General features: G+C 38.9%; 57 protein-coding genes and 2 pseudogenes (2 of these 59 running past the window's edge). 28 read left to right on the top strand and 31 right to left on the bottom strand.

Going from position 1 to position 57,671, the window contains the following annotated elements; genetic code table 11:
- The 8 genes from CA265_20780 to CA265_20815 all read left to right on the top strand — a co-directional run.
- Positions 1 to 116 carry the end of a hypothetical protein gene (locus CA265_20780; GenBank protein ID ARS41957.1) on the top strand. 664 nt of this gene lie to the left of the window's left edge, so the window shows 116 of its 780 coding nt (coding positions 665-780); its start codon lies off the left edge, out of view; it ends in the stop codon at positions 114 to 116.
- A complete protein-coding gene (locus CA265_20785) occupies positions 113 to 433 on the top strand; it encodes a hypothetical protein (GenBank protein ID ARS41958.1) in 321 nt (106 codons plus the stop codon). The genes CA265_20780 and CA265_20785 overlap by 4 nt, the downstream gene beginning before the upstream one ends.
- Positions 434 to 439: 6 nt before the next feature.
- Complete coding sequence (locus CA265_20790; protein ID ARS41959.1) at positions 440 to 1,297, top strand: hypothetical protein; 858 nt, start codon at positions 440 to 442, stop codon at positions 1,295 to 1,297.
- Positions 1,298 to 1,334: 37 nt separating this feature from the next.
- Complete coding sequence (locus CA265_20795) at positions 1,335 to 2,189, top strand: hypothetical protein (protein ARS41960.1); 855 nt, start codon at positions 1,335 to 1,337, stop codon at positions 2,187 to 2,189.
- A gap of 15 nt (positions 2,190 to 2,204) precedes the next feature.
- Positions 2,205 to 2,405, top strand: coding sequence for a hypothetical protein (locus CA265_20800; protein ID ARS41961.1), 201 nt, complete (start codon positions 2,205 to 2,207; stop codon positions 2,403 to 2,405).
- Positions 2,406 to 2,423: 18 nt separating this feature from the next.
- Positions 2,424 to 3,287, top strand: coding sequence for a methyltransferase (locus CA265_20805; GenBank protein ARS41962.1), 864 nt, complete (start codon positions 2,424 to 2,426; stop codon positions 3,285 to 3,287).
- Positions 3,288 to 3,396: 109 nt separating this feature from the next.
- A complete protein-coding gene (locus CA265_20810) occupies positions 3,397 to 3,825 on the top strand; it encodes a hypothetical protein (GenBank protein ARS41963.1) in 429 nt (142 codons plus the stop codon).
- Positions 3,826 to 4,288: 463 nt separating this feature from the next.
- The gene (locus CA265_20815; GenBank protein ID ARS41964.1) at positions 4,289 to 4,486 is read left to right on the top strand and encodes a hypothetical protein; all 198 of its coding nucleotides are present in this window, start codon (positions 4,289 to 4,291) and stop codon (positions 4,484 to 4,486) included.
- A gap of 200 nt (positions 4,487 to 4,686) precedes the next feature.
- On the opposite strand, the gene CA265_20820 is transcribed toward CA265_20815, so the two are convergent.
- Entirely contained in the window at positions 4,687 to 5,088 is a 402-nt protein-coding gene (locus CA265_20820; GenBank protein ID ARS41965.1) for a transcriptional regulator, read from the bottom strand.
- A gap of 44 nt (positions 5,089 to 5,132) precedes the next feature.
- Between CA265_20820 and CA265_20825 the strand changes: the two are divergent.
- The 3 genes and pseudogenes from CA265_20825 to CA265_20835 all read left to right on the top strand — a co-directional run bounded on the left by CA265_20825 (position 5,133) and on the right by CA265_20835 (position 7,570).
- Positions 5,133 to 5,621: pseudogene (locus tag CA265_20825) on the top strand (magnesium chelatase).
- Between the two features lie 78 nt (positions 5,622 to 5,699).
- Entirely contained in the window at positions 5,700 to 6,722 is a 1,023-nt protein-coding gene (locus CA265_20830) for a hypothetical protein (GenBank protein ID ARS41966.1), read from the top strand.
- A gap of 473 nt (positions 6,723 to 7,195) precedes the next feature.
- Entirely contained in the window at positions 7,196 to 7,570 is a 375-nt protein-coding gene (locus CA265_20835) for a hypothetical protein (protein ARS41967.1), read from the top strand.
- Between the two features lie 51 nt (positions 7,571 to 7,621).
- Here CA265_20835 and CA265_20840 read toward each other — a convergent pair whose 3' ends face one another.
- A complete protein-coding gene (locus CA265_20840; GenBank protein ID ARS41968.1) occupies positions 7,622 to 7,876 on the bottom strand; it encodes a hypothetical protein in 255 nt (84 codons plus the stop codon).
- A 195-nt stretch (positions 7,877 to 8,071) separates the two neighbouring features.
- On the opposite strand from CA265_20840, the gene CA265_20845 reads away from it, so the two are divergent.
- Entirely contained in the window at positions 8,072 to 9,454 is a 1,383-nt protein-coding gene (locus CA265_20845) for an MBL fold hydrolase (GenBank protein ID ARS41969.1), read from the top strand.
- A 176-nt stretch (positions 9,455 to 9,630) separates the two neighbouring features.
- Here CA265_20845 and CA265_20850 read toward each other — a convergent pair whose 3' ends face one another.
- On the bottom strand, positions 9,631 to 10,878 hold the full coding sequence (locus tag CA265_20850) for a glutamate-5-semialdehyde dehydrogenase (protein ARS41970.1): 1,248 nt from the start codon (positions 10,876 to 10,878) through the stop codon (positions 9,631 to 9,633).
- Positions 10,879 to 10,926: 48 nt separating this feature from the next.
- Positions 10,927 to 12,006 carry a glutamate 5-kinase gene (locus tag CA265_20855; protein ARS41971.1) on the bottom strand — a complete coding sequence of 360 codons (1,080 nt, stop codon included), beginning with the start codon at positions 12,004 to 12,006 and terminating at the stop codon, positions 10,927 to 10,929.
- Positions 12,007 to 12,284: 278 nt separating this feature from the next.
- On the opposite strand from CA265_20855, the gene CA265_20860 reads away from it, so the two are divergent.
- The 4 genes from CA265_20860 to CA265_20875 all read left to right on the top strand — a co-directional run bounded on the left by CA265_20860 (position 12,285) and on the right by CA265_20875 (position 16,976).
- Entirely contained in the window at positions 12,285 to 14,435 is a 2,151-nt protein-coding gene (locus CA265_20860; GenBank protein ID ARS41972.1) for an oligopeptidase B, read from the top strand.
- Positions 14,436 to 14,555: 120 nt separating this feature from the next.
- Positions 14,556 to 15,008 carry a hypothetical protein gene (locus CA265_20865; protein ID ARS41973.1) on the top strand — a complete coding sequence of 151 codons (453 nt, stop codon included), beginning with the start codon at positions 14,556 to 14,558 and terminating at the stop codon, positions 15,006 to 15,008.
- Positions 15,009 to 15,034: 26 nt separating this feature from the next.
- Positions 15,035 to 16,267 carry a peptidase M16 gene (locus tag CA265_20870; protein ID ARS41974.1) on the top strand — a complete coding sequence of 411 codons (1,233 nt, stop codon included), beginning with the start codon at positions 15,035 to 15,037 and terminating at the stop codon, positions 16,265 to 16,267.
- A 148-nt stretch (positions 16,268 to 16,415) separates the two neighbouring features.
- Positions 16,416 to 16,976, top strand: coding sequence for a peptide deformylase (locus CA265_20875; GenBank protein ID ARS41975.1), 561 nt, complete (start codon positions 16,416 to 16,418; stop codon positions 16,974 to 16,976).
- Between the two features lie 213 nt (positions 16,977 to 17,189).
- On the opposite strand, the gene CA265_20880 is transcribed toward CA265_20875, so the two are convergent.
- The 3 genes from CA265_20880 to CA265_20890 are packed head-to-tail and all read right to left on the bottom strand — an operon-like array spanning position 17,190 to position 19,235.
- Entirely contained in the window at positions 17,190 to 17,825 is a 636-nt protein-coding gene (locus CA265_20880; protein ID ARS41976.1) for a hypothetical protein, read from the bottom strand.
- Positions 17,826 to 17,878: 53 nt separating this feature from the next.
- Positions 17,879 to 18,124 carry an iron-sulfur cluster biogenesis protein NfuA gene (locus CA265_20885; GenBank protein ARS41977.1) on the bottom strand — a complete coding sequence of 82 codons (246 nt, stop codon included), beginning with the start codon at positions 18,122 to 18,124 and terminating at the stop codon, positions 17,879 to 17,881.
- Between the two features lie 34 nt (positions 18,125 to 18,158).
- On the bottom strand, positions 18,159 to 19,235 hold the full coding sequence (locus tag CA265_20890) for an MRP family ATP-binding protein (GenBank protein ID ARS41978.1): 1,077 nt from the start codon (positions 19,233 to 19,235) through the stop codon (positions 18,159 to 18,161).
- Between the two features lie 131 nt (positions 19,236 to 19,366).
- Here CA265_20890 and CA265_20895 point away from each other — a divergent pair, with 131 nt between their 5' ends.
- From CA265_20895 to CA265_20905, 3 genes are all read left to right on the top strand, one after another.
- Positions 19,367 to 21,526: a penicillin-binding protein gene (locus tag CA265_20895; GenBank protein ARS41979.1), complete on the top strand. Its 2,160-nt coding sequence runs from the start codon at positions 19,367 to 19,369 to the stop codon at positions 21,524 to 21,526.
- A 112-nt stretch (positions 21,527 to 21,638) separates the two neighbouring features.
- Entirely contained in the window at positions 21,639 to 22,181 is a 543-nt protein-coding gene (locus tag CA265_20900) for a hypoxanthine phosphoribosyltransferase (GenBank protein ARS41980.1), read from the top strand.
- 55 nt (positions 22,182 to 22,236) lie between these two features.
- Positions 22,237 to 22,896 (top strand): phosphatidylserine decarboxylase, encoded by a 660-nt coding sequence (locus CA265_20905; protein ARS41981.1) that lies wholly within the window; start codon positions 22,237 to 22,239, stop codon positions 22,894 to 22,896.
- A 179-nt stretch (positions 22,897 to 23,075) separates the two neighbouring features.
- Here CA265_20905 and CA265_20910 read toward each other — a convergent pair whose 3' ends face one another.
- The 11 genes and pseudogenes from CA265_20910 to CA265_20960 form a co-directional block, all read right to left on the bottom strand.
- On the bottom strand, positions 23,076 to 24,251 hold the full coding sequence (locus tag CA265_20910) for a mechanosensitive ion channel protein MscS (protein ARS41982.1): 1,176 nt from the start codon (positions 24,249 to 24,251) through the stop codon (positions 23,076 to 23,078).
- 70 nt (positions 24,252 to 24,321) lie between these two features.
- Positions 24,322 to 24,669 carry a 50S ribosomal protein L19 gene (locus CA265_20915; GenBank protein ARS41983.1) on the bottom strand — a complete coding sequence of 116 codons (348 nt, stop codon included), beginning with the start codon at positions 24,667 to 24,669 and terminating at the stop codon, positions 24,322 to 24,324.
- Between the two features lie 231 nt (positions 24,670 to 24,900).
- Positions 24,901 to 25,390: pseudogene (locus CA265_20920) on the bottom strand (hypothetical protein).
- A 9-nt stretch (positions 25,391 to 25,399) separates the two neighbouring features.
- The gene (locus CA265_20925; GenBank protein ID ARS41984.1) at positions 25,400 to 25,882 is read right to left on the bottom strand and encodes a hypothetical protein; all 483 of its coding nucleotides are present in this window, start codon (positions 25,880 to 25,882) and stop codon (positions 25,400 to 25,402) included.
- Between the two features lie 29 nt (positions 25,883 to 25,911).
- Entirely contained in the window at positions 25,912 to 26,871 is a 960-nt protein-coding gene (locus tag CA265_20930; protein ARS41985.1) for a hypothetical protein, read from the bottom strand.
- A 113-nt stretch (positions 26,872 to 26,984) separates the two neighbouring features.
- Positions 26,985 to 28,766 carry a hypothetical protein gene (locus CA265_20935; GenBank protein ARS41986.1) on the bottom strand — a complete coding sequence of 594 codons (1,782 nt, stop codon included), beginning with the start codon at positions 28,764 to 28,766 and terminating at the stop codon, positions 26,985 to 26,987.
- On the bottom strand, positions 28,744 to 29,379 hold the full coding sequence (locus CA265_20940; GenBank protein ID ARS41987.1) for a hypothetical protein: 636 nt from the start codon (positions 29,377 to 29,379) through the stop codon (positions 28,744 to 28,746). The genes CA265_20935 and CA265_20940 overlap by 23 nt, the downstream gene beginning before the upstream one ends.
- Before the next feature lie 62 nt (positions 29,380 to 29,441).
- Positions 29,442 to 30,116: a tRNA (guanosine(37)-N1)-methyltransferase TrmD gene (locus CA265_20945; GenBank protein ID ARS41988.1), complete on the bottom strand. Its 675-nt coding sequence runs from the start codon at positions 30,114 to 30,116 to the stop codon at positions 29,442 to 29,444.
- Positions 30,117 to 30,174: 58 nt separating this feature from the next.
- Positions 30,175 to 30,786, bottom strand: coding sequence for a hypothetical protein (locus CA265_20950; GenBank protein ID ARS41989.1), 612 nt, complete (start codon positions 30,784 to 30,786; stop codon positions 30,175 to 30,177).
- A 46-nt stretch (positions 30,787 to 30,832) separates the two neighbouring features.
- Positions 30,833 to 31,360: a 16S rRNA processing protein RimM gene (locus tag CA265_20955; protein ID ARS41990.1), complete on the bottom strand. Its 528-nt coding sequence runs from the start codon at positions 31,358 to 31,360 to the stop codon at positions 30,833 to 30,835.
- A 119-nt stretch (positions 31,361 to 31,479) separates the two neighbouring features.
- Complete coding sequence (locus CA265_20960) at positions 31,480 to 32,025, bottom strand: 30S ribosomal protein S16 (protein ARS41991.1); 546 nt, start codon at positions 32,023 to 32,025, stop codon at positions 31,480 to 31,482.
- Positions 32,026 to 32,190: 165 nt separating this feature from the next.
- Here CA265_20960 and CA265_20965 point away from each other — a divergent pair, with 165 nt between their 5' ends.
- A complete protein-coding gene (locus CA265_20965; protein ARS43079.1) occupies positions 32,191 to 32,691 on the top strand; it encodes a 5'(3')-deoxyribonucleotidase in 501 nt (166 codons plus the stop codon).
- Positions 32,692 to 32,752: 61 nt separating this feature from the next.
- On the opposite strand, the gene CA265_20970 is transcribed toward CA265_20965, so the two are convergent.
- Positions 32,753 to 35,851 (bottom strand): hypothetical protein, encoded by a 3,099-nt coding sequence (locus tag CA265_20970; protein ARS41992.1) that lies wholly within the window; start codon positions 35,849 to 35,851, stop codon positions 32,753 to 32,755.
- Between the two features lie 173 nt (positions 35,852 to 36,024).
- On the opposite strand from CA265_20970, the gene CA265_20975 reads away from it, so the two are divergent.
- Positions 36,025 to 36,348, top strand: coding sequence for a hypothetical protein (locus CA265_20975; protein ARS41993.1), 324 nt, complete (start codon positions 36,025 to 36,027; stop codon positions 36,346 to 36,348).
- An 84-nt stretch (positions 36,349 to 36,432) separates the two neighbouring features.
- Here the strand turns inward: CA265_20975 and CA265_20980 are convergent, their stop codons facing one another.
- The 4 genes from CA265_20980 to CA265_20995 form a co-directional block, all read right to left on the bottom strand.
- Positions 36,433 to 37,416, bottom strand: coding sequence for a 6-phosphofructokinase (locus CA265_20980; GenBank protein ARS43080.1), 984 nt, complete (start codon positions 37,414 to 37,416; stop codon positions 36,433 to 36,435).
- Positions 37,409 to 39,103: a hypothetical protein gene (locus CA265_20985; protein ID ARS41994.1), complete on the bottom strand. Its 1,695-nt coding sequence runs from the start codon at positions 39,101 to 39,103 to the stop codon at positions 37,409 to 37,411. Before CA265_20985 ends, CA265_20980 begins: the two co-directional genes overlap by 8 nt.
- A gap of 148 nt (positions 39,104 to 39,251) precedes the next feature.
- Positions 39,252 to 39,701, bottom strand: coding sequence for a sugar transporter (locus tag CA265_20990; GenBank protein ID ARS41995.1), 450 nt, complete (start codon positions 39,699 to 39,701; stop codon positions 39,252 to 39,254).
- 7 nt (positions 39,702 to 39,708) lie between these two features.
- Positions 39,709 to 40,485: a biotin--[acetyl-CoA-carboxylase] ligase gene (locus CA265_20995; protein ID ARS41996.1), complete on the bottom strand. Its 777-nt coding sequence runs from the start codon at positions 40,483 to 40,485 to the stop codon at positions 39,709 to 39,711.
- 44 nt (positions 40,486 to 40,529) lie between these two features.
- Between CA265_20995 and CA265_21000 the strand changes: the two genes are divergently transcribed.
- The 3 genes from CA265_21000 (at position 40,530) to CA265_21010 (ending at position 43,656) form a co-directional block, all read left to right on the top strand.
- A complete protein-coding gene (locus CA265_21000) occupies positions 40,530 to 40,904 on the top strand; it encodes a ribosome silencing factor (protein ARS41997.1) in 375 nt (124 codons plus the stop codon).
- Between the two features lie 27 nt (positions 40,905 to 40,931).
- A complete protein-coding gene (locus CA265_21005; GenBank protein ID ARS41998.1) occupies positions 40,932 to 42,947 on the top strand; it encodes a peptidase M41 in 2,016 nt (671 codons plus the stop codon).
- 64 nt (positions 42,948 to 43,011) lie between these two features.
- Positions 43,012 to 43,656, top strand: a complete 645-nt coding sequence (locus tag CA265_21010) for a hypothetical protein (protein ID ARS41999.1) — start codon at positions 43,012 to 43,014, stop codon at positions 43,654 to 43,656.
- Here the strand turns inward: CA265_21010 and CA265_21015 are convergent, their stop codons facing one another.
- Complete coding sequence (locus CA265_21015; protein ID ARS42000.1) at positions 43,657 to 44,763, bottom strand: hypothetical protein; 1,107 nt, start codon at positions 44,761 to 44,763, stop codon at positions 43,657 to 43,659.
- A 211-nt stretch (positions 44,764 to 44,974) separates the two neighbouring features.
- Positions 44,975 to 45,967, bottom strand: a complete 993-nt coding sequence (locus CA265_21020; GenBank protein ARS42001.1) for a hypothetical protein — start codon at positions 45,965 to 45,967, stop codon at positions 44,975 to 44,977.
- A 197-nt stretch (positions 45,968 to 46,164) separates the two neighbouring features.
- Between CA265_21020 and CA265_21025 the strand changes: the two genes are divergently transcribed.
- From CA265_21025 to CA265_21035, 3 genes are all read left to right on the top strand, one after another.
- The gene (locus CA265_21025; GenBank protein ID ARS42002.1) at positions 46,165 to 47,994 is read left to right on the top strand and encodes a histidine kinase; all 1,830 of its coding nucleotides are present in this window, start codon (positions 46,165 to 46,167) and stop codon (positions 47,992 to 47,994) included.
- Positions 47,994 to 48,647, top strand: a complete 654-nt coding sequence (locus CA265_21030; protein ID ARS42003.1) for a hypothetical protein — start codon at positions 47,994 to 47,996, stop codon at positions 48,645 to 48,647. The genes CA265_21025 and CA265_21030 overlap by 1 nt, the downstream gene beginning before the upstream one ends.
- Before the next feature lie 78 nt (positions 48,648 to 48,725).
- Entirely contained in the window at positions 48,726 to 49,802 is a 1,077-nt protein-coding gene (locus CA265_21035) for a 3-oxoacyl-ACP synthase (protein ARS42004.1), read from the top strand.
- On the opposite strand, the gene CA265_21040 is transcribed toward CA265_21035, so the two are convergent.
- From CA265_21040 to CA265_21065, 6 genes are all read right to left on the bottom strand, one after another.
- A complete protein-coding gene (locus tag CA265_21040) occupies positions 49,799 to 51,286 on the bottom strand; it encodes a hypothetical protein (GenBank protein ARS42005.1) in 1,488 nt (495 codons plus the stop codon). The genes CA265_21035 and CA265_21040 overlap by 4 nt on opposite strands.
- Positions 51,287 to 51,455: 169 nt before the next feature.
- Positions 51,456 to 52,199 (bottom strand): hypothetical protein, encoded by a 744-nt coding sequence (locus CA265_21045; protein ID ARS42006.1) that lies wholly within the window; start codon positions 52,197 to 52,199, stop codon positions 51,456 to 51,458.
- A complete protein-coding gene (locus CA265_21050; GenBank protein ID ARS42007.1) occupies positions 52,199 to 53,296 on the bottom strand; it encodes a Nif3-like dinuclear metal center hexameric protein in 1,098 nt (365 codons plus the stop codon). The genes CA265_21045 and CA265_21050 overlap by 1 nt, the downstream gene beginning before the upstream one ends.
- Before the next feature lie 95 nt (positions 53,297 to 53,391).
- Positions 53,392 to 54,711: a hypothetical protein gene (locus CA265_21055; GenBank protein ARS42008.1), complete on the bottom strand. Its 1,320-nt coding sequence runs from the start codon at positions 54,709 to 54,711 to the stop codon at positions 53,392 to 53,394.
- A gap of 219 nt (positions 54,712 to 54,930) precedes the next feature.
- The gene (locus tag CA265_21060) at positions 54,931 to 55,299 is read right to left on the bottom strand and encodes a hypothetical protein (protein ARS42009.1); all 369 of its coding nucleotides are present in this window, start codon (positions 55,297 to 55,299) and stop codon (positions 54,931 to 54,933) included.
- Positions 55,300 to 55,304: 5 nt separating this feature from the next.
- Positions 55,305 to 55,607: a hypothetical protein gene (locus CA265_21065; GenBank protein ARS42010.1), complete on the bottom strand. Its 303-nt coding sequence runs from the start codon at positions 55,605 to 55,607 to the stop codon at positions 55,305 to 55,307.
- A gap of 230 nt (positions 55,608 to 55,837) precedes the next feature.
- Here CA265_21065 and CA265_21070 point away from each other — a divergent pair, with 230 nt between their 5' ends.
- On the top strand, positions 55,838 to 57,671 hold the 5' portion of the coding sequence (locus tag CA265_21070; protein ID ARS42011.1) for a transcription-repair coupling factor. The gene runs 1,505 nt beyond the window's last position; 1,834 of the gene's 3,339 nt are visible here — the first part of the coding sequence; its start codon is at positions 55,838 to 55,840; its stop codon lies beyond the right edge, outside the window.

The raw sequence follows: 57,671 nt of genomic DNA on the forward strand, positions 1-57,671 counted from the left end.
ATACCCTAGCCTTTCGAATGGCAATGCAGGAAAACGATCCGCCAAGGTACACCGCTTTCGCTAGCGGGGAAATCAGTTCCGCTGAAAACCAGCCACTGCCGTCTCGCAAGCGATGATTCCCGAGCATTTCAAGCAGAACATTCAGCTTGGCATCAAGGTCTATGGCTTTGAAGTGCAGGTGGATTACCACTACTGGTGGCCGGAAAAGAAATCAGAGGCTGAGCAAGGACCGCTTAAATGTCACGCCGAGTTTCGCTCGGATTCCCCTGTGATTTCCAATACCGGTTACCGCTCACACTTTTTCTATGCCGATCTATTACGGTATAGTACCCACTCAACACTAGAAGATCTGCTGATAGAAATAGGGGAATACCTCGCCCGGGAAAACGGCTACGAGCCGCCATCTCTAGGTAATCAGTTATCACTTTTTTAATCATTTATGAACGACGATAATTTGACAGGCCTGAAAAATACCCTTGATCGATTAGGATTTGGAAATAAGCTGAACGAAGTGATGGAGAGTGCGATAAGAAACCAAACGCCGTCATTTTTGCTGGGCATCTGCAGCTACTTTGACCCTCCGGTAAAATTAACCAGCAGCCAGGGGCAAAAAGATTTTGTACAATACATTTTAAACTTTGGACGTTCCCAGAAAACCGGCGACTATAGGCTTTTTAACTACCTGGCCGAACTATCCACGCACAATGGCGTTGAGCGCAAACAGGGATTTGAAATAAATTCCGACCATTACGTTACCGCAAAGGATGCCTACTACCTTCTACTGGGAAATTCTGTGCTGAAAGAAGTTTCGACGCGAAAGGGGTCAACTCTGAAGCCGCCCGAAAAAACAGATGTCTGGTTACGGTTAAACCTACAGATTCCTGCTGCTCTAAACAGGCATCCACTTTCCAAATTTTACCCGCCACATGGATTCTCTGTCCACAACGTTGTTGACAAATACCCAATCTTTTTTCAGCACCCTAATGACAAGGCTACACTGATTAATGCCCTTAAAAAAGGCATGCTGCCAAAAGCGGATATGTTACTTGGCTGCCGGCTTGAACTGGTTTATCTATCTATAAATCCGAAAATGAAAAACCTCGATGTCTTTGATCAGCGCATGAACACGATCAGCAACGACTACATTTTTCAGCAAATACCGCTCTCAGGTATGCCACAGCGCATCGAATTTTCTAATTACACAACATTTGACCTCGAAAAGAACACCGAGAAAGCAAACGAAGCGGTGCAAGGTAACCCTGTCGATGAGCAGCAAGGTAAAGCTCGAAGAAGGTAACCGCAGGAGACAAAACTTCCTATAAAATTAAAGATCTATGAATGAAGCAAATTTAGAATATCTAAAAAAGACCCTCAACTATTTGGGATTTGGTACCAAGCTCAACGACGTCGTTGAAAGCGCGATAACGAAAGAAATACCGAAATTCAGCGTCGGCATTAATACCCGGTTTGAGCCACCACTGACTTTGGGAAATGGCGCAAAACAAAAGGATATCGTACAATTCACGCTTGACTTCAACAAAGCGAAAGAAACCGACACCTATTACCTTAACGATTATACAGCCTATCTGACTGCCCACGATGGCACCAGTCGCAGCCAGCAGTTCAACCTGGAGCGAGATCTCCGTGTTACGGCAAATCAGGCATACCGCTTGCTGCTCGGCGCAGCTCTCCAAAAAGAAACATCGAAACGGCCAGAAGGTGAAAATACGGTTGCTGGAAAAACAAAGGTCTGGATGAAACTTAATCTAGATGTCCTGGATAGCTACGGCAGACATCCGGTTTCTAAAACCTATCCTGCATACGGATTTGACCTTCATTCTGTTCTGGAAAAATATCCGATTTCTGGATTAAAAGAAAATGAGCTTCCCTCATTGATTACTGAAGTTGAAAAAGGCATGCTTCCAAGGCTCACCATGGAAATTGAGGGCAGGATAACTCCAGTGATCATCTCGGCCAATCCTCAGATGAAGAACCTGGATGTATATGACTTGTTGATGAACCAAATCAAAAACGATAGGATTTTCACCGCTGAGTTGAAATCAGATCCTGCACAGCGTGTCGAGCTAACTGATCAGCATCAGGTTAATGAACACAAATTTACAGGTAACGAATTTCAGGCTGGAGATACAGAAAATATAAACCAGCAATCAAGAAGTAGAGGCCGATAACCTAACAAAAATCCTATGAACAAACTTTTTAAAAAAATTGACCGCATTAGGGGTAGTGGAACCGCTATGCTTGACCTTCGTCCGAACTCCCCTTATTTCCACCTTGACGGGCAGGTCTTTGCCGTACACAGCATTGGCACTCCAGGCCTTAAATGTCCGGTGGTGCTGATCATCGAAGGCGAGCAGGTGGAGTTTTCAATTGATGATATCCATTAGTCATTATTTATCCATTTTATGAGCAAGATAAAATTAAAAACCCCCATCAGCTATTATGGCGGGAAACAAAAGCTAGCTTCCAGGATCGTATCGGTTATTCCTGAACATGTGCTCTACTGCGAACCGTTCATTGGCGGTGCTGCCGTCTTCTTTGCAAAACCACCCTCAAAAGTTGAAGTGATCAACGATACCAACAGGGAACTGATGAACTTTTATAGGGTGGCCAAGGAAGATTTCGTTTCCCTGGAAAAGGAAATCCGCATCAGCCTGCACAGCCGTGACCTATACCGCAAGGCTTCGGTAATCTATAACAACCCCGATATGTTCAGTGAGATCAAGCGGGCCTGGGCCGTCTGGCTAAGTGCCTCCCAAAGCTTCAGCTCTCAGCTGGATAGCAACTGGGGTTATGATAAACAGAGCAATACTACCAGTAAAAGAATCCAGAACAAAAAGGAGAATTTCGTTGAAGAAATGGCTATCAGGCTACAGAACTGCCAGATCGAATGTGCAGATGCACTCTATATCATTGGCAGCCGGGACACGGAGAACAGTTTTTTCTATTGCGATCCCCCGTACTACAATTCCAACTGTGGCCACTATGATGGTTATTCGGAGCAGGATTTTGAGTCCCTGCTATTTCTTCTTTCCAAGATCAAAGGAAAATTTCTGCTCTCATCCTATCCCTCGCCACTGCTTGAAAAATACACCAAGGAAAATGGCTGGGTGAACTGGTCCATTGAGCAGCAGGTTTCGGTTAACGCAAAATCGGGAAAGCTCAAAAGCAAAACCGAGATGCTCACGGCAAATTATCCATTTGCACTGGAAAAGGAGTTACCAAAAGACCGATCATCTCCCACACCAACTGATGAAATACATAATTAAATCCACTTTATTATCTGCTTACAAAGGAGGCGAGAATGGAAAATACCTGTTGGAACAAACTTGAAATCCTTGGTGAAACGCTTACAATGTCCTTGAGCACTTCTATGAAATGGGCTATGATGCTCCTCCGTTTCTTGCTATCCTGGTCGATACGGAAGCTGTCTATTTTGAATCCCGTATTGCACCTCCTTTAAAAGACCTTCAGGAGATTGCCGAATCCTTTGATGTGGATCTGAAGCTGCTATATATCCTTCCCGATGAACATAAAAGAGAAAAATTCAACTATACATGCCTAAAGAACCGAAAGCTAGAAGGCCTGGCCAGTGACCTAAAGAAGCAGATTTTTAAAGCAGTCTCTGTTCAGGAGCTCGAAAAGGCTTCTGTATCCATTAACGAAAAAGGGCACGGGTCGCACATTAACATGAATGAATGGACAATCTTGGCCTACCTGGCAGAAAAGAAGTACAATGAACTTGCGATTGCGCATAAACAAGTGGATGAAGGTATCTCATCACCAAAAAGAAAAATAGGCAGATAAGCCCTCTGATTAAAAAGGAAAGCGATTTCGCCTTCTTTTTCTAGCTTCCCTTCTTAGGTAGCCAATAAATACAAGGCATAACACCAACATGAGCATGCCGCTACGGGCAGAATCTTTCATGGCAATTCCAGAAAGCATGATGCCCGCACTGAGCATGGAAAAGATGAATAGATAAATGATATTTTTCATAACACTGATTAACAGAGAATTATCGTCTAATTCTGTTCCACTTTTCGTCCGATCAAAATAAATATTGATTTTTCTGCTAAATCATTTTGTTATTTGGGTTAAAGGTCTACATTTGACCCTGAGAGCGTTAATTTAGATACAGGCAGATTTGGATTCGTCCGGTCTGTCTGTTCTTTTCCACAGCATCGAACTCCAAGTTTTCGCGATTTTCAGGTCTTAGGATATTTCCCCAATTCGTCCCTACCACTATTTACTTCTCGAACTGTTATTCACTATGAATTCTGAACTTATCAAAACCTTGGAGGAAGATAAGACTCCTGGGCAGCATACTTATTCAGTTACCATCAAAAGACCTAAAAAAACGCCCAAAACCTATAAGATAAATGTAACTTATATTCCAACGACCGAAGAAAAAGCAAGAATAAAACTCTCGATTGTAGAAAGTATTATCAAACGGACTTTCATCAAATAGTACGACTGGATATCGCATCCATCCGTTCCTATCTTTCCCCAAGACTTTTTAAAAAGAAACGGGAACAATCATCCCGACTGTTCCCGTTTATCTAAATTAACGCTCTCTTTATAAAGACGACCAATCTGAAAAGATATTGTGTTACCACCAAAGTTTTTCATCTGGTCCAAAAGGCAAATCTGCTAGGCCTGAAAAGCATCTTACCTCCCGAATCCATCTCCTTTCAACAACAGCTCGAGCTGCTCCAAGTTCTCTTTCTTGGGAACAGACTCCCCGGCTTCCCAAGCACCAATTGTCGTGCTATTAACTCCCAAAATTTTACCAAGCCGCTTATGGCTTAATCCATTTTTCCATCGATAAGCCTTTAGTTTCCCTCCAAAATTGCTTTCGTCAAAAGTCAAAGGTGAGTAACCTAAAAATAACTGTATGCCCGGATAATAGTTGATTTGTGGTATACTTTTATTGTTCTCCCAGTTCGTGATACAATCCTCTGAAACACGTAAAATATCAGCTAAATCGCACTGTAACAGCCTTAATTCCATCCTCTTCTTTCTCAGATGCTCCCCAATAGTCATGGGCTTTTTTGGATAGGACTTTGGCATTGGTTTGTTGACTTTTCGCTTAAAATTGACAAAAGGCAACGCAACCATGTCCTTGCGGCTTTTATAATCACCCGGAGAAAGATTGTGTTTGCGCTCCTGGCGTAGTACAGAAATACCTGAGTAAAATATCCGGACCACTTTTAGACCGCATCGATCTTCATGTAGAAGTTACCCCTGTTGATTTTACAGAACTAGCCTCTTCACAGGAAGCAGAAAAAAGCAACCTCATTAGAGAACGAGTAATTAAAGCTAGGGAAATTCAGGATAAACGTTTTGCAGATAAAAAGGAGCTACACTGCAACGCGCAGATGAATCCTAAAATGGTTCGGAAAGTATGCGAGATAAGTGAAGCAGGCACCGGCCTCTTAAAAACAGCTATGGAAAGATTAGGATTATCTGCACGTGCTTACGATCGGATTTTAAAAGTAGCACGTACCATTGCCGATTTAGCAGGTAGTGAAAATATAGCGCTCGAACATTTAGCCGAATCGATTAATTATAGAAGCCTGGATAGAGAGGGTTGGGCAGGGTAACATACCGTGCTCCTACAGCATAAATAAAACACAATAAGCTAATTTTTAAGAAATTACAAACAATCTAAATAAATTAACATGTCAGAAACAGAAAACAAACAGCAGTTAATCAAGCCTCAAATTAAACACGAGCAACATTGGATATTGAGGTTTATCAAAACTTGGATAGTGCTGGCACTATTACTCATTATGGCAGGATTATTCCTTAACCATATTTACGAAATGTCGCACGAAATATATTACTTATTTGGCTGCCACTTCCTAATTATTTTAGGCGAAGCCATTTTTGTAATGTTCACCTTACACTTACTTGTCGAAAAAAGAAATCATGATTACAGTTACTCCCTCTTACAAGAACAGTCTCAAAATTTTAACACAGAATTTAACAATTTAATAATTGGCTTTAAACAGGAAACAAAAGAAACACTCGAAGATTTAAAGGTTAATGGAATTTTTGCTGCTATTTTGAGAGAGAAATTACCCCATCAAATTGTAGAAAAGATGTTAAGCAGCAAATTCCTGAATGCCGCAATCCTCCGCGAAAACTTAAAACTTACTTTCGACTATTTAAGGATCGAAGGAGACAATATCATTTTTAACCAACGTATGGATTTTGACATTAGGTATATTTCTGGATCAAAATCACATTACGACTATGATTTGTATTTAAAACTGAGTAAAACCCCGGTTGCCGATTATAAATTTGAAGAGGCTGGGCATCGATCAGGTGATGACTGGGATAAGCTATATCACCTTGAAGGCGCTGAAAATGGAGGGATTAAGAAAGAACAAAATGATGTTTATAAAATGACTACCAACGTACCAATTGCCAAAAACGAAAAAAATAGTTTTTATCAAATATTAGAAGCAACCTATAATATCGGCGGAGAAGGTACGGTTGACAACTATTTCTCAAACTTACACACCATCAACATGAGTATTGAGATTAATAATTTCCCCAAAGAATATTCGTTTATTGTATATCCCACATTTCCAAGGGCAAACTTTAACCCTAAAATAACTGGCACGAAAATTTCTTATGAGTTAATTGAATTTCTGGTGCCAGGGCAAGGCTTTAGTTTCAGTATTTCAAAAAAATAATAAATTGTATATATTCGTATATTAAATAAAGGAATCATGCCGATTGAAAATTAATTAATTTGGAAAACAGCGTTAAAATTATCACAAAAGCAGTTTTTATGATTAAAACCTGTGAAAAGGGATATTCTTGAGAAGGGTATCCCTTTTTCTTTTTTACCAGCACCAAAGAAAACATGTCTTCTTATTGAATAAAGAAACTGCGGTGCAAAAATCATTTCCATAGTTAGGGGTAAATTGAACCCGGCTCCTGTAAACTAAACAGTTTCTTACTCCTTTCGGTTGTTTTTTATCCTCATAGCCAGGACGAGACCACCCTGCCAAACCACAACATAAGACGCTTAATACCAGCGAATTAAAATTTAAAAAACAAATCAAATCCCTTCATTTTCACCATGCTCTGGCCACCTTTGGCACAGTCGTTGTCATAGCACTGTTACATTTATTACCTATTTAAAATTAAAAAAGTGAAAGAGATGAAAAAGACAGTTCAAATTTTTAGCATGCTATTAATAGCATTAACCGTGATGGTATCGTGTAAAAAAGATACCGATCCTGCAGATCGAGATTTCTTTGTGGGCACTTACAATGGAACCGTTTCTTACCGCAGCGGCGAAACTACGATTAACAGTACCGATGGTAAAGTAACGGTAAGCAAAGTTGGCGAAACGTATAACTTTTACTTTGGCAACAACATTCCTGATATTACAGGTGTAAAGTTTGAAAAAACAGGCGACAATAGTTACGTAAGTATTGGTTCGGGTTTAACCGGTATCAGTATTGACGCTAGCACCCTTAAAATTTTGGTTTCAAAAGATGGAAAAACCTGGACGGCAAATTGCACGAGGTAACCATTTAAAAAAACAGAAGGCCCGATTTTAACAATCGGGCCTTTTTTATGTTTATAATTCTTCTTCCTCATCGTCCTCTTCTTCGGGGACATACTTTTCAATGGCCTGCCCAATGGCATTCACTTCTTCATCTTCCTCAAAAATCGGAAGTTCGGTTTTATAGTCCATTTTCAACCAGATGGATGAAGTATCTTTTTGAATCTGGATGTATTCTTTTCCATCTTTAAAAATGGTATATGAATCATTTCCCTCCGGAAAAACGGAATAATTAACTGGCCCTATTTCTATATCAAAAGGTTCTTGCATGGCGAATATTTTTCTTCAAAGATAAAAAATCTTTTCTTTGGATAATTGCAGTCAACCTGAGCTTCCTGATGAAAACCAACATCCGTAATAGAATGCCCTTGAATATTCTATAATTAAAAAATTACGCCTGATTGTTTAAAAATCCCATCATTTATATTACTTTACGGCTATAGAATTTACTGTACAGATAAGAAGATGAAGTTAACGTTTTGGGGAGCAGCACAACAGGTAACAGGAAGTATGCACCTGCTCGAAGTTGGACATTATAAAATACTGATAGATTGCGGATTAGATTACGAGAAAGAAACCTACCAGGAAGAAAATCAACAATTCCCATTCGATCCGGCAAGCATTAACCTCGTCATTTTAACCCATGCCCATATCGATCACTCTGGAAATTTACCTACGCTGGTTCGATTAGGTTTCGACGGCCAGGTACTCTGTACACCCCCAACCGCCGACCTTACTTCGATACTATTATTCGATTCTGTTGAACTTTTCTTAAGGAAAGCAGGCCGAAAACCCAGAACTAAACGTGGCAATTTTAGCGGGCCAAAACCTTTGTACCTGCACAAACACGTGATGGATACAATAGACCGTTTTGTAACCATTGCCTTTAACAAGCCCTTCAAAATCAATGGCGATATCAGTCTAACATTTGTGCCAGTTGGCCATTTGCTTGGTGCTGCTGCTGCTATTTTAACCGTAAATGATAATGGTCTGGAGAAGAAAATTGCTTTTACAGGCGATATCGGAAGAGAGAACTATCCGGTTTTGGTTAACCCAGAGCCCTTGCCAGAGGTTGATTATCTGATTAGCGAAGCAACTTATGGCGGGAGAATGCACACCAAAGATCAAACGTTAGAAGAAAGGTTGGTTCAGGAAATTACCGAAGCCTGTATTAAAAGTCCTGGTCGATTGATTATTCCAGCATTTAGTATTGGCCGTACGCAATCGCTGGTATTTGCACTGAATCAGATTTTCACCAAAAAGCTATTACCACCTATCCAGATTTTTGTAGATAGCCCAATGGCTATTCAAGCTACAGAGGTTTACCGGAAACACCACAACCTGGTAAATCAGGAGGCGAAGGATTTTTACCAAACCATGGGCGATGAGTTCGAATTTGAGCACCTGGCTTACGTTCAAACTATGAAAGAAAGTAAAGATGTTTCCAATTATTTCGATCCCTGCATTATTATTTCTTCTGCGGGTATGTTAGAAGGCGGACGGATTCAGGATCACCTCTATTACAACATCCAGAACTACTACTGTACTATTCTTTTTATCGGCTATTGTGCTAAGGGAACACTTGGATATAAGTTATTAAGCGGAGCGCCGATAGTGCGCATTAAAGATCGAGAAATGATGGTTTATGCAACAATACGCCAAACCGATCTGCTTAGTGGCCATGGCGATCACAACGACTTAGTGAAAACCATTAAACAAACGGGGCAGCCTAAAAAGGTTTTTTTGGTTCATGGCGAAGATAAAAGCTTGCAGAGCCTGTCAGCAGCTTTACAGGAAGAGGGTTTTAATGTAGAAGTGCCTGAAAGAGGGGCGGTTTTTGAGTTGTAGGCTCAATTGTTCATTGGTGATGATGGTTTTTCTTGACAGTTTATGGTCTTGTGGTTCATCGTTGATGGCCATCACGGCTAATAAACCATCAACAAAACAGATCTTCACTGCAATCAGAATAACAAGGCTTGTATCAACCCAAACATCTCACATCAGCACTCTTACATTTTCCATCATTAACCCCTTACTTGCCCGTCACCTCTTACCACCCACTTATAACTGGTTAATTCTTCTAATCCCATCGGACCACGGGCATGAAGTTTTTGCGTACTAATGCCAATTTCGGCACCAAGGCCAAACTGTGCACCATCTGTAAATCCGGTAGAGGCGTTGGCATACACGGCAGCGGCATCTACTTCATTTAAAAATTGAGCAATATTATCGGCGTCTTCAGAAATAATGGCTTCGCTATGTTTAGAGCTATAATCGGCAATGTGGTTTAAAGCTTCAGTTAAATCAGCTACGATTTTAACGGCTAATTTTAAAGATAAAAACTCTGTACCAAAGTGTTCTGGCGAAGCCTGATTTAACAGTTGCGCAGGATAAGAAACTTTTAGTGCTTCATAACTTTTTTCATCAGCATACAGTTCTACATTTCCATCGGCCAAAGGCGATAAAAGCGCAGGCAAATCAGTAAGCCGGTTTTGATTAATCAGCACACAATCTAAAGAATTGCATACACTTACCCTTCTGGTTTTGGCATTAAAAATAATCGCTTTGCCTTTCTCCAAATCACCAGTTTCATCAAAATAAGTATGCACAATTCCGGCTCCGGTTTCAATAACAGGGATTTTACTGTTTTCGCGTACGTAATTAATTAAAGATTGGCTTCCTCGCGGAATTAAAACATCAACAAAACCTCTTGCATTTAATAAAGCTTCGGTTGCTGCGCGTTCTGCAGGTAAAAGCGTTAAAATATCAGCATTGATTCCGTTTTTATCCAACACCCCATGAATTACTTTCGCAATGGCTAAATTTGAAAACTCCGCATCACTGCCGCCTTTGAGCACAGCAACATTTCCGGTTTTAAAACAAAGCGAGAATACATCGGCCGTAACATTTGGACGGGCTTCGTAAATTACTCCAACCACACCTAACGGTACACTTACTTTTTGTATATGAAGCTGGTTCTCCAGCGTTTTATCCGAAATAATTTTACCCAATGGACTGCTTAAGCCGGCAACATTTTTAAGGTCATTTGCAATATCAGCTATACGTTCTCTACTTAGCTTTAATCTGTCGTATTTGGGGTCTTCGATAGGCATTTTAGCTAAATCCTTGCCGTTTTCAGCAAGAATTAATTCAGTATTGGCCACTAAAGCAGCAGCCAGCGCTGTTAAAACAGCATCTGTTGTTTCTTTGCTCAGGCTAATTAAGGTACGACTAGCCTGTTGTGCTTTTTCGAAGTATTGTTTATAATCCATTGGTTTATTTAAGATCCTGAAACAAGTTCAGGATGACGTATGATTTTATTAAATAGCCGAGTAAAAATAATCGTAATGCACCAGCGCTTTTTGTTTCTTCTGCCCGATTCTTTCTCTGGCTTTATCCGATCCATATTCAGCGATTCCCAGTCCGATCAGGTTGTTTTTTTCATCAACAATTTTAATAATATCGCCTTTTAAAAAGTCTGTCTGGATTTCGATAATCCCAACCGGTAGTAAGCTGGTTGCTTTGCTGGAAGTTAATACCGTTTTTGCGCCATCATTTAATTTCACAACGCCCGTTGCAGCAGTTTCAGAATGGGCAATCCATTTTTTCTTGCCAGATTTGCTTTTTTCGGGCACAAAGCGTGTATGCACCAATTCGTTATTTAACAAAGAAGTCAGCACATTGTCTTTCGTCCCGTTGGCAATATGAACCGTGATGCCCAGTTTAGCCACTTTTTGCGCCATGGTCGATTTGGTAATCATTCCGCCGCGGCCAAATTGCGATTTACCGGTTTGGATAAAAGAGGCCAGATTAGCAACCGAACCATTAATTTCTTCAATAACCGCCGATCCTTCCACTTTGGGATCACCATTGTAGATGCCGTTTACGTTCGATAGGATAATCAAAGCGTCGGCATTTAACATCGAAGCAATTAGGCCCGCCAATTCATCGTTATCGGTGAACATCAGCTCGGTAACCGAAACCACATCATTCTCATTTACCACAGGAATTACCTCATTTTGAAGCAAAATCTGCAGACAGTTTTTCATGTTTAAATAATGTGCCCGGTCACGGAAATCTTCTTTGGTAACCAAAACCTGTGCACATTGTATCGCATGTGCTGCAAAAAAATTAGCGTAGGTATTAATCAGTTTTACCTGACCAATGGCCGCCAGTAGTTGTCGGGTAGTTACGGCATCTTGTTTTTCGGAAACTTTGATCAAACTTCTGCCCGATGCCACTGCTCCGGAAGAAACCAAAATAACCTCAATACCCTGCTTTTTAATGTCGGCCAGTTGATTTACAAGGTGTTTAATTCTTCCTTCATCAGGCAACCCATTCGCTTGTGTAATTACATTCGAACCAACTTTAACAACTATTTTTTTGTACCCTAATTTCATTATTATTTTCAAACGATTTGATGTGGCAATTTACCATCAATTTTTCTAATTCAGATCATTATCTATAGGCATAATGGATTTTTACAAAAATGGCAATGGGTTTGGCGTATGGTGTGAAGCGTTTGGGGTATGGTGTGAAGCGTTTGGGGTTAGGCGTCAATTAAACGATTAACCCTTTCCGCACTAATGAACCAATGACAAATGAACCATTGAACTAATGCCTAATGAACTATTGAACTAAATGATTAAATTGCATTCAACCTAAATTCAAACCGCCTATGAAACGTATCTTACCTGGCTTAATTGTGCTTAGTGCAATTACGGCTTGTAATAACCCTCAAAAGAAAGAAATGAAAGCGATTAAGTGGCCCGATGCCAAAGCTCCGGTAGCAGAAATTATTCCGCACCAAAGAGTTATACACGGCGATACCGTAGTAGATAATTATTATTGGATGATCGATTATTTTAAAAAAGGTCCCGATAGTACAAAAGTTGTCGATTATCTAAAAGCCGAAAACACCTACCTGAACACAATGATGAAAAGTACGGATCAATTTCAGGCTGATCTGTTTAAAGAAATGAAAGGTAGGATTAAAGAAAAAGATGAATCTGTTCCTGTTTTCAAAAATGGCTATTTCTATTATACCAGAACTGAAGACGGACAACAATATTTTAAATATTGCCGTAAAAAAGGGAGTTTATCTGCCGCGGAGGAAATACTCTTGGATGTTGATAAACTGGCAAAAGGCCATGCCTATTACAGCGCAACCGGATTTAATGTTAGTCCCGACAATAAACTTTTGGCCTTTGGCGTAGATCAGGTTTCACGCCGCCAATACACCATTAATGTTAAAAATTTAGAAACCGGTGAAATCCTGAAAGATGCCATTACCAACACCGAAGGTGGGGTAGCATGGGCGAATGATAATAAAACGCTTTTCTATACCTCAAAAAATCCGGTTACCCTCTTAAGCGAAAAAATCAAAAAACACACGCTGGGTACCGATGCTAAAACAGATGTAGTGGTTTATGATGAAAAAGACAACAGCAACTATATCGGTGTGATGAAATCAAAAAATGGCCGTTTTATTTTCATTGCCTCACAAGGAACATTAACTACTGAATACAGAATGATTGATGCCGATCATCCGGAAGCAGCCTTTAAAGTATTTTCGCCCCGCTCAAACGATGTTTTATACGATATTTTAACGGTAGATGATAAGTTTTACATCGTTACGAACTGGAATGCTAAAAATTTCCGCCTGATGCAGTGCCCGCTGGATAAAACAGAAAAAGAAAACTGGAAAGAAGTTATTCCTAACCGAAAGGATGTTTTACTCGAATATGGAGAGGAATTTAAAGATCATTTGGTGTTATCAGAGCGTAAAAACGGCTTAACCGAACTGCGTGTACTGAAAAAAGATGGCAGCGATTATTATATTAAGTTCGATGAACCTGTTTATGCGGCTGGCGTTGGTGCGAACCCCGAGTACAACAGTAAAACATTACGTTATTCCTATACCTCTCTAACTACGCCAAATTCGGTTTACGATTACGATCTGGAGAAAAAGGATAAAAAGCTAATGAAACAGCAGGAAGTTGTTGGCGGCTACGATCCAAAAGATTACGCAACTGAACGTGTTTTCGCTACGGCAAAAGATGGCACAAAAATACCGATTGCCTTGGTTTATAAAAAAGGCTTCAAAAAGAACAGCAATGCTCCATTACTCCTTTATGCCTATGGATCTTACGGATCGAGCACGGATGCAAATTTCTCTTCACCTAGGTTGAGTTTGTTAAACCGTGGCTTTGTTTTCGCTATTGCCAATATTCGTGGTGGACAAGAAATGGGACGTCAATGGTATGAAGATGGTAAACTGATGAAAAAGAAAAACACTTTCACCGATTTTATTTCGGCAGGGGAATACCTCGTTGATCAGAAATATACTTCAAAAGGCCATTTATATGCACACGGTGGTAGCGCTGGTGGTTTGTTGATGGGTGCAGTAGCCAATATGGCGCCCGATTTATGGAATGGCATAATTGCCGATGTTCCTTTTGTAGACGTAATTAATACCATGTTGGATGAAAGCATTCCGCTAACGACCAATGAATTTGACGAATGGGGCAATCCGAAACAAAAAGCAGCTTACGATTATATGAAAAGCTATTCTCCTTATGAAAATGTAGAGAAAAAAGCTTACCCGAATATGCTGGTTACGACAGGCTTACACGATAGCCAGGTACAATATTTCGAGCCGGCCAAATGGGTGGCCAAATTAAGGGCCACAAAAACTGATAAAAATGTATTATTGCTAAAAACCAATATGGAATTTGGTCATGGCGGCGCATCAGGCCGTTTCGATTATTTGAAAGATGTATCGTTACGCTGGGCGTTTTTATTCTCGCTAGAAGGGATAACGAAATAATTTTCCATAAATCCGTCATTCCCAACTTGATTGGGAATCTTAATGCAACCCGCTTTAAGATTCCCGCCTGCGCGGGAATGACGATTATCTTTTAAAATTTAAATTAAGCTAAAATCCACAATGAACACCAAACTAAAAACACTACAAACTATCCATCTTGCTTTATGCTCGGGGGTTTTCCTCTTTGCATTGGTAACCATTTTTCTCAACCGCGAAATCATGTTTTTTGATGCGAACCCTAAAACCACTTCGCCTTTTAATCCAATATTTCCGATTATGGGGTTAATTACCATCTCGGCGAGTATCTTTTTTTACAGAAATTTAATCGCTAAAATTGATAAAGCTGCGCCTGCCGACATAAAAATTAATATGTACCAAAGTGCATTTATCATTAGTTCGGCTTTACTGGAAGGAGGCGCACTTTTCAACATTGTTGGTTTTTTTATGACCCATAATTCATTCTTTTTAATATTTGGCGTTGCTAATTTTATTTTTTTGATACTCAAGAGGCCAACTAAAGATAAATTGATTTCCGCTTTACAATTGCAATACCCCGATACCGAGTCTTTGTAAGCAATTAGCCTTATCTTTGCCCCTCAATGGAATACAATGTTCACACTTTGCCAAACGGCATACGCTTATTGCATGTGCCCGCGGCCTCTGCCATATCTCACGCCTGCATTATCGTCAACACAGGATCGCGCGATGAACCTGAAAACAAAGCGGGTTTAGCACACTTTATTGAGCATTTGATTTTTAAGCGTACCGAAAAACGGAGCACCAACCAGATTTTAAACCGCCTGGAGAGTGTTGGGGCAGACTTAAATGCTTATACCACGAAAGAATATACCTGTGTGCATGCTTCTTTTTTAAATCCATATTTAGACAGAACATTAGATCTTTTCAACGATATCCTGTTTCACTCCACTTTCCCGGAAGAGGAAATGGATAAAGAAAAAAGTGTAATCCTGGATGAGATTTCTTCTTATCTGGATCAACCGGAAGAGGCTATTAATGACGATTTTGAGGACATGCTTTTCGCTGGCCATGCATTGGGCAACAATATTTTGGGCACAACCGAATCCGTTCAGCATTTTACCAGAGCAGATGTCATCAATTTCAGGAAAGCCAATTACCGCACAAACGAAATTGTAGTGGCCGTTTTAGGCAATTACACCTTAAATAGTGTGGTAAATAAAGGAAGCAAACATTTCGCTGATGTTGAAGAGAATAATCCAAACGGAGAAAGGATTAAACCAGGCATAATTGCGCAAAGCAATACCACTATTTATAAGCCAATTACGCAGGCGCACTGCATTTTAGGCACACAGGCCTATTCTACGCACCAATCGCAAAAGGTGCCATTAATGCTGTTGAATAATTATTTCGGCGGCAACGGAATGAGTTCGGTACTAAATCTACAGATCAGAGAGCGGCATGGAATTGCATATACCATCGAATCTAATTTTTCGCCATTAAGCGATACCGGCATTTTTTCGATTTATTTCGGCACCGATAAAGAAAAACAAGCTAAAGCACTCTCTTTAATCTTTAAAGAGATTAAAAAGCTAAGGGAACATCCTTTAAATGAATTACAGCTACAAAAAGCAAAAAACAAATTTATCGGACAGATTGCTTTAGGAGAAGAAAACAGGATTGGTTTAATCATTTCAATGGCTAAAAGCCTCATCGATCACAACAAAATTGATTCTCTGGAAACTGTTTTTGAGAAAATAAATGCCGTTACCACCAAGCAAATGGCAGAAGTTACCGATGAGATTTTAAATATTGAGCAACTGAATATCTTTACTTTCTGCCCAATAGAGGAATAATTCTTATTTTTGTAAAAATAATGCTTTTGCATTGCTTGACTTTTTCGTCATTGCGAGGCACGAAGCAATCCTACAACGATCGCTAGTTACTCTGGCGCATTAAGATTGCTTCGTACCTCGCAATGACGGACGACATAAATATAATACAATGAAATTACCAATAGTAGCTTACGGCGATCCTGTCTTAAAAAAGGTAGGAACCGATATTGATAAAGATTATCCTGAATTAAAACAATTAATCAGCGACATGTTCGACACCATGTATTATGCAAATGGTGTGGGCCTGGCTGCTCCTCAAGTTGGTTTACCTATCCGTTTGTTTATTGTAGACACAGGCGAAGACGAAGATGGCAAACCAGGTTATAAAAAAGTATTTATCAACGCAGAAATTTTGGAAGAAACAGGAGAGGCCTGGAGTTTTAACGAAGGCTGCTTAAGTATTCCAGATATCCGCGAAAACATTATGCGCAAGCCGAATGTGAAGATTACTTATTTTGATGAAAACTGGGTAGAGCATACCGAGGATGTAGATGGAATGGCGGCACGCGTAATCCAGCACGAGTACGATCATATTGAAGGAAAATTATTTACCGATAAGGTAAGCGTGCTCCGTAAAACGATGCTCAAAAGTAAACTGGATGCGATTTCGAAAGGAAATATCAAAACAGATTACAAAATGAAGTTTCCGAATAAAAGCAAAAAAAGATAAGTTTTGATGTAAGATGTTAGGGGGAAAATGGAAACGTTTTCCCTTTTTTTATTTGTGCAATTGACGCAGGCGTCATCCTGAAATGTTTCCCGATCTTTATAACAGCATAGATCCTGAAATAAATTCAGGATGACGAATATCTTAATAAATCATTGTAATGATTGAGTAACTCGGAGTCTTCTCCGCGCAAAAATCCGAACTCCAGACTCCCGACTAATTCGTCCGGCTCTTATCGCCATCAAAAATCTGCTGCATTAGCTTGCCCCAGGCGAAAGGATTAAGCAGGGGATTGGTTTGCACCATATTCTTATTGATCATCCTATCGAAATTATACCGATAGTTTTGGCTGCCGATTTCCTGTCCATCGCGTGGTAAGGTTTGGATCAACCCATCAATTGATGAACGTGAAAGGTTCTTTTTGGCTATGGCCATATCATCATCCGCCAGTTTCATTGATAAAAACTCGCGGGTAAATTCTTCTGTTGTTGCCCATGGAAAAACACGCACCGATGGTAAATCGATCACGTTGGCTTTCAGTTTAACCATTATGGTGTACTTGCTATCCGGTGTGCTTTCAGGAATTACCGTAGAAAACTTTTTGTAACCAATAGCGGTGAACAAGATGGTATCACCAGGCTTTACAATGAAGGTAAAATACCCTCTATAATCGGCACCAACCCTTTTACTCTTCGCAGAAAGGTTGGTGATGGTAACGTAAGGAATAACATTTGAGCTGTCGATATCGGTAATAATCCCAGAAAATTGGATGAGTTTATCCTGTGCCGGCTTTTGTTGTGCAAAAGCGGTAACAGAAAAAATAAGGCAAATTAGGGCAACACAATATCTCATTAAGACAAAAGTAATTTTATTAATAAAACTTCCTTGTTAAATAGTGTTAAAGCTTATTCTTGCTCGGCCATGTTAACGGCAACTACTGAAGTGATCTGAGGAACAGCTTTCATAATGGCTTGTTCGATACCAGATTTCATAGTCATGAAACTCATCGGGCAAGAACCGCAGTTGCCTAAAAGTTTAAGCTTTACTGTTCCTTCAGATGTAATTTCTTCAACAGAAACATCACCTCCATCAGCCTTTAAATACGGCCTAATAGTTTCTAATGCCTGTTCTACTTGTTCTGTTAAATTCATTATATATATTTTAATTTATAAAAATAGTAATTTTTTAGCAATTCACCATTTGCGCATTGTTGATGGATATTTGCTGTGCAATTTTACTTGCAATATCGCCAAATATCACATCCAGCAAAGGATTTTGGTTCAATGCTACCGGTTTGCCTTGATCTCCAGCCTCCGAAATGCTCTGGATAATTGGAATTTCGCCTAAAAATGGCACATCAAAACGTGCAGCAAGTTCAGTACCACCACCTTTTCCGAAGATATAATATTTATTATCCGGCAATTCTGCTGGTGTAAAATACGACATGTTTTCAATAACACCTAAAATCGGGATATTAATCCCTGGCATCCTGAACATCGCTAAACCTTTGTGCGTATCGGCCAGGGCAACCTGCTGAGGTGTAGTAACCACAACCGCCCCTGAAATCGGGAAACTCTGCGTAATGGTGATGTGAATATCGCCAGTTCCCGGTGGAAGATCTACAATCAGATAATCCAGCTCACCCCAGTTGGTATCGTTAAACAATTGTTTTACCGCATTCGATGCCATTGGTCCGCGCCATGGCACTGGCTGCCCCGGATCGGCAAAAAAACCTAAGGATAATAACTTGATCCCGTATTTTTCGATTGGTAAAATTTTCGTTTTACCATCAGCCGTTTCTTCCGCACCTGGCTTGGCATCAACCAGATCGAACATGGTTGGTACAGATGGCCCATAAATATCGGCATCGATAAGGCCCACCTTGGCACCATCTTTAGCCAATACTACAGCCAGATTACTCGCTACCGTAGATTTACCAACGCCTCCTTTTCCGGATGAAACCAAAATGATGTTTTTGATGTTATCTAACGATGATGAATTACTTGGCTGGGTAACCCTCGAAGTTACATTTATGATTACTTCTGCCGTTGGCGATACAAAATGTTTGATGGCATTTGTACAGGCATTTTTTAGCATTTCCTTCATCGGACATGCCGGTGTAGTAAGCTCTAATGTAAAATTGACCTGGTTATCGGTAATCTGTAAATCTTTAATCATGTTTAAAGTAACCAGATCTTTTTTAAGATCGGGATCTTCGACATTTTTAAGCGCATCTAAAACTTGTTGCGGGCTAATCTGCATGGTATTAATTTAAATTCAAAATTAACAAAACATAGCCACAAATACTTTTATTTAGGCTTTTTAACTGTAATTTTAACACGAAATAAACATTTAATTGTTACGTTTAAGCAATTAACCATTTTAACGACTATATGCGAATACCAAAAATTAAGATCCCCAAAAAATATTTAAAAATCGGAGCCTGGGTTTTAGGTGTTTTTTTAGTTGTTTGTATTGCTTTAGGTGCAGTTGCCTATAGCAAAAGGGAAGCACTTCTTAAAAAAATGGTGGCCAAAGCAATTGCTAAAGCCGACAAGGATTATGGTTTGGAGGTTAAAATCGGATCGGCTGGTTTTACCGGACTCAGCACCGTAAAAATGACCAATATTTCTGTTGTTCCGAAAGACAGAGATACCCTTTCAAATATTGGGGAACTCAGTGTAGGCGTAAAACTATTCCCGCTTATTTTTGGTAAAGTAAAACTCTCAGAAGTAAAACTGAACAATGGTTTTGTAAGCGTAGTGCTTAAAGATTCTACCACAAACATCGATTTCATCTTAAAAAGAAAGAAAAAAGACAGTACCCAAACCAATGCAAAAGCCAATTTACCAGAAATAGCCAGTAACATTTTAAATCAGGTTTTATATAAAATCCCTGATGATATGGACGTAAAAAACATGGTTTTTAAATTAAACGACCATGATACAGCCAAATTGAGTTTTGCAACTACTGCCACAATTGATGGCGGTGACCTAAAATCAACCATTGATGTGAATGGTCATGAATCTACCTGGCATGTAGATGGTTATGTAAACCCAGGAAGCAAAGAATTAAGCTTTACGGCTTATGCCGATGGAAAAAAGCTGGAATTACCTTACCTCAATAACAAACTCCACGCAAAAATCAGTTTTGATACTTTGCAAACCGAGTTAAAAAATGCGAAATACAGTGGTGATGATTATAAGATTTCAGGCTCATGGTCGGTTAAAAACATGTTGATTAATCAGCCCCGCATTGCGTCAAACGATATCATTGTCCAAAACGCAAAACTGGATGCCGATATTTTAGTGGGACCTAATTACATTGCTTTAGACAGCACTTCAACGGCTTACCTCAAAAATGCACAGATCCATCCTTTTGTTAAATATACTTTAGGAAAGAATAAAATATATGAATTAAAACTAAATGCCGAAGAGCAGGACGCACAAGGGGTTTTAGATGCTTTTCCGCAAGGTTTGTTCGAATCGCTTGAAGGCTTAAAAGTACAGGGTAAGGTTAAATATAACCTGAATTTTTATTTAGACACTAAAATACCAGATAGTGTCCGTTTTAGCTCTACATTAACACCGGTTAATTTCAAAATTGTACAATGGGGCAAAACCAATCTGCAAAAAATCAACAGTCCGTTTGTTTATACACCTTACGAGTATGGCAAACCGATGCGCGATATTACCATAGGGCCATCAAACTCAAATTTTACCCCTTTATCGTCGATATCTAAAAACTTTATCAATGCGGTTTTAACGGCAGAAGATCCTTCATTTTTTACACATAATGGTTTTGTTGAAGAATCGATCCGTAAATCTATCGCCGTAAACTTTAAAGAAAAGAAATTTAAACGCGGTGGCAGTACCATCAGTATGCAGCTGGTTAAAAACGTTTATTTAAGCCGTCAAAAAACATTGGCCCGTAAAGCTGAAGAAATTTTAATTGTTTGGCTTATCGAACACAATCACCTGGTAAGCAAGCAACGGATGCTGGAGGTATATTTCAACATTATGGAACTTGGTCAGAATATTTATGGAATAGGTGAGGCTTCGCGCTATTATTTCGGAAAACAACCTGCCGATTTAACCATCGGTGATGGATTATTCCTGGCGAGTATTGTACCTAAGCCCAAAGCATCTATGTACAAATTCATGGCCGATGGCAGTTTGAAACCTTACATGTTCAACTACTTCAGGTTCATGGGAAATATCATGGCAAGAAGAGGTCTGGTTGCAAGTGATACTTCGGGTTATGGCTTTTATAACGTCCGTTTAAGAGAAGGTTTACGCCGGTATTTAGCACCTGATACAGCTGTTATTGACACAACTGTATTCGATGATGATGAAGATGGCTTGCCACCGGTAATTGTACAGGATAAAAACAAAAGTTTATTCGATCGTATTTTTGGTGGTGGATCTAAAAAAGATACTTCCAGCAAACAGATAAGCAACCCAGCTGATACGGGTAAAACCAAAAAACAGCTAAGGCAGGAGCGAAGGGAAGAACGAAGAAGACAAAAGGAACTGGAGAAGGCGCAGCAGTAACCAATTGGCGATTGGCAGTCCGCAGTTGAATCAAAGGATTAAACAATTAACCAAATCAAGTTGATCTCAGCAATTCAACAATAAGACAATTAACAATAACCTTACATCACAAATGCACAAAATAAAAGTAGAGGATAAAGAGTTCGAGATATTTTTAGAGAATGACACCTTAAACAAAAGGATCCGTTTGCTGGGCATCCAGATGAACGTTGACTACGAGGGCAAATGCCCCTTGTTTATTGGTGTGCTAAATGGCAGTTTCCTGTTTATGGCCGACCTGATCAAAGAAATTGATGTGCCCTGCGAAGTTGCTTTTATGCGTGTGGCTTCCTACGAAGGAACAGCGAGCTCGGGAAATGTAAAAGAATTAATCGGACTGCCAGATAACATTGAAGACAGAGATATTATCATAGTGGAAGATATTGTTGATACAGGCCTAACCTTAACGCATATTTTAAAAACGATAAAAGAAAAAAATCCGGCTTCGGTTAAAGTAGCTTCGCTTTTACTTAAGCCAAGTGCTTTAAAATATGAAATTGAAGAACTGGAATACGTTGGTTTTGAAATACCTAACGAGTTTGTAGTGGGCTACGGACTGGATTATAATGGCCTGGGTAGAAACCTGACAGATATTTACAGAGCAACGGGCGCATAATTTTTAGATTGGATTAATTTATTTTTCGCACCTTTGCCCAATAATTTCTAAAACAATGACCATACATAAAGAAGGCTACACCACCATTGCCTTAAGCATCTTGTTTATCTTCGTAATCAACGCGGTAGTCGATTATAAATATCACGACATCACCTGGTTACGCTGGTTCATTTACATTTTTTCAGCTGCATTATTTATTATTGTGTTGCAGTTTTTCCGCAACCCGAGCCGCAGCTTTTCTTCAGGCGAAAACCTGGTGATCTGCCCGGCAGATGGTAAAGTTGTCGTAATAGAAGAAACAGAAGAAGGTGAATATTTTAAAGATAAACGTTTACAGGTTTCGATTTTTATGTCGCCAATAAATGTTCACATTAACCGTAATCCGATTTCGGGTGTGGTGAAGTTCTTCAAATATCACCCGGGAAAATATCTGGCTGCATGGAATCCAAAATCCTCAACGGAGAACGAACGCACGACAACTGTCGTAGAACATAAAAATGGTACGCCTGTATTGTTCCGTCAAATTGCCGGCGCTCTTGCCCGTAGAATTGTATGGTATGTAAAAGAAGGAGATCAGGTGGTACAAGCTGAACAATTCGGTTTCATTAAATTCGGATCGAGGGTTGATGTATTTTTGCCTGTAGGCACAAAAGTGAACGTAGAACTTAACCAGGTTGTAAAGGGTGGTATCACTACCCTGGCGACTTTAAGTTAAGGATACAATATTTTAAAAAAAGCCGGTTTAGTGAATGCTAAATCGGCTTTTTTGTTTTTACCTTGCTTTCCAAAAAAGTAATTTCTTTATTAGCCCAACATGGCCATACTTATAGCACTTTCATTAATTAAAGCGGTGGTCTGTGGAGGAACAGACCACGGGATCAGACCTGATAGATTTTAATCAGTAGCATCATTACCCACCTCTTCGTTCGTGCCTGCAGGAGCTGGTCTATCGCTAATTAAACGCTGAGTAGGGTAGGCGAAATCTGATTTATTCCGGATAACGATATCCATAATTTCCAGATTGATTTCCTGCCTGATTTTAAGGAATTCGGCATATTCCAACACTGTTACAAAATAGTTAACTTCTACATTCAAACCAGAGTCGCCAAAGCTTTTAAATGAAGCATTGCCATCATCACTGGTACCCTGATGACTGTTGATGTAACTTTCTATTTCGCTAATGATTTTTCTGAGTGAAGCTGAATTGGTTTCGTAGGTAAGACCGATAATAAAAGATACTTTCCGCGAGTTTCTTAGTGAAAGATTTTCTAAAACACCATCAATCATCCCTCTATTGGGGATCGTAGCCATGGTTTTTTCGGAAGTTCTGATCCTTGTACTCCTGAAACCAACCTTTTCAACCGTGCCTTCCACACCGTCAACCTTTACCAGGTCGCCAACGGTAAATGGTTTATCTAAAAAGATGGTGAACGAACCTATTAAGTTCTCTAAACTCTCTTTAGCGGCCAAAGCAATGGCAATACCACCAATACCCAATCCGGTAATCAGCGTCAATACATTAACCTCGAAAACAAAACCCAGAAGGGTGAAAAAACCGATAAAGATTACGATTGTTTTAAACAGTTCCTTTAAAAAGGGAACCAATTGATCGTCGGCCTTATTATCGGTAAGCGAAGCTTTATATAACAAAACGTGACTAATGAAGTCGATTATCCTTAAAATAATCCAAAAAACAGACAGGATGATCCCAAACAAAAATATCCGGTCGACACAATCTCCAATGGTTACGGGTATTAATTCTTTAACCTTACCAATTAATTTGCTATAATGGAATACAGCTACCTCTAAGGGATGTTTTAACTGGTTGATGGAAAGATAAAGTGTAGTTAACAGAATAAAAACCTCAATAGGTTTTACCAGTAAGGCAACGAAAGCATCGTTATGCGATTGATTGGAAAAGTTTTTAAAAAGCTTAAACAGCAACCTGCTTAACAGCTTAGAAACAATATTTTTGAAAACTAAGCCTAAAAAAAGTATCCCTCCGAAAAGGAAATAGGCTTTTACGGTGTTACCCCAAAAAACTTGGTCGAAAAAAGCAGAATCTAACATTTAACAAAGGTACAAACAAAAAAACCTCCACGAAATTAATCGTGAAGGCTATATCTTATAATAAAGAGTATTATTTTCTCAAAGATTTGATACGAGCAGCTTTACCAGTTAAAGCACGTAAATAGAACAATTTCGCTCTACGAACTTTACCATAGCTATTCACTTCTACTTTCTCAATGTTTGGAGAACTAAAAGGGAAAATACGCTCAACACCAACGCCGTTGCTCATTTTACGAACGGTGAAGGTTTCATTAGCACCTGCACTGTTACGTTGTATTACAACACCTTGGTAAATTTGAACACGTTCTTTATTACCTTCGCGAATTTTATAGTGTACGCTCACTGTATCGCCAGACTTGAACGCAGGAAAATCTTTTTTCGCGATGGCCTGCTCTTCAACAAATTTTACTAAATCCATGATTTTAAGCTATTAAACCAACTTTCTTTACCTTGAAAATCGGATTGCAATATTAGGGATTTTTTTTCATATAAAAAAACCTATTTTAATTTTTTCCACAATCTTTATGAATTCCACATTCGATTGTGTTAAATGCTTCTATTCCAAAAGGTCAGCAGGGCACTTATTCGCCAGCTTATTGCGAAATTTAGCCAATAATATTCTGCGCTAAATTATTTACCCACTGCTCGTTTATGTGTGTATGGCACAGTTGGGCAATGTTTCTTCTGCTTTAATAATTTTTTCCAAAATAGTATCCCGGCTTTCTTCTACTCCTTCATCGTGAGGGGATATATGCAGTTCTTTAAGGTTTTTTAAATCTTTTAAAACCCATATATCTTCTAACCTGATTTTAGTTCTCCAGATATCAAGGTATTCCAAATCGGTTAGTTTGTTCAGATAGGGCAGGCACGCTTTAGTAATATTTTCATGTTTCATGAGCGTTAAATGCTTAAGCTGCTTAACCGTGCTGATCAATTTCACGCCCTCATCGGTTACCCTCGTTTCTTTCAGATAAACGCTCCCCATAACCGAAACTTTTGCAAAAAGCATGGCCAAATACTCATCATCAACCAACGAATCGATGCTGGTAAAACCAGGCAGCTCAGCAGGAATGTTTTTTCGCTTCGGTAATTTGCCCAAAATGCCACCAGAACTGTTTTTCCGCTCCTTTGAGTTTCATTACTTAGCCTTATTCTTCATAGACGCCGTAGCCTACGGTACCCGATTTATCTTTTTCATTAGCCGAGGTTACAAAATTAAGTTTAGATCCCTTTATGCTCCATACACTCGTGGTTATTGTTTCCCCGTCAACATCTTCTTTAATCACTTTAGCTTTGTATCCTTTATCTTTTAGCTCCATCTCGATAAAAACATTATTTGGTGCGCCAGCATAAATGCAACTTACTCCTGTGGTTTTATTTTGTTTGTTGTAATTCACACCAACCAAATCGAACTGCGAACTAAAGGTAAATATTTCATTGGTGTCATCATCATAACCTTTGTCTACCTCTCCCTTTTTAAACCCTTTATCCTTCATAAACGAGTCGACGTTTCCCCTTGTCGTTTTGTAATACACATCGTAAATGAGGGCCAGCTTTTTATTCTCAAATTTTATCTGACTAAAGGCTACGGTTCCCTGAAATAAAAACAATAGCAATATTATATTTTTCATATCTATTTTATTTTTAGTGAAATAAAGCGTTATTGTGTAATTTCTTTTCCTGTTTTATCCATCGAGCCCCATCTGCCATTTAACCTAAAAATGGCTGCCCCATTTTTAAATTCACCAACCGCATCATACTTTATTGGAATCACTTCTTCGCCTGTTTTACTGATAAAACCTTCTTTTCCATTAAGCCCGGCTTTGGCTAAGCCCCCCTCAAAGTCGCTGATAAACCTGTATTTAAAAGGAATAATTTCATTCCCGTTTTTGTCAATGGCGCCATAAACTTTATTCCGTTCAACCGGCGCAACCCCGTCCGAAAAATCTTTAACATAGTCGTATTTAAATTTGGTAATTTCTTTACCTGTTTTATCTATAAAAGCCCATTTGTCTTTTAGCTTAACACCCGCAAAACCATCTTTAAAAGAATTTACGCCCTCATACTTTAGGGCTGTAATTTCCTTGCCTGCCGGGTCAACAAAACCATATTTATCGTTTAATCTTACCCAGGCAAATCCTCCATAAAAATCAAAGGCAACATCGTATTTTATGGCTGTGATTTCTTTACCTGTTTTATCGATATAACCTTCTTTCCCATTTAGTTCAACCTTACCAAAACCTTCTTTAAAATAAGTAGCGTTATCGTATTTAAAAGGAATGATTACTTTACCTGTTTTATCGATAAAACCAAATTTTCCATTTTGTTTAACAGCAATCAAACCTTCCTCGAAACTTCGGCTATCCTCATATATTAATGGGATAACTACTTTTCCGCTTTCATCGATGAAACCATGTTTTCCATTCAGTTTAACGTTTATTATGCCTTCTTTAAAACTATAGCCAACCTCATCGTAAGTAAAAGGAACAACTTCCTTTCCGGTTCTGTCTATAAATCCGTATTTGCCTTTATCGTTTCGTTTGGATTTTAAATTTTGTGCATAACCTGTAATACCCAGTGTACACAGCAATGCTGTAGCGATTAATTGTCTCATTTTCATTAATTTAGAGGATGGATTAATTTGTTAAGCTAAAGTATATGAAAGATACGCCGGCAGGAATACCCAGTAAAGGGTATATTTACAGATACAGAATTTACTGAAACGGCTAAAGTTTAGCGATGGGATGGGATATTGATCTGAATAATCGTGCCTTCGTTTTTAACGCTACTGATTTCGAAATTACCCTTGTAATAATTCACCCGCTTTTCGATGTTTTCGAGGCCAAAACCTTTACTTGTTTTCTGCAGATCGAAGCCGAGCCCATCATCGGTAAATTGAAAATGGTAGTTTTTGGGATATTTATAAAGCTCGATGGTAATTAACTCCGCATTACCATGTTTAATGGCATTGTTTATTACCTCCAGGGTGATAAGGTATACATCATAAATCCATTTTTCATCAATTTTATCAGGAAAATCATAACAAAAAAGCTCAATTTTTGCATCTGTTAAACCCGCATTTAAACTTGAAATCTGGCTTTGCAGACTTGACACCAATGCCCCTTCATCAAGTGCTTTTGGCAGTATTTTATGAGATATCTCTCTGATGTCTTCAGCCAGTTCATTTATGGTTTGTTTGGCAAGTCCAACATTTCTCATGTCGAAGAGGTGGATAATGTGCGCGATCTTACTCCCTACATTGTCGTGAATGATATTGGCGATATTTCTCCGCTCACGGAGCTGAACTTCACTAATGGCCCTTAATGAGCTTTCCTTTTCGAATATAACCTCCTGCATCAGCTCGTTGTTCTTCAAAAAAATATCGATATAATTTCTCGATAAAATGTATCCGAATAAAAATACCTCATAGAGACTGATAAATAACATCCAGTTATCGCCCAGTGATTGTGGAATAATTTCAAATGTTTTTAAAATTAAACATGCGCCCCAAACAAGTTGCGGAACAAAGGCAAGAAGCGCGTAAACGGCCTGGGTTTTTTCTATTTTTAGGTGTGCCACTGCCGACCAGAAAAGTATGAATATTGAAGCCAGGAATATGATGTAGCCCAGCACAAAAAAGTAACGGAACTCAACATCTTTATAAAGCACCAATAACGAAACCGAAATTAAAATCAGCAAAAAGTTTATGCCTCCGAGTGCTATAATTAATTTATGCTTAACGGGCTGATTTTCTTTGAGCTTTAAAAAATGTCCAAGGAAAATACTCAGGGCAATGTACCAAAGTGCCCCGGTGTAAACCCGGCCCTCGCTAAAAAACCTAAACTCCGGAAATAAAACATGCTTGGCAAAGTTGGTTGTAATTGCCGTGTAAAATGCAGTTAATATGGAATAGCCAATGTAATAAACATACAGCCTGTCCTTCGTCATCAAAAATAATATTGCATTGATCATGAGCAGCAAAAAGACGATGCCAATAAAAAAGGAAGTCAGCGCTGTTTTTCTTGATGACTTAGCTTCAAGGTAATCCTGATTTTCAAGGCTGTAGGAAAAATCTAAATAGGAGGTCACTTTTTTAACCCTAACCCAGACTAACCTTTCTTCGTTTGGCTGCAGATTAAGCTCGAATGCCAGGGTTTCGATAAAAGGGCTTTTGCCAACCGTCCTATCACCAATGGTTTTAATTACTTTACCATCATAAAGGCTCAGGCTATCGATATGGTTATTGTTAAAACATAGCCATGTTTTTGTGCTTTGTGAAGTGTTTACATTTTTTACAATGAACCTGCACCATACCGCTGCATCTCTGTTGTAGCCGATGTTAATTTTGTCGTTTTGCTTAAATGCATGAAATTTTTGTTGCTGAAGAAGGTCGATCGTCCACGATGAGTTTTGGTCTACGGCATAGCTGGAAACTACCGATACTGATTTGCTTGTGGTTTGTGCCCGGGAGAATAGCGGGAATAGCAGAAAGCTAATCAAGTAGATTATTCTCATGAGCAAATTTAATGAGCGAACTACTGTTATTAATTTCCAGCTTCCGGTGGATATTCTTCCGATGGGTAGTTACGGTGGTGATGCTGATAAACAGTACTTCAGCAATTTCCTTACTGGTTAATCCTTTGATGATTAACTTAATAATCTCTTTCTCCTGTTTAGATATCCGGAATTTATTAACGATTGAACCATCAATGGCACTGTATACACTCTCGCCTTTTTTATAAATCTTATTGGTATAAAACTCCCTGTTTTTGTTTGATTCGATAATACTGATCAGCTCCTCGGCAGGTGTTTCTTTTTTCAGGAAAGCATTTACACCCAATTTCTTTGCCTTTTGAATCAGAAAATCCTCGTAATAAGCAGTGAGTACAATTATTTTGGTGTTTTTCAGCTGAAGTTTGAGTTCTTCAATCAATACAAACCCATCAAAGTGGTTAATATTTAGATCACAGATGAACACATCAGCATGGTTTTGCATTAAATGGTTTCTGCAAGAATGCGCATCACTAAATTTAAAAATGTCGTAGTTATTCCCCGTATTTTTAAGCAATTCGGAAATGCCATTTAAAAAAAGTAAATGGTCATCACAAATAACAATCTGTTTGGGCATATGATCGGGACTAGAAGCTTTTCTCCTAAAATAGAATTTACCTTTATTATTTACAAGGAAATTTACTCTAAAAGATCAGGACGGCGCGTTTTAGTTCGCTCCAGGGCCTGTTCGTGTCTCCATTCATTCACTTTAGCCTCGTGGCCGCTTAATAAAACATCAGGCACTTTATGCCCACGCCAGTCTGCCGGACGGGTATAAACCGGTGCATCAAGCAGTTCTCCCTGAAAACTATCAGATAGGGCAGAAGTTTCATCATTTAAAACCCCTGGGATTAAACGCACAACAGCATCTACCACAATTGCAGCAGGCAGCTCTCCGCCACTCAAAACATAATCCCCAACCGATATCTCCCTCGTTACAAAGATATCCCGTATACGCTGATCTATGCCCTTATAGTGGCCGCACAAAATAATGATGTTTTTTTTAATGGAAAGTTCGTTGGCTGTGCTCTGGTTTAAAGTAACACCATCCGGGCTCATGAAAATAATTTCATCGTATGCTCTTTCCGCCTGCAGTTTTTCAATACAGGCCGCAAATGGCTCAATACTCATCACCATACCGCTACCGCCGCCATATTGGTAATCGTCTACACTTTTTTGTTTGTTGGTGGCATAATCCCTCAGGTTATGAACAACAATTTCGGCTATGCCTTTTTTTTGCGCACGTTGCAAAATAGAATGAGCAAACGGACTTTCTAATAAAGCGGGCAAAACTGTGATAATATCGAAACGCATGGTGCAAAGGTAAGTCTTTAGTCTGAAGTCTTTAGTCCGAAGTAAAATTTTGCGATTACTAAGTTGTCCACTGATCGTGTATTACAGCAACTAAGTAATAACCATTCTCATATTTTTTAAAAACAAGCCTCAAACTGCTCCAGTCTAAACCATTGTATTTTTGATCGAAACCACTGAAATAATATTCGGTAAAGTGAAGTTGAGGATAAATTTCTTTGAGGTTATTGATCGAATTGCCATTACCAATAAAAGCATCGTAGTCTTTTTTCTCGGCAGCTAAATAATCGGCATTGTAAATATAACGGTCGATATAAGGCTTAACCCGCAGCTTAATTGCTTCTCCTGATCCATCGTAATGTCCCCAGGTTAATATCCAATGTTTATCAATGGCCTCCAAAAAATCTTTGGCCAGGATTTGTTTATGCGTAAAATCTATAAAACCGTATGGCGAAAAGCGTACGCCTTCAACAGGATGGAAACACGATGCGAAACGGCTGTAATCTTTTGCTTTTAGAGCGCTTAACACTATGGAAGCCACTTTTTGAATCGAATCTTTTTGGGTGATCTTTCGTGCCTTATTTAAAGTCGTTTTATTTCCGGCCTGATCATTTTGTTTTGTTTGATTACAGGCGAAAAAAAGAAACACTGCGATGATCAGTAAATACCTCATAACAGATAGAACGAAAAACCACAAAAAAAGTTTCTTGTTAAATTTACTATTGCATTAAGTAAACATCCAGCAAACCTTCTGGTAAATCGAGGGTTAGTGTTTTTTCATCCTCATCGTATTCTACAATGAAATCTTCGTTTAGCGGGAACAGGATTTCGGTTTCTTTATACATCACGGTAGCCACAAATTGTTGCGGATATTCGTTCACCTCCACAATTTCGCCCAGTTCGCCCAAAGTTTCATCAATGGCTAAATATCCTTTAAAGTCGGTATAGAAAAATTCTCCTTCTTCGCGCTCGGGCATTTGCGCCAGGGGCAGGTATAATTTCTTTTTTAATAGCGGCTGTACCTTATCGATATGGTCAGCATCATCAAAGTTGAAATAGCCCGTTTTATTGGCTTGTAGTTTTGCCGAAGCCACGAAATAGGGAACAAGCTTACCATTCATATCGGCAAATACCACATCAAATTCGAGTTGTTCGTATTCATCAAATTCGAAAAATACCTGAACTTCTCCCTTTAAACCCCTTGTTTTGGTAACGTAACCTATATAAAATGCTTCTTCGTGTTTCATAACTACCCCTAAATCCCCTAAAGGGGACTTTTTAACACCCCCCTTTAGGGGCAGGGGGTATTAAAAAAATAGCGTTCCGAATATCCGGAACGCTATTTTGTGAGACAAAATAATTAAAATTATTCTGCTCCTTCTTCTTCAGTTGCTTCAGCTTCAACAGCTGGTGCTTCTTCAGTAACTTCTTCTTCAACAACTTCTTCTGCAACTGGTGCATTTTTAGCTGCGATAGCTGCTGCTTTATCTTCTTTTTTCTTAGCTTCTGCTGCTAATGCTGCTTTACGCGCATCTGCTTTAGAAGTAGCTAAACCTTCTGTTTTACCAGAGATTTTACCAGCCTTAGCATCTAACCAAGCAGCAAATTTCTCATCTGCCTGTTCTTGAGTTAAAGCTCCTTTTTTAACACCACCTTCTAAGTGTTTTTTGTATAAAACACCTTTGTAAGAAAGGATAGCACGAGCGGTATCAGTTGGTTGTGCACCACTGTTTACCCAAGCTAAAGTTTTTTCGAAGTTAATTTCGATGGTAGCAGGATTGGTGTTTGGGTTATAAGAACCTAAACGCTCAATAAATTTACCATCACGTGGAGAGCGAGAATCTGCTACCACAACGTGGAAAAAAGGTTTTCCTTTTTTACCGAATCTTTGCAATCTGATTTTAGTTGCCATTTCTTTTTGTATTTATGTATTCAACATAGTTCCCGGAGCTTCATGCTGCGGGGCTGCAAAGATAACTAAAATACTGTAAATTAAAAACATAGTTTAATTTCTTTGTTTTCAGGATATTTGCGCCAAAATATTTGCAGATACAAAATGGAAAGAATTGCGATTGATATGGACGAGGTGATTGCCGATCCCCTTGGAAAATTTATTAAACTATACAACCGGGATTTTAATGTTCCCTTAGATTTAAAAATTGATGCCGGAAACGAAATCTACCACCATGTTCCGCAGGATGTGAACCAGAAATGGTTCGAATATATAAATGAACCTGGCTTTTTCCGCGATCTTGAAGTTATTGCCGATAGCCAGCGGGTAATTAAGGCGCTACAAGAGAAATATGATGTTTACATTGTTTCTGCAGCGATGGAGTTCCGTAATTCATTGCTTGATAAATACGACTGGATGGCCGAACATTTTCCTTTCATCGATTGGCAACACATCATGTTCTGCGGAAATAAAATTGTGAATGTTGACATTATTATCGACGACCGCACTAAAAACTTTGTGAATTTTGCCGGCAGGCCATTATTGTTTACCTCTCCGCATAATTTACTGGTAACCGAATACGAGCGCGTTAATACCTGGGAGGAGGTTGCTGGATTGTTATTGTAATATTAATTCATAGGGGTCGACTTAAGTCGACGCCCATGAATGTGAAAAATCAATATCATTTCTAAAAATTAAACTCCCCGACCAAATTTCCCCCGCTTTTTCCAGCCGCCATTGGCAGCACAATTACTTTTCTTTGTTGATTACCTGTTGCATATCGGGTATAGATCTCGGCGGTTACGGTTGTTGGGCCGCTAATGTTAATCTGCCTGTCGCCGTAATAGTTCACTTCTATTTTATATTTTCCCTTGATCGCTTTTTTGATCATAAATTGTTCAGGACCATAACCTGAAGTAAAATCGTTGCTAATCCTGCCACCTATTTTTGTCTTCGCGTTTCCATAAAATCCTTTTTCGCCTGTTGGGTCGGTTAACCAGAGGTCGATATCGGTATCATTTTTATTCCAGTTTAGCACCACGCGTACATCTACTGGCAATGGCTGAATTAACCTTTTATCAATTCCTTTGGTACTTAATTTATTGCCATGTTTGGCAATCAGATTATTGATTTCGGAAATCACAATCTCTTCAATTCCCTGGTCGCGATCAGCAATCTGCGTATTATAACTTTGGGTAAGTACCTTATAGAGGTTATCTAAGGCATTTTGGTACTGCCCGTCATCGGCTAAGGCCAGGGCATAATCGCGATAACTTTGAGCGTCCATTGGCCGCCATTGCAAAACCTTCTGTGTGATAAAAATCTCATCTTTATAATTACCGGTCTGTTTTAATTTATAGGCTAGCGTTTTATATAAATCGGCATTTTCGAGATCCAGATCAGCAATATTACTTAAAATGGTCAGTGCCCTAACGCTATCCTTCTGTTGATAAAACCAATTGGCCACATCAAAATAAAACATAGGCGTACTCATGTAAGCCGAACGCATTTTCAGATAAGCCTGATAAGCACTATCTGGTTTTCCCACCAGGTTTTTCATATAATCCTTATCGCTTTTAAATTCGGGAATTATTATAGCCGGCTGGTTTTCTGCTATGGTCCTGGAGCGGGTTATATTCAGACCAGCCACCTTGCCCTGAAGCTGGCTCATTACATCTGTAGATGAACTTTGCTGTAAATCCTTTCCACTAATGGTTGCTACGGAGCCCGTAACAGTTGTTTTTCGTTGAGTACCATATCCCACGACCACAACTTCATTAAGCGCGTTAGCTTCATTATTGGTTAATGCCTGTTTCGCAACCGCAGCAGGCATTCTTACCTGACTTGCAGACTCGGCCCTGTATCTCGCACGCGCTTGGTCGGCAGCCTGATCTCTTCTTCTCTCTTCGCCAACCGGATCTGAGATGACAATATTCGCTGTGGGATCTCCATTTACATCACTTCGCCGCGGATCAGGATAGCCCTCTTTCTTCTTTTCTGTTCCTTTATAATAGAAATCGGTATTCCACCAGGTTTTCAGCTCTTTGGTCATGGCTACCGCCGCATTGATCAAATCTTCTTTACGTTCTAAAATAGCCGTTCTCCGTTGCTTTAAAACCGCATTATAGGCCTGTTGCAATTCAACGGGTGGTACGATATCATAACGCAAATAATCATCAAGGTTTTCTAAAACGATAAGACTGGTATTGCGGGTAACGATACCAAACTGTTTGCTTAAAACACTAATATCGTCCTTATTATCTTCATATTGAATGTCCATTTCAGCAATTTTCTTCTGTGCCCAAATACGGCTAACATCAATGCTGCTTAAAGCATGCTCCGTAACATTTAACCGAACAACTTGTTCTGAAATGACTGTATTTCCGAAGCCGAACTGCAACGTAAATTCGGTGTTAAACTCATTCATAATGCCGGCCAGAGAGAAATGTCCGTTTACATTTACTTTCATTGACGGATAAGTCTGCCTTACATCTGCGCCGTTTTTAATCCCTAAAAACTGAAGGTTTTGCTGGTTCAATTGTTTAAAAGCCTCTGTAACAGAAGTGGAATTGAGGTTTACAAACTGTCCGCCACTTTTCATACTGATCAATTTCAATGTACTATAATCAGCTTTAAGGGCTGTATTAATGCAGTGGACAGGTTTATTTAAGTTAACCGTATTTTTTCCAAACGTAGATAGTCCATCAGTAAATAAGATATATTCGTCGGCCTGCAGGCTTTTAGTGTTGATGGCGCTGAAATTTGTACCTCCATCATATACCAGATGATTCAGTTTATCTTTTAATGGTGTCCAATTACCGTTCGAGATTACAAAAGTTCCTGCATCTTTAAAGCCATTGTTAACCAAGCCCAACTGTATGGTTAAATTTTGTTTCTGTTGGATAATCAAATCCAAGAGTTCGATTTCCTTCTCCGTATTACGCTGAAGACCACTTAAAGAAACATCCCATATTAAACCGATTTGATTACCCCACTGTTTTTTGCGACTCTCGGCTTTAGGGAAAACATTCACCAGAAAATAATAACCTGTTGATGCTTTTTGCATTTGCACCTCGGTCAGATCATTTCGTTTTGGCAGATTGATAGTCAGACCTTTTTTAGGCTGATAATTGGTTTTATTGATCTCCCCAACATAGGTATTGCCATTGGCCTTTAAATCGAAGCTGCCGTCGGGCTGTTCGCCAAGCTCAGGCTTGATGATGCTTTCGAAAACAGTGGTTTTTAGTGTAAAGCTTTCAATTGCCTGGTTGTAATCGAGCGGTAAATGATATTTTAAAACGTTGTTATTGTTAAATCCGAGCTCTTCTTCATAACCAACCATTATGGTTCTGCTGCCATTGGCAGGCAAGGGATAAATCCTGGTACGGAAATTATTTCCCTCTACTTTCTCCAGCAAACCCGGATCAACTCTTCTCCGCTCAATACTTTCAAAAACCTCAGTTGCTTTGGCTTTTTCTACCGGAACAGCTTCGCGCATTTTCCCGTTAATATCTAAAGCGTAACGGCTTATACTTACCCCCTCCGGCATTGGAAAGGTGAGTTCACCCTCTAAAATGCGGTTACTACTGTTGTGGAAGGTCATGGTCATTACCGTGGTCGCCACATTTCCTGTAATCTGCACATCAATATTTAACTTTTTAAGTTTAACGGCATCTTTTTGTTCGCCGGTTACCGCTTGTTGTACTTTTAACACGGGCATTTGCGCCTGAACGAAAGATCCAATCAATAATAAGGCAAAGAGGACTAAGGTTTTAGAAGGTTTCATAATGGTAATTTTAAATAGTGATGCAAAAGCATTCCCGATTGCATAAATTTATTTTACGCGAAACACATTTTATTTGATTTAACATTCGCCATTGCCAGCCTAAAGTGAAATTGACTTTTCTAAAAAATGTAACATTTCTAAAAAAATTTGTTCTAATTATTAAAACTGAAGCTATGTTAGTCACTACAACGCCCACGGTTGAGGGCAGAAAAATTGTAAAATATATTGGTCTTGTTACCGGAGAAACGATTATTGGGGCAAATATTTTTAAGGATTTATTTGCAGGAATAACGGATATCGTAGGGGGAAGATCGAGTTCTTACGAACGCGTTTTAAGAGAGGGGAAAGATACTGCAGTTAACGAAATGCAACAATATGCAGCAGCCCTTGGTGCAAATGCTATTGTTGGTGTAGATTTAGATTACGAAACTGTAGGAAGCGGTGGAAGCATGTTAATGGTGAGCGCCAATGGCACCGCTGTAATTTTAGAAGATTAAGAAATTTGCTTATTGCGAAACTAAGCAAAAACAAGAAAGTCTTTCCGGTGCGGGAAAGACTTTTCTTTTATAAACTATTTTCGTTTAAAACGAAAGAATATCAATTAGTTTTAACCATTTAGAACTCACCTTCTCGGCATTGATGTGCTTGATCGCATGATCAAAAGGAGTAAAAACAATTTCGCGGTTGATCTGGCCAGCCATTACACCACTTTCACCATTAATTAAACCTTCTACCGCCGCAACGCCTAAGCGACTGGCCAATACGCGGTCCATACAGGTTGGTTTACCCCCGCGCTGAATGTGCCCCAGAACCGAAACCTTTGTATCGTAATGTGGGTATTTTGCCTGCAAAATTTCACCAACTTTAAATGCACCACCAGTATCATCACCTTCGGCAACAATAATAATTTTTGATGCCTTATCCTTACGGCTATGCTCTAACTTGTGCAAAATATCGTCTGCATTCATATTTGCCTCCGGAATCATGATGGCTTCGGCACCAACACCGATTCCACTTCTCAAAGCAATTAGCCCCGAGTCGCGACCCATTACCTCAACAATAAAAAGCCTGTCGTGCGATTCGGCTGTATCTCTGATTTTATCTACCGCATCGATAACCGTATTAATCGCAGAATCGTATCCAATGGTAAAATCGGTACCCGCCAAATCGTTATCAATAGTGCCCGGCAGGCCTACAATCGGGAAATCGAACTCTTTAGAAAAAATATTGGCTCCTGTAAATGTTCCATCACCACCAATTACAACCAAGGCATCAATTCCATTGGCTTTCAGGTTTTCGTATGCTTTTTTTCTGCCTTCTACGGTTTTAAATGCTTCGCTACGGGCTGTTTTTAAAATGGTCCCCCCACGTTGAATAATATTCGCTACAGATTTGCGGTCCATAGGGATAAAATCATTGTTGATCAGCCCTTCGTATCCCCGCATAAAGCCGGTTACTTCAATGTCATAATAAATAGAGCCCCTAACAACAGCTCTGATTGCGGCATTCATGCCTGGCGAATCTCCGCCAGAGGTTAAAACGCCAATATTCTTAATCTTATTCATTTGTTTGTTTCTTAGCAAATTCGGATAATCCATTATCCAGGTATTGCAAATATTTATCTATATCAAATTCAACTCCAATAGGAGGCGAAACTAATTCTTTTTCATCAGTACCCAAAAGTACATAATATGGTTGCGAAATGGTATTAAATCTTTCGGCCTGCAAATGTTTAAATTTTTTGCCAACAGTATTCACTTTGGTTCCTAAAATTTTAGACTCAAATTGCTCTGGAACGGGTAAACTTGTTTTATCATCTGTATAAAGCGATACAACGATATAATCTTCTTTTAATTTTTTAAGCACTCTTGGGTCAGACCATACCCTGGCTTCCATTTCTCTACAATTTACACAGCCATGGCCTGTAAAATCTAAAAACAATGGTTTTTTTACTTCTTTAGCATAAGCCAGTGCTTCCTGGTAATCGAAGAATCCATCAATATTATGGGGAATATGCAGGAATTCTGAATATTTCCTTTTTGCATGCGTAGGTGTTGCGCCAGCGTTCGAGCCAGCACCACTATCTTGCCCAATTACAAAATCCTGAGTTGATAAAGGTGGCACCAATGCACTTACTGCTTTTAAGGGTGCGCCCCATAAGCCAGGGATTAAATAAATGGCAAATACAAAAGTTGCTGTTGCAATAAATAATCTCGGTACAGAAACATAAGGAAGATCGCTATCGTGAGAGAATTTAATTTTTCCCAGTAAATAAACACCCAGGATTAAAGCGAGCACAATCCAGATGGCCAGGAAAATCTCCCGGTCTAATATTCCCCAGTGGTAGGCCAAATCGGCAGTAGAAAGGAATTTTAACGATAATCCCAACTCTAAGAAACCAAGGAAAACTTTAATCGAATTTAACCATCCTCCAGATTTTGGCAAGCCCGTCATTAAACTAGGAAAAATGGCAAACATGGTAAAAATCAACGCTAATGATAGTGAAAAACCAAACATTACCACTACAGGCGTTAACAGGTCAGTATTAATGGCCACCAATGAGGTTCCAATTAGCGGGCCTGTACAAGAGAAGGAAACAACCGCTAGGGTTGCTGCCATAAAAAATATCCCGCTTAAGCCTTTGGCATCCGATTTTGCATCAAGTTTATTCACAAATGAACTTGGCAAGGTAATTTCGAAAGCACCTAAAAATGATACCCCGAAAATAATCAGGATAAGGAAGATAAAAATATTAAAAAATCCATCTGTGGATATTTCATTTAATGCACTTGCACCCCAGATCAAGGTAATAATTACACCTAAACCAACATAAATTACAATGATGGATAGGCCATAAATGATGGCGCTCCTGATTCCTTTTGCCCTGCTTTCAGCCCTTTTGGTAAAAAAACCAACGGTAAGTGGAACCATAGGGAAAATACATGGAAGAAAAAAAGCAGCTATACCAGCCAGCAGCCCTAAGCCAAAGGTTACCCATAGCGATTGTTTCGGAGCAACAGTTGCAGCAACCGAAGCTTTTTCTACTTTGGCGGAATCCTTTTTAACCGTATCATTAACCGTTTTTACGGCGCTGTTTGCTGCACTATCCTGTGCAGAGCCTACTTCGGTAAAAACAATATCATCAGGAGGAGCAGTTGCTGTGGTGTCTTGTGTTACTAAAGCGTAACTCTTAACGGCAGGCAATGCCATAAACATTGTAGCCATTAACAACAATAATAAGACCTTTTTCATTTGTGTGTTTTGTGTGTGTGTTTTGAAACCGTGAAATTAAGAATAATTTTAGAAACGATTTTTTCTTAAGCCCTACACCACGTAGATTTTACTTTAAAAAGAAACAGTCCCGAAAATTCGGGACTGTTTGTAAATATTTTTGTTTCAACTATTTAACCGGAATGCTAAATTCAACTTCCTCTGGTGGAAGGCATTGTTTATCGTTACAAACCATAAACTCTACTACGCCTTTAACAACAGTTGTACCTTTATTCAATTTTACTTTTTGCTGGAAAATAACGGCTTTTTCAAAATAACTCACGTTCATTTTAAAAGTGCTTTCATATTTTACAATGGCTTTTGGCTCAATCGTTTTACCAACCAGGCTAAAATCTTTTGAGGGTGTAAATGTAAAAGTAGTTTTTACCGGACCACCGTCTTTCACGTTCTGTGAATAGATGTGCCATCTATCTTCTATAGTTGCTTTTAAATAGATAACGGCTTCCGTTTTACTTACTTTTTTAGCAGAATAGGCCCAGGTAACAGGCTTTTCGATCTGAGCAAATGCACCTGCAATGGTAAAAAGCACCATCGAAAGTACTAATGTGATTTTTTTCATTATGTGTTTATTTTGTGTGTGTAAATTCAATTTCTTTAAAGTTAAAGGCTTTTAAACCGTGTTTCGTATCAACAGTTAACCTACCGCCATCTTCAACTCCTTTTATTGTACCTTCAAAAAACGCTCCATTTTGCATATACAACGCCGGGATATTAAAGTTATAAAGCTTTGAAAGGTAATCCTTTTGTAAAATACCATATTTCCCGGCCCTCAAAATTAAGTAGTATTTTTCCATAAATATGAATATTTTATCCATAATATCCATTAAAGGCACATCTCTTTGTAAAATTTGAATGACGGAAGTAGCTCGATGGCTAATATTATCCGAAAATTCGGATTGATTTATATTTAAACCAATGCCAATTACGGATGATTTAATAGAACTGCCTGTCAGTGTATTTTCGATTAATATTCCGCCTAATTTCTTATTCTGGTAATACATATCATTCGGCCATTTTACTTTTATCCCATCTGGTATAAAAAAAGATAAAGCATCACTAACAGCCAAACTAACGGCTATATTTAAATAAAACTGCTTATCAAGGGGCAAAAAAGAAGGTTTTAAATAAATGCTTGTGCTAATATTTTTCCCGGCCTGGGTTTGCCAAACGCTTTCCTGCTGTCCTCTTCCTGCAAACTGATTATCTGCCATAATTACAGTCCCTTCGGCTAATGGCTCGGATTTTGACACCAAATCTTTTAAAAAGTTATTAGTAGAATCAACTTCTTTTAATTTGATTAAATTTTGACCAACAAATAGTGTCGAAAAAGTGTTATTTTGCAAGTGTTGAATTTATAATATTGTAATTCCAAAATTAAAGCATTTTAATGGTAAAAAAGAAAATAGTAGCCCTTTCTACATACCTTTCTGAGTTAGCCGTTCACGGCATACAGGAGAAAAAAGGAGAAGATATTGTGCGGTTAGATCTTAGAAATATTCATACTTCAGTAGCTGATTACTTTATTATTGCGAGCGCCAACTCTGGTACGCAGGTAAAAGCTATTGCCGATAGTGTAGAAAAAGAAATATATAAAGCCACTCAGGCCGATCCCAGACATAAAGAAGGTTTCGAATCAGCAGATTGGATTATTCTTGATTATTTCGATGTGGTTGTGCACATTTTTAAAACCGAAAAGCGCCACTTTTATGGCATAGAAGAACTTTGGGGGGATGCTGAAAGCACAAATTATCAAAGCGCATAACCTATAGAACCATTTTGACAAAGACAAATGAACGACAATCAAAATACCAACGAAAAACAAGGGAAGAGGATTCCAAACATCCCCAAAAAACCACAAAAAGGATCAAAATTTAATATTTTCTGGGTTTATGCGGCCATTATCATCGCAATTATAGCGGCGCAGTTTTTATTTACTACTGATGGTGGTAAAGAGGTTACTTACCAAAAGTTTGAACAACAGATGTTACTTAAGGGTGACGTTCAAAAAGTTGTCGCTTATAAATCTGATGATTTAGTCCGGGTAGAGGTTTATATTAAAAAAGACAGCTTAAAAAAACCGGCGTACGATGCCTATAAAAGCACCAGCACTTTTAGTGTAAATAATACTGCAAGTCCGGTTGTATTTTTCAATGCCGGCACCATGGATGGCCTTGACAAACAACTTGCCGATTCGCAAAAAGATCTTCCAGCAAACCAACCAAGGGTATTGGCAGAAAAAACCAGTCGCAGCAATCCATTAGCCAGCTGGTTCTTAAGCATTATTTTACCAGTGTTGCTTTTAATCGGCTTCTGGATTTTTATGATGCGCAGAATGGGCGGTGGCGCCGGAGGTGGTGGTCAGATTTTCAGTATCGGAAAATCTAAAGCTACTTTATTCGACAAAGAAAGCCAGGTAAACATTACATTTAACGATGTTGCAGGCTTAGAAGAAGCAAAAACTGAGGTAATGGAAATTGTAGATTTCCTTAAAAATCCTAAAAAATATACTGACCTGGGTGGAAAAATTCCGAAAGGTGCTTTATTGGTTGGTTCGCCAGGTACCGGTAAAACCTTATTGGCTAAAGCGGTTGCAGGCGAGGCTCAGGTTCCTTTCTTCTCTTTATCAGGATCTGATTTTGTAGAGATGTTTGTAGGGGTAGGTGCATCACGTGTGCGCGACTTGTTTAAACAGGCAAAAGATAAATCACCTTGTATCATTTTCATCGATGAGATTGATGCGATTGGCCGTGCGCGTGGTAAAAACGGTGTAATGGGTGGAAATGATGAACGCGAAAACACTTTAAATCAACTTTTAGTTGAAATGGATGGTTTCGGCACCAATACACATGTTATTATCTTAGCCGCCACTAACCGTGCTGATGTTTTAGATAAAGCTTTATTAAGAGCGGGTAGGTTTGACAGACAGATTTATGTTGATTTACCGGATGTTATCGAACGTAAACAAATTTTCGAAGTTCACATCACGCCACTAAAAAAATCAGAAGAACTTGATACCGAGTTTTTAGCTAAACAAACGCCAGGATTCTCAGGAGCAGATATTGCAAATGTTTGTAATGAAGCGGCATTAATTGCTGCCCGTAAAAACAAATCGGCAGTTGACAAACAAGATTTCCTGGATGCTGTAGATCGGATTGTAGGTGGTTTAGAAAAGAAAAACAAAATCATCACACCGAGTGAAAAACGCGCTATTGCTATTCACGAGGCTGGTCACGCCACAGTAAGCTGGCTGTTAGAACATGCCGCGCCTTTAGTTAAGGTTACGATTGTTCCACGCGGACAGAGCTTAGGTGCTGCCTGGTACTTGCCGGAGGAACGCTTAATTGTTCGTCCTCATCAGATGCTTGATGAAATGTGTGCCACAATGGGTGGTAGAGCAGCAGAAAAAGTAATGTTCGATACCATTTCTACCGGCGCACTTAGCGATTTAGAAAAAGTAAATAAACAAGCCAGGGCAATGGTTACCATTTATGGTTTAAATGAGAAATTAGGAAACATTACTTATTACGATTCATCTGGTCAGAATGAGTATAACTTCTCTAAACCCTATTCAGAGGATACCGCTTTAACGATCGACAAAGAAATTTCGGCATTAATTGAAGGCCAATATCAAAGAGCAATTAATTTATTAGAAGAAAATAAAGATAAATTGATCCAGTTGGCAGATATCCTGATCGAAAAAGAAGTTTTATTTAAAGACGATTTAGAAGTGATTTTTGGTAAAAGATTATTCGAAAATCAGGGAGAAAGCGGAACTCCCGGACATATTACTCCGGTAGAAGCATAAATAAATAATTTCTATTATTACATTTGCTACCCTAGTTTAATTATTAGGGTAGCTTTTTTTTATAATGAAGGATAATACGACAGCGAAGGAACAAATACTAAAAAAGATAAGGAAAGCACTATTAGAGAAGCGCGAAAACCCTTATCCTAATTTAGAGGAAAGTCAATTGTATAAAAAAAATACAGATGAGCTGGAGGTACTATTTGCCGAGCAGCTTACTGCTATATCCGGTAACTTTATCTTTTGTGAGGACGGGATTGATTTTTTTGAAAACATGTTGCAGCTGGCCGATAAGTTTAAATGGCGCAAAATCTACTGCTGGGAACCAGAACTTCAGCAGTTTTTAAGCAAATACGAATTTCCTTTTTACCAAACCGATAAAGATTTTGAACAGGCTGAGGTGGGCATTACCCTTTGCGAAGCCTTAATTGCCCGCAATGGGAGTGTAATGGTAACCAACCAGGGTGCTGCAGGAAGACGACTCAGCATCTTCCCGCATCACCATATTGTGATTGCCAAAACAAGTCAGTTGGTTTTAGATCTTAAAGATGCTTTTCTGTTATTGAAGAATAAGTATGGTAATCAAATCCCATCCATGATCAGCAACATTACAGGCCCCAGCAGAACTGCGGATATCGAAAAAACATTGGTTTTAGGTGCGCACGGTCCTAAAGAGCTTTTTGTGTTCTTGATTGATGATTTTAGTTAATTACCATTCGTAATAAAGCTGTAGATCGGCCCAGGAGTGCCATCTTTCAAATTCTTTTACGGTACTAAACTCAGGCGAACGTCCAACAGCCATTACCGATGCCCTGATTGCCCGGTTTTTGCAGAATGGTATTTTGGTACCTACGCCTAAATTCCACTCCATCGTAAATTTATTAAGCTGCTTAAAGCTTAGTGTATATGGGCTATTCCTAAACTGCCCCATCAATAAGGCGTTGTAAAGCCAGCTGTTTCCCTTTAATCCACCCATAAGAAATAGTTCAAAAGGATTTTTTTGTGAAGAAACGATGCTGTAACCACTGCTGATCGGTAAGGTATTCATTCCCCAGTTTCTTTTATCCAAGAGTCCAACTCTGGTGTTTATTCCGGCGCTGCCACTAACATAATAACCCAGGCGTAGCTCGGTGTTGGCACTAAGCTGAAAATTGCCTTTATTATTACCTGAGCCGTCTGATTTCCCAACAATGAGCCAATCGTATTTCCCTGATACCAGCAACGTGGGTTCACCTCCATCCGATATCTGATCTTCCCAGCCGTAAGGAATGTCGGCTACCGTACCAAACCAATGATCTCTGTGAACAGTTGTTTGAAATGCCTTAGAAACATCTAATCCTATAGCACCAACATTTATTCCTATCGATAATAACTCATTCCCCGAATCTTGCTTTACACCAAAGCTTGTCCCAATAAAATTCAAACTTGCAAAAGGTCGGTCATTTTTACGTTTATATTCACTCTCGGGATCATGTAGATTACCAAGATAGAGCGGTGTAAATGTCGTATTTGCGAGCATAACTGTCGCATCCGCAAGCCTATAATTAGTTACCGATTTTCCTAGGATAGATTTGGCCAAAAACCGATGTGGCGCATATACCCATCCCTTTTCGCCCATTTTAGCGTACTGAAAAACCGGCAGGGCAGCCCCCATGGTATAATTTCTATCCTGGTTCAGGCCTGGCTTAACAAATTTTAAAAAATAGTCCTGATTGATCACAACACCAACGCGATGGATGGATTCTTCAGTTCCTTGAGCATTCGTGTTATTCACAAAAAAAACCATTGATAATAACGCAACGATAATCGTTTTCATAAGAGAGCTTAATTATTCTGTTTTAAAATGGTGCTATTACCACAATTGTTTGTAAAGTGCAGACAAGTAAATATACCAATCTGAAATTTATCATATTGGTACATTTATCCAGCAGACAATGAAATTGCTGAAGCAGAATTGTCTTTATCTACTTAGAGTCGATGGAACAGATTCTCTACATCAGCAATTTCACATATCTTAGAGGCTGCTGCTACCTATCCGCTTTTAGTACTTTTTTAACCACCATTTCTCTATTGGCATTCAGGCAATACACATCTTCATCATAGTTGGTGTACACGCGCGAAAGAAAAGGTTTAAGATCAGGCTCACCCGGCATTTTTCTACCACCAACATAAATCGATATGCTTACAAATCGGCCGGCATCTTTATCTAGTTTTATGCTTTTTTTGGTTTTAAGGTTGTAAATTTCAACATTTTCATATCCCGTATAATTATTTCCATAAGAGCGCCACTCAGGAAGGGTTGGGCTTTTGCAAACCACAAAATAATCGTCTGCCAGATGGAAAATGGTACTAATGGTTTTGTCGTTAAAATACCTTTTCCCTTTCAGGTCTACTATGTCGGCAACATTCTGTTCTCTTCCATTTGATATTGTATTGGTTTCCTTTAAAAGCACGATACCAATGTTCTTTGGAAAATTATCTTTGTTTTCGCGCCACACCGCATAGGTTTCCAAATAGTCGTTACTCTTTAATACCGTATCTTTATTCTCATTTAAAAAGAAATTTGTCCGACTGTTGTGCGTAAACATCCCCATTCCCCAACCAGCATATAGCTCTATATCTTTAGCTAGTTTAACAGGCCCCTTCTTTACAGGAGGTTCGGCTTTTTTGTTCTCCGTTGCAATGGTTTTGGGCATAGTAACATGCACTTCAGTTACCTTATTTCTAGCGGTAATTTCAGCCTGTTTCTTTTTAGAAGCAATTGCGTTTTCCGCTTTAAGCTTTTCATTTTTAATTTTATTAGCGTCTGAAGCGGCCTTATCATCCGCTATCTTCTTTTTACGGGCATCCTCTTTTTCTTTGTCACAAGCAGGGCACATCAGTTTTCCCTCCGCGTTATTCCAGCCTTTAGGCGCAAATCTGCAGTTATAACGGGCGTATTCACTTTTAGAAACATGCGATTGGGCGCTTGCCACCTGTACCATAAACAGGAGCAAGATAATAGTTAAGAAACTTTTCATTTTTAAGTCGTTTAATTTGATGTAAAAGTAATCGACAGCTAAAGTGATTTATATACCCTATACTCGGTATATTTAGTGCTTATTTTATATCCTATATTTATGAAATATTGACTGGTAGTTTAAAACACGCCACTAATTCTCTCAAAAAAATGAATAAAGTTTTCCTGCTATTCTTATTTTTCGTGCATCCGTTTTGCATGTGCTTTGCACAACAGGGCAACCCAATTTTAATCGATACGGCTAAAAAATTCAATATTAGCAAACATGGCTATTTTTATGAGGATAAAAATTTAAACCTCAGTATCGATTCTATTATAAAATATAAACAGGCCGGTAAACTCTTGCCATTAACACCAGGAAAAGTTTTTAGTAAAGGTTACACCCAATCTTATTACTGGGTTGCTTTTGATATCGAAAATACCTTAAATCAATCGGTGCACCTCATGTTTAAGGAGCAGAGCTCAAGCATTAACCAGCTCCAGCTATTTAAAGTAGATCAGCAGGGAAAGATTTATCCCTTAGGCTTAACAGGCGATCATTTTCCTTTTAAGCAACGCCCTTATCGCAACAGAAGTTTTATTTATCCAATGGTTCTTTTACCGCATGAAAAAGCCACTTTTTATTTGTGGGCCGATAAACGAGGACAGAACATGTACATGCCAATATCAATCGGACGCGATGTTGATATTATTCAGGCGGAAATTCCGCAGCACACGCTGTTTGGTTTCTACACGGGCATTTTTGTTTTTGCTGTGATTTTTAACCTGTTGTTGTTTGCTTCTGTTAGAGATAATATCCACCTGTATTATGCCATTTACATTTTTTGCACCCTAATTTTTATCCTGGAAGAGGAGGGACTGGCCTTTCAATGGTTCTATCCAAATTTACCAGGTCTCCAGGATTATATGCGCTTAATAATGGCATCACTAAGCTGTGGCCTGTTAATCCAGGTGATGCAGCTGTTTGTTAACCAAAACAGCACCAATAGCCGATTATACCGCTTTACCAACTATTATAAAAAGTTTTGCTGGGCCATGTCCATCATTCCGGTATTTATGCTGTTCAAATCATTTATTCTCTTAGAGAAAACGGTTTTTTACATTAACAATTTTCTTGCGCTCCTTACGGTAATCATTATTATTATCTGTGTAGTGGAAAGGATAAGGGCAGGTTATAAGTTGGGCTGGTATTATTTTATTGCAACTGTAATGTTATTATTTGGGGTTTTTAACTATGTTTTTAACACCTTAGGGCTTACCAACTTTAACCTATTAAAGCCAAATGGCTTAGTGGTGGGTTTAACCGCCGAAATCATTTTCCTTTCATTTGCTTTAACACAACGTTATAACTTTCTAAAAAAAGAAAAAGAAATCCTTTTGGAAGAAAAAAGCAAACATCAGGTAGACCTCGCAGATGGTATTTTTAATGCGCAGGAAGATGAACGCACGCGTTTGGCCCGCGATCTTCATGATGACCTCGGCGGCACACTTTCCATAATAAAACTGAATATCACCGCTTTTCAGCACAAAGTTTTAAAACTTACTGAAAATGACCGCGTATTTTATGACCAGACCATTGGCATGATTGAAAAGGCATGCGCCGATTTAAGGGAAATATCGCACAATTTAATGCCGAAAAACTTTGAGCAATATGGTCTGATTGAAACCTTGAATGAGCATTTCAGAACCCTGAACCACTCTGGTAAAATTGCATTCGAATTTGTTTTCCAGGTTGAACACCCTATTGAAAGCGGAATGGAAATTACCATATACCGGATTGTTAACGAACTGGTAAACAATATCATTAGGCATTCTTTTGCTTCAAAGGCAACCATACAGATTTTATCTTTCGACGAAAGAATTAGCATTATGGCCGAAGATAATGGCATTGGTTTTAATCCCGATAAAGACAAAAAGGGTTTAGGGATGCAAAATATCCTATCGAGGGTAAATTACCTTAACGGCAAAATCCATGTCGACAGTAATCAAAACGGTACCACAACAACTATTGATATTCCGCTAAAATAATGGACACGATTCAACAGAAACCCACCACGTTGATGATCGCTGATGATCATAAACTGTTTGCCGAAGGCTTATCGGCCATTCTCTCTGAACAGCCCAATTTTAAAATAATCGGGATGGCATCGAACGGAAAAGAGGTTTTACATCTCCTGAACAACCAGGTACCTGATATTTTAATTCTTGACCTGAACATGCCGGTTTTAGATGGCGAAATTGCTGCTGAAAAAATCAGACAATTATTCCCTGCTGTTAAAATAATGGTCTTATCGATGTATTACACTGAAAAGCTAGCGGTAAAGCTCGAAGGCATTGGGGTAATGGCCTTTATTCAAAAAGATACCAATGCCGAAACATTATTTAAAATTATAAGGGGTATACAGCAAGGAGAAAAATATTTCCAGAAAATAAAACCTGATGCTCAGGCATCATCGGCATTTAACGATGGCGATCATTTCCAAAAAAGCCACAATTTAACTGCAAGGGAAATGGAAATTCTGAAATTAATAAGCGAAGACTATTCGTCACAACAAATTGCCCAAAAATTATTTATAGCTTTAAACACGGTTGATACACACCGTAAAAATATGGTACAGAAGCTAAACGTAACCGGAAAAGCTGGATTATTAAAGTTTGCGCTTGAAAATAAGTTTCGTTAAAATTAAATTTATTTTCGATTACCGAATATAATTGATATTTTTATACTACATACCGTTTTAGTATGCGGTATTATAATTATGAGCAGAGCAATAAATACGGTAATTACCGGCACTGGAAGTTATATCCCACAGAATATTATTTCTGGTCGTGAATTCTTAAATTCTACGTTTTTTGAGAATGGTAACCGATTGGAGAAAGAGAATGCAGAGATCATTGACAAATTCTCTGAAATTACGGAAATCGTAGAAAGACGCTACGCCTGCCCCGAGCAGTTAAGCAATCATATCGGCGCAAAAGCTGCAGAAAAAGCCATTGAAAATGCAGGTATTGATAAAGAAACTTTAGACTATATTATATTCTGCCATAATTTTGGTGATATCCCTTTGGGTAGCAACCGCATTGATATTTTGCCGTCTTTAGCTTCAAAGGTGAAACAACAGTTAGGAATTGAGAATCCAGACTGCGTTGCCTACGACATCATTTTTGGTTGCCCGGGTTGGGTTCAGGGTGCAATACAGGCAGATTATTATATTAAAAGCGGCGATGCAAAACGTGTTATGGTGATTGGTGCAGAAACCTTAAGCCGTATTATCGATCCGCATGACCGTGATAGCATGATTTTTTCGGATGGTGCCGGAGCGGTAATTTTCGAAGCAGAAGAATCAGCAGAAAAAAGAGGAATATTAGCACATAAAACAGAAACACACGCCGTTAATCATGGTAATTTACTCACCATGGGTAAAGGATCTCATCCCGATGAGACCAGCGGAAACTTTTACCTGAAAATGAATGGGCGTAAGCTGTACGAATTTGCGGTAATCCAGGTACCCCAGGTAATTAAAAAAGCCATTGATAAAGCGGGTTTGAGTGTTGAAGATGTAAATATTGTATTCGTTCACCAGGCCAACGGCAAAATGGATACCGCTATCATGAAACGTTTGTTCAAACTTTATGGTAAAGATACGGTGCCTGAAAATTTGGTTCCAATGACGATTTCATGGTTAGGAAACAGTTCGGTTGCCACTGTGCCAACCTTATTAGACCTGGTATTAAAAGGCGAAGTTAAAGGCTATAAAGTTAAGGCTGGCGATGTAGCTGTTTTTGCTTCAGTAGGAGCAGGGATGCACATTAATGCTTTTATACACCGCTTCTAATTCGCTAACCGTTTTAATCCGGCCTTAGCCTGGCTTTCAATACTGCTTTCAAATTCATGATTTTTCATGGCAATGGCTGTATTGAAAGCCTCTTTCGCTTTTACGTTATTTTTCCTTCTCTCGTAAACCTTTCCCATCTGTACCGCTGCATTTGCAGCGAAATAATATTTTAGATTTTTACCTTCATTAATGGTTTGCTGGTAGGCTGCTAACGCCTGATCGTCCTTCCCTAAATCGTCATAAATCCTACCCAAACGGTAGTTCAGTTCCGTTTTATCCTTATCGTTGGTATAATCAGCCGCTTTTTTATCATCAAGTATCTGCAAGGCCCTGCTTAAATAGCCACCATCAAACAACAGCCGGGCTTTTAACAGGTCAATGGTTGGCGTTCCTGCGGTAGCTTCCGCTTTTGCCTGCTTGTCCTTTTCCATGTAAGTATATCCGTTTTTAACTGCCTTGGCTGCAAATGCCGCATAAGCCGCCTTATCTCCTTTCAGAAGCGAGATCCAGCCCAAATGAAGATAAGCGTCCTTCACAAAATTAACGCCCCTGGTGGCCTGCAAAAATCGGTTAAAATAGGTTGCCGAGTTAAGGTCGAGTTTATTCAGGTGCGCTATTCCTTCCAGATAATCTAAGTAGGGAAAAGGCTGATAGACGCCGCCTTCAGGCCGTTTGGCTAAAATAGCAATGGCTTCTTCGCTATGCCCGTTTTTAATGCACACATAACTCTGCAAATAACTTTTCAGTAAACTGGTATCGGCAATTCGATCGGTATATTTTATGGTTTTGGCATAGGCCTGCGGGCTATGTGCCACATCGGTTAATACATAGGCATAATAAAACACCACTTCCTCGTAAAAAGGTTCGTAGGAAGATTTAGGTAGGTTATCAGCCAGCTTTTCGAACATATTTAATCCGTTCTGAAGGTTTCCCTTAATTCCAAAAGTAGATAAAGCTGTTTTTAAAGCGCCATCCGGAAGATTTCCCAGAACCGCATTAATCAGCCCCAGCCCCTTTAAGTTCAGGTGAAAGTTCGGAAACTTTTTATTGTTCTCCTGCAAAAGACTGTTTGCTTTCTTAACTTCCATAGCTGCGTTGAAATATTCACCAAAACGCCCACGGATGAGCGCCCATTGTAAATTAATTTCTGCCTGCGCATACAGGTAATAGGGCGAACTTTTATCATCATCACTTATCTGATCTAAGCGTGTAGACTTGTTGCCTTTCAGGCGGTCAAAATCAGCTTTGCTCTCAGAAGTTAAAACCGTAAAATAATCTACATAGTTTTCTAAAAGCGGAATAATGGAATTATTGGGGTGTTGTTTTTTCTCTGTGGAGATATAAGCTCTCGCATTGCCTAATTTAAGTTCGAATATACTTTTATACGCATTTAGGCAATTGTTGTTAAAGTCGAAATTTGCAAATAAAGATGTCGGTAACAGGAGAAGAGCAGAAAACGCAAAAACAGGGAAGATTTTAGTCATTCGGGATTATATTTCAGTTTGATCCTGCGCTATAGCAACAGTAATTCACATTTAAACAAATATCTACATTAAACGCTAAAATCGTACTCTTGTTTTGCGTAAACAAAAATAGGCCAAAACAAAAACGTCCCGATTAAATCGGGACGTTTTAAAAATTTTAAGCTATTGATTAGGCTTCTGCTACTTCGTGAGTTAAAGCTTCATCAACCAAAATACGACCACAGTGCTCGCAAACGATAATTTTTTTACGCTGACGAATATCTAACTGACGTTGAGGTGGAATCTGGTTAAAACAACCTGAGCAAGAATCGCGATCGATTGTTACGACTGCTAAACCATTTACCGCATTTTTGCGTAAACGTTTGTAGGCAACCAATAAACGTTCTTCGATCTGAGGCTCCGCTTTATCTGCTTTCTTTTGTAAATCTTGCTCTTCTTTTTCAGTTTCAGCAGTAATTACATCAAGTTCACCTTTTTTAATGTCTAAATCTTTCTTTCTGCCATCTAACTCTGCTTTAGCTGCTTCGTAGATTTCAGTTTTAGAAGTGATTTCGAAACCATGTTCTTTAATTTTCTTTTCAGAAACTTGGATATCTAAACCTTGAATCTCAATTTCTTTCGTTAAAGCATCGTATTCACGGTTGTTTTTAACTTCTTTTAATTGAGTATCGTATCTTTTGATGGCTGCTTGCGCATCTTTAATTGTATTTTTACGGGTTACGATTGAATCCTCAAGATCATCAAGTTCGCCTTTGATTTTTGCAATTCTAGTTTCTAATCCTAAAACGTCATCCTCAAGATCGGCTACTTCCATTGGTAATTCACCACGTACCTGGCGGATCTTATCAATTTTGGTGTGGATATTTTGTAATTCGTATAAAGCTTTTAGCTTTTGTTCTACGGTTTGTTCCATTAAAACAAGTAATTTATGGGGTTTGTATTTTGCTCCGTTAAACGGATTGCAAAGTTAGTAAATTTTTTCTGAATAATTTCAAGCAATAAATTTGAGGTAAATTGTTCAGTTTCAAAGTGTCCGATGTCGGCAATGATCAGTTTTTCCTCTGCATCAAAAAACTCGTGATATTTAAAATCGGCAGTGATAAAAGCATCCGCCCCCGCAGCAATGGCCTCTTTTAAAAGGAAGCTTCCTGAGCCACCACAAACGGCCACTTTTTTGATTCTTTTACCAATTACCTCGGTATGCCTAACCACTTTGGCCTGCATCCTGTCTTTTACCAGGTGTAAAAAATCATAGGCATCCATATCATACTCCAGCCAGCCCACCATACCCGAGCCCACCAGCTGGTGTTTATTTTCGAGTTTGTAAATATCGTAAGCGACTTCTTCATAAGGATGGTTTTCGAACAGTGCAACCAGAATTTTGCGTTCGGCTTGTGTAGGGTAAACCATTTCAATCCGCACTTCTGCCTCGCGATGACGAATTCCTCTTTCACCCACAAAAGGGTCTGAATCTTCGTTACCCTTAAATGTACCAAAACCATCGGCATTGAAACTGCATTCGCTATAGTTGCCAATATTGCCTGCACCCGCATAAAACAATGCAGACCGCAATTGCTCTGCCTGGGCCTGCGGACAATAGGTAACCAGTTTTTTCAAAAGACCTGTTTTAGGTGAAAGTACTTTGGTACCTGTTAAGCCTAAACGCTCACAAATCCTCGCATTTACGCCGGTATGGATACTATCAAGATTGGTATGGATGGCATAAAGCGCAATATTATTTCTAATGGCTTTAAGCACTACCCGTTCCACATAATTTTTACCGTTGAGCTTTTTTAAACCTTTAAAAACAATTGGATGGTGTGTAATAATCAGGTTGCAGCCTGTCGAAATCGCCTCGTCTACAATCTTTTCTACACAATCTAAAGCGACCAAAGCACCGCGGATTTCCATATTCGGATCGCCAACAATTAAACCAGAGTTGTCATAATCTTCCTGATAATTAAGTGGTGCGATGCTTTCTAAATAGTTCGTTATTTCGGCTAATTTCATTTGATAAATATATAGATAATGTATTTTTCCTATTTATTGTTAGACTTTGTTTTCTATATAATTCAAGAGCCATTTGTTGTATTATGAATTCTCCTTTAATTATTTAGCGTAAGTTTTCTAATTTTTTTTGGTCCGGCACCAAATAACAACCCACCATTTTGTATGAAAATAATATCACCATTAGCTTTTGCAGCTAGAGAACCAAGTCCTCCCAAACCAGAAATTCTGGCATTATAATAGTCTGGACCATGGCCAGTCTGCTTTCCATACCCAGCAATAGTACTAATTTTATTATCGCTTGATGATAGCTTTCTGATGACAGCATTTCCAATGTCAGAAATAAACACGTTCCCTAAATCATCAACAGCGACTCCACTGGGATAATTTAATTGCGCATTTGTACCTATATCCCCATCTCCAGAATAACCTTGTTTTCCATCCCCAGCTATTACTCTGATTTTTCCATCCAAGTTGTATTTCCATATGCAGTTATTAATTCCATCGCATATGTAGAGATTAGCATCCTTATCCACGGATAGTTTTGTTGGGGCAAGCCAGATATCTAAAGCCGAAATAGGTGAGGGATTAAATTTTTGTCCTGTGTAATCCTTAGCCCCAATTATTGTTTTAATCATCCCTGTCTTTTTTTCGATCATCCTCACCCTTGCTTCGTCTACTACATAAATATTTCCTTCATGATCAACAGCTATTTCCTTTGGATTGCCCAGAGATGACTCTTTATATGGAACATTGTCTATAACTGGCTTCCCAGGGCTCATTAAAGTTGTAACGGCTTTTGATAATTTATCGACTTTTTTTAAATAGCTTCCGGCACAGTATAAAAGATCTCCGGAAGGGTCTATTGCTAAACCCAAAGGATTTAAAATATCGTCAACCCACCTAGAACTATTAGAAGTGTTTTTTAAAACTTTCAAAATCCCAAATGTTTGTGTTATATAAATATTCCCCTCTGAATCTGATGTTAAAGAATTAGGGGAATACTCCATACTTGGAATAATTGTTGAGATTAAGTATGGAGTACTAGGCGTAGCCACTCGAAAATACCTGGATATTTTTTTATCCACTTCAAAGACAAGAGAATCACGAGTTAATTTCTTAAGCGGAAACAAACCACCGAGCGATTGTAAAGTCGAGTCATTGGAAAAACGCCAATTAATTAATGCATCTCCCGCAGTCCCATTCCAAAGCGCCAAACCTGAATGATTTGCATCAAAATATATAGCTTTTGATGTATTAGGATTTTTAACCCCTATCCAATAGCCAGATAAAATATTTGTATCAATTTTAATGATGGGCTTTGTTTTATCATCTGGATCAATTGTATTGGGAATTTGCTTCTTACATGATACAAATGCGAGCGTTAGCAAAATCAATAGACTATTTTTTTTTAACATAGAGCGTTCTTTATCATGTAAATATTAAAATATTTAAAGAGAAAACAAAAAAGCTTAATGATATATAGTATTTGGATATTTGCTCAAAAAAGTTGTTAGGATTAACAAGTCCGTCCCGATCTAAAATCGGGACGGACTTGTCGTGTATGGTGGGACGAACATTAAAAATTATGCTGTCTTGGCTTTCCAAAAAATATTAACCGTAAAAAAATGATAGGCTTACTGAAAACCGCCCATTCTTACCATCTGTAAGCTTTCGAAAACCATTTTCTGGTTGTGTTCAAAAGCCAGGGTTTTGTGGTTTACCACATCGATAATCGATCCGATAAAACATAAACCTGCGGTTACCAGGTATAAAATACCCATCCCAATCTGCCCGATGATAAACCTTTGCAATCCTGGAACAGCAAATAAACCGATTAAACAGAATATAAGCATATCTGATGGATTTTTCCTTTTGCTGCTGTAAACCATTAGGAAGTTACGCAACTGCTGCTCGGTTAATCCAGTGGTGGCCTGCTGTAAGTATGAAAATTCTTCTGGCGTTATGCCTGGTAACGACATTAGCGGTGATTGATATATATCCATGGTTTCTATGTATTTGTGGTTGAAATTTTAAACTTATTTTTATTTTTTATCAATGTGTAAATTCTATAAACGATAATCAAAAGTGCCGGAAACCCAAACCAATGTTCGGAAAAGCTTTCGGTAAACTCGCCATGTAAAATATGGCTGATTGACCTGCCTATACCACATCCCGGACACCAGTCTTTAAAACCTAAATTGGCCAAAGGACAAAGTGTAAAGTGATGCTCGTGGCTATTCGCTGTTGCCAGTAATACTAAAGCCGCTACCCAGAAAAAAAGTTCTAGTGGAAAGCTTTTGATGTACTTCATTGTTTCACTTTTTATATAGTTTAGAGGCTATAGTGCACCCTTTGTTACATCAATTTGCCCCTAATCGACGAAAGGGGGATATATTTCGACAAAACGAGTAATGGAATCTAAGAATAAGATCTTATTTCTTTTCCTTTTTTGATTTTCACCTGCAACCCGGCCAAAAATAGTTAAAAAAACCTTTACACAAATTGCGGGTTAATATTAAAAGATAAGCTTATTTTTGTGCCTTGAACATCCGCGATTTAATAAACCGATACAAAACCGACGATAGGGTAACTCAATTTACCAAAGCGTTGAACAGCAGCAAAAACCCAAAAATACAATTAAAGGGATTGGTGGGTTCGGCTGACGCTATCGTTGCACTTTCTTCTTATTTCCTGTTACATAAGCCCATCCTGTTCGTTTTGCCCGACAGGGAAGAGGCCGCTTATTTTCAATCCGACCTTGAAAGCGTATTGGATAAGCAGGTTTTATTGTTCCCCTCCTCTTACCGCAAATCTTTCGATTTTACCCAGGTAGATACCGCAAATGTGCTGGCCCGGGCAGAGGTATTGAATGAGCTGAACCACGATTCGGAATACGGAAAAATTGTAGTTTCTTACCCCGAAGCCATTGCCGAAAAGGTAATTGACCGGTCTGCTTTAGAAAAAAACACGTTAGAAATTAGTTTAGGTGCTAAATTGGGCATCGATTTTATCAATGAATTTTTGATTGATTACGATTTCGACAGAAGAGACTTTGTTTATGAACCAGGGCAGTTTTCTATCCGTGGTGGTATTGTAGATATATTTTCTTTTTCTTCTGATTTACCCTACCGTATTGAGTTTTTTGGCGATGAGGTAGAAAGTATCAGAAGTTTTGAAATAGAAAGCCAGTTGTCGGTTGAAGATGTTAAATCGTTAACCATTGTACCCAACGTACAGGCCAAGTTTTTAACCGAAAGCAACATCAGCATTCTCGATTACATTGATCAGGATACACAGCTTTGGTTTAAGGATGTAGAGTTTACGCTCGATATTATTAAAGCGGGTTTTAAAAAAGCGGTTGAGCTGTGGAAAGCCCTTCCAGCGGCAGATAAAAACCAAAATCCCGAATGGATTGATCCTAAATTCGCCTTTACTGACGAAAAATTATTGGGTGATCATCTTCAGGATTTTCCGATTATCGAATTCGGCAAGCAGTTTTTTTATAAAACCGACGACCGTTTTGAGTTTGAAACCAAGCCGCAGCCATCGTTTAATAAAGATTTCAATCTCCTGATCCATAACCTTAAGGAAAACGAAAAAGAAGGCATTGTTAATTTTATTTTTACTGATTCGCCAAAACAGATTGAGCGTTTATATGCCATTTTAGAGGATATCGATAAAACCGCCAAGTTTACGCCAATCAATAGTATGCTGCGCGAGGGTTTTGTAGATCCGCAGATCCAAACGGCATTTTATACCGATCACCAGATTTTCGACCGTTATTATAAATATAAACTTAAAAAGGGTTATCAGAAAAGTCAGGCCATTACCCTGAAAGATCTTCGCGAACTAAAATCCGGAGATTATGTTACCCACATCGATCACGGGATTGGCAAATACGCCGGATTGGAAAAAGTAGAGGTAAATGGCAAAACCCAGGAAATGATCCGTTTAATTTATGCAGATAACGACCTGCTTTATGTAAACATCAACTCCTTAAACCGCATCGCCAAATACAGTGGCAAAGAAAGTGGTGTGCCCAAGATGAATAAACTGGGGACCGATGCCTGGGACAAGCTAAAAAAAACCACTAAAAAAAAAGTTAAAGATATCGCTCGGGACCTGATCAAGTTATACGCTTTGCGCAAAACCCAGGCCGGAACGGCATTTTCACCAGATAGCTATTTACAGACCGAACTGGAGGCTTCTTTTATTTACGAAGACACCCCCGATCAGTTAAAGGCTACCCAGGATGTAAAAAAAGATATGGAATCGCCACACCCAATGGATCGTTTAGTGTGTGGTGATGTAGGCTTTGGAAAAACAGAGATCGCCGTGCGTGCAGCATTTAAAGCGGTGGCAGAAGGTAAACAGG

It is taken from the genome of Sphingobacteriaceae bacterium GW460-11-11-14-LB5 (assembly GCA_002151545.1).
In the GTDB taxonomy this organism is placed as follows: Bacteria; Bacteroidota; Bacteroidia; order Sphingobacteriales; family Sphingobacteriaceae; genus Pedobacter.

What these genes read in the sequence shown, in the direction of transcription:
- CA265_20800 (ARS41961.1), top strand. Translation starts at nt 2,205, where the DNA reads ATGAACAAACTTTTTAAAAAAATTGACCGCATTAGGGGTAGTGGAACC.
- CA265_20940 (ARS41987.1), bottom strand. Translation starts at nt 29,379, where the DNA reads ATGCCCAAACAGATTGTTATTTGTGATGACCATTTACTTTTTTTAAAT.
- CA265_20875 (ARS41975.1), top strand. Translation starts at nt 16,416, where the DNA reads ATGAAATTACCAATAGTAGCTTACGGCGATCCTGTCTTAAAAAAGGTA.
- CA265_20820 (ARS41965.1), bottom strand. Translation starts at nt 5,088, where the DNA reads ATGCCAAAGTCCTATCCAAAAAAGCCCATGACTATTGGGGAGCATCTG.
- CA265_21000 (ARS41997.1), top strand. Translation starts at nt 40,530, where the DNA reads ATGGTAAAAAAGAAAATAGTAGCCCTTTCTACATACCTTTCTGAGTTA.
- CA265_20790 (ARS41959.1), top strand. Translation starts at nt 440, where the DNA reads ATGAACGACGATAATTTGACAGGCCTGAAAAATACCCTTGATCGATTA.
- CA265_20830 (ARS41966.1), top strand. Translation starts at nt 5,700, where the DNA reads ATGTCAGAAACAGAAAACAAACAGCAGTTAATCAAGCCTCAAATTAAA.
- CA265_21025 (ARS42002.1), top strand. Translation starts at nt 46,165, where the DNA reads ATGTGCTTTGCACAACAGGGCAACCCAATTTTAATCGATACGGCTAAA.
- CA265_20870 (ARS41974.1), top strand. Translation starts at nt 15,035, where the DNA reads ATGGAATACAATGTTCACACTTTGCCAAACGGCATACGCTTATTGCAT.
- CA265_20815 (ARS41964.1), top strand. Translation starts at nt 4,289, where the DNA reads ATGAATTCTGAACTTATCAAAACCTTGGAGGAAGATAAGACTCCTGGG.
- CA265_20965 (ARS43079.1), top strand. Translation starts at nt 32,191, where the DNA reads ATGGACGAGGTGATTGCCGATCCCCTTGGAAAATTTATTAAACTATAC.
- CA265_20975 (ARS41993.1), top strand. Translation starts at nt 36,025, where the DNA reads ATGTTAGTCACTACAACGCCCACGGTTGAGGGCAGAAAAATTGTAAAA.
- CA265_21060 (ARS42009.1), bottom strand. Translation starts at nt 55,299, where the DNA reads ATGGATATATATCAATCACCGCTAATGTCGTTACCAGGCATAACGCCA.
- CA265_21035 (ARS42004.1), top strand. Translation starts at nt 48,726, where the DNA reads ATGAGCAGAGCAATAAATACGGTAATTACCGGCACTGGAAGTTATATC.
- CA265_20795 (ARS41960.1), top strand. Translation starts at nt 1,335, where the DNA reads ATGAATGAAGCAAATTTAGAATATCTAAAAAAGACCCTCAACTATTTG.
- CA265_20865 (ARS41973.1), top strand. Translation starts at nt 14,556, where the DNA reads ATGAACACCAAACTAAAAACACTACAAACTATCCATCTTGCTTTATGC.
- CA265_20990 (ARS41995.1), bottom strand. Translation starts at nt 39,701, where the DNA reads ATGAAAAAAATCACATTAGTACTTTCGATGGTGCTTTTTACCATTGCA.
- CA265_20855 (ARS41971.1), bottom strand. Translation starts at nt 12,006, where the DNA reads ATGAAATTAGGGTACAAAAAAATAGTTGTTAAAGTTGGTTCGAATGTA.
- CA265_20950 (ARS41989.1), bottom strand. Translation starts at nt 30,786, where the DNA reads ATGAGGTATTTACTGATCATCGCAGTGTTTCTTTTTTTCGCCTGTAAT.
- CA265_20955 (ARS41990.1), bottom strand. Translation starts at nt 31,360, where the DNA reads ATGAAACACGAAGAAGCATTTTATATAGGTTACGTTACCAAAACAAGG.
- CA265_20925 (ARS41984.1), bottom strand. Translation starts at nt 25,882, where the DNA reads ATGAAAAATATAATATTGCTATTGTTTTTATTTCAGGGAACCGTAGCC.
- CA265_20805 (ARS41962.1), top strand. Translation starts at nt 2,424, where the DNA reads ATGAGCAAGATAAAATTAAAAACCCCCATCAGCTATTATGGCGGGAAA.
- CA265_20845 (ARS41969.1), top strand. Translation starts at nt 8,072, where the DNA reads ATGAAGTTAACGTTTTGGGGAGCAGCACAACAGGTAACAGGAAGTATG.
- CA265_20840 (ARS41968.1), bottom strand. Translation starts at nt 7,876, where the DNA reads ATGCAAGAACCTTTTGATATAGAAATAGGGCCAGTTAATTATTCCGTT.
- CA265_21010 (ARS41999.1), top strand. Translation starts at nt 43,012, where the DNA reads ATGAAGGATAATACGACAGCGAAGGAACAAATACTAAAAAAGATAAGG.
- CA265_20915 (ARS41983.1), bottom strand. Translation starts at nt 24,669, where the DNA reads ATGGATTTAGTAAAATTTGTTGAAGAGCAGGCCATCGCGAAAAAAGAT.
- CA265_21065 (ARS42010.1), bottom strand. Translation starts at nt 55,607, where the DNA reads ATGAAGTACATCAAAAGCTTTCCACTAGAACTTTTTTTCTGGGTAGCG.
- CA265_21050 (ARS42007.1), bottom strand. Translation starts at nt 53,296, where the DNA reads ATGAAATTAGCCGAAATAACGAACTATTTAGAAAGCATCGCACCACTT.
- CA265_20905 (ARS41981.1), top strand. Translation starts at nt 22,237, where the DNA reads ATGACCATACATAAAGAAGGCTACACCACCATTGCCTTAAGCATCTTG.
- CA265_20880 (ARS41976.1), bottom strand. Translation starts at nt 17,825, where the DNA reads ATGAGATATTGTGTTGCCCTAATTTGCCTTATTTTTTCTGTTACCGCT.
- CA265_20910 (ARS41982.1), bottom strand. Translation starts at nt 24,251, where the DNA reads ATGTTAGATTCTGCTTTTTTCGACCAAGTTTTTTGGGGTAACACCGTA.
- CA265_20960 (ARS41991.1), bottom strand. Translation starts at nt 32,025, where the DNA reads ATGGCAACTAAAATCAGATTGCAAAGATTCGGTAAAAAAGGAAAACCT.
- CA265_20860 (ARS41972.1), top strand. Translation starts at nt 12,285, where the DNA reads ATGAAACGTATCTTACCTGGCTTAATTGTGCTTAGTGCAATTACGGCT.
- CA265_20785 (ARS41958.1), top strand. Translation starts at nt 113, where the DNA reads ATGATTCCCGAGCATTTCAAGCAGAACATTCAGCTTGGCATCAAGGTC.
- CA265_20945 (ARS41988.1), bottom strand. Translation starts at nt 30,116, where the DNA reads ATGCGTTTCGATATTATCACAGTTTTGCCCGCTTTATTAGAAAGTCCG.
- CA265_21045 (ARS42006.1), bottom strand. Translation starts at nt 52,199, where the DNA reads ATGGAACAAACCGTAGAACAAAAGCTAAAAGCTTTATACGAATTACAA.
- CA265_20850 (ARS41970.1), bottom strand. Translation starts at nt 10,878, where the DNA reads ATGGATTATAAACAATACTTCGAAAAAGCACAACAGGCTAGTCGTACC.
- CA265_21040 (ARS42005.1), bottom strand. Translation starts at nt 51,286, where the DNA reads ATGACTAAAATCTTCCCTGTTTTTGCGTTTTCTGCTCTTCTCCTGTTA.
- CA265_20900 (ARS41980.1), top strand. Translation starts at nt 21,639, where the DNA reads ATGCACAAAATAAAAGTAGAGGATAAAGAGTTCGAGATATTTTTAGAG.
- CA265_20835 (ARS41967.1), top strand. Translation starts at nt 7,196, where the DNA reads ATGAAAAAGACAGTTCAAATTTTTAGCATGCTATTAATAGCATTAACC.
- CA265_21020 (ARS42001.1), bottom strand. Translation starts at nt 45,967, where the DNA reads ATGAAAAGTTTCTTAACTATTATCTTGCTCCTGTTTATGGTACAGGTG.
- CA265_21030 (ARS42003.1), top strand. Translation starts at nt 47,994, where the DNA reads ATGGACACGATTCAACAGAAACCCACCACGTTGATGATCGCTGATGAT.
- CA265_20930 (ARS41985.1), bottom strand. Translation starts at nt 26,871, where the DNA reads ATGAAAATGAGACAATTAATCGCTACAGCATTGCTGTGTACACTGGGT.
- CA265_20970 (ARS41992.1), bottom strand. Translation starts at nt 35,851, where the DNA reads ATGAAACCTTCTAAAACCTTAGTCCTCTTTGCCTTATTATTGATTGGA.
- CA265_20980 (ARS43080.1), bottom strand. Translation starts at nt 37,416, where the DNA reads ATGAATAAGATTAAGAATATTGGCGTTTTAACCTCTGGCGGAGATTCG.
- CA265_20935 (ARS41986.1), bottom strand. Translation starts at nt 28,766, where the DNA reads ATGAGAATAATCTACTTGATTAGCTTTCTGCTATTCCCGCTATTCTCC.
- CA265_21015 (ARS42000.1), bottom strand. Translation starts at nt 44,763, where the DNA reads ATGAAAACGATTATCGTTGCGTTATTATCAATGGTTTTTTTTGTGAAT.
- CA265_20985 (ARS41994.1), bottom strand. Translation starts at nt 39,103, where the DNA reads ATGAAAAAGGTCTTATTATTGTTGTTAATGGCTACAATGTTTATGGCA.
- CA265_20810 (ARS41963.1), top strand. Translation starts at nt 3,397, where the DNA reads ATGGGCTATGATGCTCCTCCGTTTCTTGCTATCCTGGTCGATACGGAA.
- CA265_20885 (ARS41977.1), bottom strand. Translation starts at nt 18,124, where the DNA reads ATGAATTTAACAGAACAAGTAGAACAGGCATTAGAAACTATTAGGCCG.
- CA265_20895 (ARS41979.1), top strand. Translation starts at nt 19,367, where the DNA reads ATGCGAATACCAAAAATTAAGATCCCCAAAAAATATTTAAAAATCGGA.
- CA265_21005 (ARS41998.1), top strand. Translation starts at nt 40,932, where the DNA reads ATGAACGACAATCAAAATACCAACGAAAAACAAGGGAAGAGGATTCCA.
- CA265_21055 (ARS42008.1), bottom strand. Translation starts at nt 54,711, where the DNA reads ATGTTAAAAAAAAATAGTCTATTGATTTTGCTAACGCTCGCATTTGTA.
- CA265_20890 (ARS41978.1), bottom strand. Translation starts at nt 19,235, where the DNA reads ATGCAGATTAGCCCGCAACAAGTTTTAGATGCGCTTAAAAATGTCGAA.